The following is a 56,435-nucleotide window of genomic DNA, read 5'->3' on the forward strand; positions in this document are numbered from 1 at the left end:
CGAGGACGGCAAGGAAGAAAACCCCGTCAACCTCGACCCGCGCATGGCCAAGCTCGCCGGCGGCGTCCACCGCCTCGACGGCCAGCTCATGGTCGTCCTCGACGTCGACCGCGTCCTCGAGCTCGCACCCGAGATGATGGCGGCCTGATACGGCGGCATTGCCGCCGAGGGACTTGCGATTGGAAGTGCCCCCGCAAAGGGGAAGAAAGCAGAGGTTCACATGCGAACTTGTCTCGTCGTCGATGATTCCAGCGTCATCCGAAAGGTTGCGCGCCGGATCCTGGAGGGGCTCGACTTCCAGATCCTCGAAGCCGAGGACGGTGAGAAGGCGCTGGAGGCTTGCAAGCGCGGCCTGCCCGACGCGGTGCTGCTCGACTGGAACATGCCGGTCATGGATGGCTACGAGTTCCTCGGCCATCTCCGGCGCATGCCCGGCGGCGACCAGCCCAAGGTGGTGTTCTGCACCACCGAGAACGACGTCGCGCATATCGCGCGCGCGCTGCACGCCGGCGCCAACGAATACATCATGAAGCCGTTCGACAAGGACATCGTGACGGCGAAGTTTCAGGAAGTCGGCCTGATCTGAGCGATCGCCCGGAGGCTGAACGGATCCTTCGGCGTTTGTTTTCAACTGAACCGTTTCAGTCTGAGTTGGTGGGTAATGAGTGTTGCGTTCGCAGGTAATTCGACCACGGGCACGTCGCGCGAAACCGGGCCGCTGCGGGTGATGATCGTCGACGACTCCGTCGTCATCCGCGGTCTGATCTCGCGCTGGATCGGTGCCGAGCACGACATGGAGGTCGCGGCCTCGCTGCGCACCGGGCTCGAGGCGGTCAACCAGCTCGAGCGCATCAATCCCGATGTTGCCGTGCTCGACATCGAAATGCCCGAGCTCGATGGCCTCTCGGCGCTGCCGCAACTGCTCGCCAAGAAGCGCGATCTCGTCATCATCATGGCTTCGACCCTGACCCGCCGCAACGCGGAGATCAGCTTCAAGGCGTTGTCGCTCGGCGCGGCCGATTACATTCCCAAGCCGGAATCGACGCGTGAGGCGTCGGCCGCGGACATTTTCCATCACGACCTGATCCAGAAGATCCGCCATCTCGGCGCGCGGTTGCGTCGCAAGTCTGCGGTTGCGAGCCCGCCGCTGGCGCCGGCGAGCCCGGCTCCGGTCGCGCGCAGTCCTGTCGCGCGGCCTGCCGCGCCTGCGCCCGCTCCGGCCCCCTCGTCAGGCTCGGTGTCAACGCGTCCGTTCTCGACCCAGACGCCCAAGGTGCTGCTGATCGGCTCCTCGACCGGCGGCCCTCAGGCACTGATGGCGCTCGTCACCGAGCTCGGCCCCGTGATCGATCGCTTCCCGGTGCTGATCACCCAGCACATGCCGCCGACCTTCACCACCATCCTGGCCGAGCATCTGGCGCGCTCGAGCCGCCGGCCGGCGGCCGAGGCGGTCGACGGCGAGCCGGTGAAGCCGGGACGGATCTACCTCGCACCGGGCGGCAAGCACATGCGCATCACGCGCAGCGGCGCCGATCCTGTGATCGCGCTCGACGACGGCCCCGCCGTCAATTTCTGCAAGCCTGCGGTCGATCCGCTCTTCACCTCCGCCATCGACGTCTGGCACGGCAACATCCTCTCGGTGATCTTGACCGGCATGGGCTCGGACGGCATGCGCGGCGGCAAGGACGTCGTCGCGGCCGGCGGCAGCGTGATTGCGCAGGACGAAGCCTCCAGCGTGGTCTGGGGCATGCCCGGCGCGGCGGCCAATGCCGGCATCTGCGCGGCGATCCTGCCGCTCAACCAGATCGGCGCCAAGGTCAACCGCCTGTTCGCGGGAGACCGCTCGTGACGCCCGCAGATTACGACTATCTGCGCAAGTTCCTGAAAGAGCGCTCTGGTCTCGATCTCTCCGCCGACAAGCAATATCTGGTCGAGAGCCGGCTGCTGCCGCTTGCCCGCAAGGCAAGCCTTCCCGGCATCCCCGATCTCGTCCTGAAGATCAGGAACGGCGACGGCCGCGTTGCGACCGACGTGGTCGAAGCGATGACCACCAACGAGACGTTCTTCTATCGCGACAAGATCCCGTTCGATCACCTGCGCGACACCATCCTGCCGGGCTTGATCCAGGCGCGTGCGGCGCGCAAGTCACTGCGCATCTGGTCGGCGGCCTCCTCGACCGGGCAGGAGCCCTATTCGATCGCGATGTGCGTCAAGGAGATGGGCGCGGCTCTCGCCGGCTGGCGCATCGAGATCGTCGCTACCGATCTCTCGCAGGAGGTGCTGGAGAAATCCAAGGCCGGCCTCTACAGCCAGTTCGAGGTGCAGCGCGGCCTGCCGATCCAGCATCTGGTGAAATACTTCACGCAAACCGGCGAGCTCTGGCAGCTCAACGCCGACATTCGCGCCATGGTGCAGTTCCGCCAGCTCAATCTGCTGCAGGACTTCTCCCATCTCGGCACGTTCGACGTGATCTTCTGCCGCAACGTGCTGATCTATTTCGACCAGGACACCAAGGCGGTGATTTTCGAGCGCATGGCGAAGGCGATGGAGGCCGACGGCACGCTGCTGCTCGGAGCGGCCGAATCCGTCGTCGGCATCACGGACGCGTTCCGGCCCATCGCCGATCGCCGCGGCCTCTATCAGCTCAACCCCGCTCGCTCCGGCCGTCCGATGGGCGGATTGATGCCGCCGTCGCTCAAGATCGCCGCGACGAGGTGATTTTTCTTCCTTCTCCCCTTGTGGCGCGAAGCGCCGGATGAGGGGTTGCTTCAGCAAACTCAAATCGTGAGAGATCGGCTCGTGGAGAGAGACCCCTCACCCGTCTCGCCGCTCCGCGGCGAGCCACCCTCTCCCACAAGGGGCGAGGGTGAAGAGGAGCGCACCCTCACAAAATCGCATGCGGGAGAAAGCGCGAGCGGTTGCCCGTGATCGGGCTCTCGTCCTCGCGGATCGATATCCCGCAGGGCTCGTGGTTCACCAGCCAGCTTCCGATCACCGGATAAAAGCCCGAAAAGTTCGGCAGCGGTGCCAGCGCCTGGCGCACGAAGCCTTCGGCGCCGTACGGCCCCGTCTGCTCGTCGAGTGGCATGCCGCCGGAGACCAGCGTGACATTGGCGCCTTCGCGCGACAGCAGCGGCTTGCGCACATAGGACGTGCCGAGCTCGGCGGCGCGCGGATCATCCTCGAAGAAGGCCGGCAGCAAATTGGGATGGTTCGGAGACATCTCCCAGAGCAGCGGCAAGATGCCCTTGTTGGAGAGCACCGCCTTCCACGGCGGTTCGATCCAGCGCGTCGGAGCATCCTTCAGCTTTGCGCCGAAGGTGTCCTGGAACATCCATTCCCAAGGGTAGAGCTTGAAGGCGAGCGCGATGTCGTTCTCGCCGAGATCGACAAAGCCGCTGGCCTCGTCGCGCCAGCCGACCTGCTCGATGTCGAGCAGCGTCGTCGAGAGTCCTGCCTGGCGCGCGGTGTCTTCGAGATAAGCGAGCGTGCCGGCGTCCTCTTCGTTGCCGGTGATCCCTGTGAGATGGAGGTGACGGCTCCCAGCGATCTCCTTCCATGCCGCGATCAGCCGCTCGTGGATGGAGTTGAATTGGTCGGCACGCGAGGGGATGACACGGCGTTCGATCGCCTGTTCGAGCCAGGTCCATTGGAACACCGCGGCCTCGAAGATCGAGGTCGGCGTGTCCGCGTTGTATTCGAGCAGCTTTGCCGGCGACCTGCCGTCGAACCTCAGATCGAGCCGGCCGTAGAGGCTGCGGTCGTCGCGCTTCCAGCTCTCGGCAATCAGGCCCCAGAACGCTTCCGGAATCTTCAAGCGCCGCAAGAAGCGCTCGTCGCCGATGACGCGGCCGGCAAGCTCCAAGCACATCGCGTCGATCTCGCCGGTCGGCGCCTCGATGCTGCGCTCGATCTCGTCCAGCGTGAAGCCGTAATAGGCGCGCTCGTCCCAATAGCGCTCGCCGTCGATGGTGTGGAAGACGAAGCCGCATCGTGCCGCGGTCTCTCGCCAGTCGTCGCGCTCCAGGCAAGTGATGCGCTGCATGGATCAGCCGCCGCCCGAGAAGCCGTGGCCGAACGAGCCGAAGCCGCCGCGGCTGACACTGCTGTGGCCGGAATCGGACGACGTGCCCGGCGACGAATGGCTCGATGAATCGCTGCCGTAGAAGCTCGATCGCGACGACCAGCGCGAGCTGCTGCCACCCGACGAACTGCTGCTGCTGGTGCAGGTCGTGGTCGTCTGCCCTGGCACGGCGCCGGGAGAGGGCTCGCAATTCTGCCGCGGCATCAAGGTGTAGGCGGTGGCGCCGACGGCGATCGTGCCCATCACCAGCAGCGCGACGTGGCCGGAGCGCTTCACTGGCTCCCTCGGCGGCAGCGGCAGGTCCGCCGGCAGGCGCGGCCGGCGCCTGCCAAACTCCTTGCTGGTGGGTTTGTCGGCCATATCACTTCGCTATCATGTCAGTAGATCATGCTGGCGGCGTTGAGGAGCCCCGCGGCGAGCGAGGACAGGCCGAGCCAGATCGCGGGGGCAAGCTCGCCGTCGTCGATACGCCTCGACAAGTCCGGCACCGGAACCTTGACGAGATAGAACACGATGACCTGCACGATGAGCGCGATCGTCGCCCAGATCAGGCAGTCCAGCACGTTCGCCGAATGCGCGATGGCGCTGACCAGCGGCGCCACGAAGCCGAGCAGGCTGAGCCCGAGCGCGATCGCCGCGGCCGGCTGGTTGTCGCGAATGAGCTGGAATTCGTTATGGGCCGTGATGCGGGTGTAGACGAACAGATAGGCCACGACCGCGATCAGCCCGGTGCAGAAATAGACCAGGAAGGCGGGCAGGCCGGCGAGTGATTGCAGGATCATCGTTCCCCCATCGTGCAGCGACCATTCGTCGGCAGGGGAAGGCTAGTGGTTCAAACGTTAAGCTTCCGATGAAGCGTCCCTCCAAAAACGAAAACCCCGCCATTTGCGGCGGGGTCCAGGCTGGGAGGAGCGAGCCTGACTGGGCTCGCGACGTAAACCCCAGGGATCAGGCGGGGATGCGCTCGTCGGCCTCGTGCGGCTCGCGCAGCACGTAGCCGCGGCCCCAGACGGTCTCGATGAAGTTGCGGCCCTCGGAAGCGTTGGCGAGCTTCTTGCGGAGCTTGCAGATGAAGACGTCGATGATCTTCAGCTCGGGCTCGTCCATGCCGCCATAGAGGTGGTTGAGGAACATTTCCTTGGTGAGGGTCGTGCCTTTGCGGAGCGAGAGCAGCTCCAGCATCTGATATTCCTTGCCGGTCAGATGCACGCGCTGGCCGCCGACTTCCACCGTCTTGGTGTCGAGGTTGACGACGAGGTCGCCGGTCTGGATGACCGACTGAGCATGGCCCTTGGAGCGGCGCACGATGGCGTGGATGCGGGCTACCAGCTCGTCCTTGTGGAAGGGCTTGGTCATGTAGTCGTCGGCGCCGACGCCGAGACCCTTGACCTTATCCTCGATGCCGGCGAGGCCGGAGAGGATCAGAATCGGTGTCTTGATCTTGGAGACCCGGAGCTGCTTGAGCACGTCGTAACCGGACATGTCGGGCAGGTTGAGATCGAGGAGAATAATGTCGTAATCGTATAGTTTACCGAGATCGACGCCTTCTTCCCCCAAATCGGTCGTGTAGACGTTGAAGCTCTCCGACTTCAGCATCAGCTCGATCGACTGCGCGACGGCGCTGTCATCTTCAATCAGCAAAACGCGCATGCCAGTTCCCCATAGTCGCCGCTCCTGGGCGTCAGGTCGGCCGCATTCGCGGCACTCAACAAAACGCCTTTGAACAACTGATTCGGATCCTGACAACAGATGGTTAACAAAGTCTGATTCTGGAACGCAAGTCCCCCCGGTGCAATTTTTGTCGAATCGCCCTAAGGTCTTGCGCGCGAAGCAGCTTTCGTCACCCGATTCCGTTCAAGTTCCACTTTAAGAGACGGGCCTAACCGACTCCCGCGACTCAGCCTTCTTCTGAAGGGGAGTCACGCTCAGTCTCAAAGACAGTGACGCAATGATTAATGATGCGGGTAAACACGAAGTTAAGCGCCGTTCAGAAATATGGCGAAACTTAAGGTTTTCACCGTGATGTCCCGGGATCACCGAAGGCGACCATCTCATGAGGATCCTCATATGAAGGCGCGCTGCTGATGAAGGCCCCCCTATGAAGGCGCTCCTATGAAGGCCCTTGCCGAACAGATCGGCGACATCGACGGCATCAACATCTATGGCCGCGTCGTCGGCGTTCGCGGTCTGATGGTCGAGGTGGCCGGCCCTATCCACGCGATGTCGGTCGGCGCGCGGCTGGTGATCGAGACCGGCGCCAACCGCACCATTCCGTGCGAGGTGATCGGCTTCTCCGGCAACAATGCCGTGGTGATGCCGTTCGCCGGCCTCGAGGGCGTGCGCCGCGGCTGCAAGGCGGTCATCGCCAATGCCGCCAATCAGGTGCGGCCGTCCGCGGCCTGGCTGGGACGCGTCGTCAATGCGCTGGGCGAGCCGATCGACGGCAAGGGGCCGCTGCCGCAGGGCTCTTCGCCGATGCCGTTCCGCAATACGCCGCCGCCCGCCCATTCGCGCAAGCGCGTCGGCAGCCCGCTCGATCTCGGCGTGCGCGCCATGAACACCTTCCTCACCTGCTGCCGCGGTCAGCGCATGGGCATCTTCGCAGGCTCCGGCGTTGGCAAGTCGGTGCTGCTGTCGATGCTGGCGCGCAACGTCGATGCCGATGTCAGCGTCATCGGGCTGATCGGCGAACGCGGTCGCGAGGTGCAGGAATTCCTTCAGGACGATCTCGGCGAGGAGGGCCTCGCGCGCTCGGTCGTGGTGGTCGCGACCTCCGACGAGCCGGCGCTGATGCGCCGCCAGGCGGCCTACCTGACGCTCGCGGTCGCCGAATATTTTCGCGACGAGGAAAAGGACGTGCTCTGCCTGATGGACTCGGTGACGCGCTTTGCCATGGCCCAGCGCGAGATCGGCCTGTCCGCAGGCGAGCCGCCCACCGCAAAGGGCTATACGCCGACCGTTTTCACCGAGTTGCCGAAGCTGCTGGAGCGTGCCGGGCCGGGATTGGGCGAGGGCGCCATCACCGCGATCTTCACGGTGCTGGTCGACGGCGACGACCATAACGAGCCGATCGCCGATGCCGTCCGCGGCATCCTCGACGGCCACATCGTGATGCAGCGCTCGATCGCCGAGCGCGGTCGCTATCCCGCGATCAACATCCTCAAATCCGTCTCGCGCACGATGCCGAAATCGGCCGATCCGCAGTTCTGGCCGGTCATCCAGCGGGCGCGCCAGGTCATGGCAACCTATGCCGACATGGAGGAATTGATCCGTCTCGGCGCCTACCGCGCCGGCTCCAGTCCCGAGGTCGACGAGGCCATCCGCCTCAACGAGCCGCTGGAAGCCTTCCTGCGCCAGCGCAAGGACGAAAAGGCATCACTCGCGGAGGGCTATCGCCAGTTGGCGCAAATCCTCGGCAATTTGGAAACGGAACGCTAACTTTGTCCGGTCATCATCCGATCCCACAGAGTAGCAGAGCCGGTCTGGGCCCCCATCGGGCCCGTGGGGTGACCGGTATCGTCCCACGTGCAGCGGGGGGACTTCTGGGGAGTACGAGTCGATGAAGTCACGAGATACCCTCATCCGCCTGAAGAAGTTTCAGGTCGACGAGAAGCGCCGCCGGGTCACCCAGATCGAGACCATGATCGCCGACTTCCAGCGCATGTCGGTCGATCTCGAACGCGAGATCCAGACCGAGCAGGAGCGCGCCGGGATCAACGATCCCTCGCACTTCGCCTACCCGACCTACGCCAAAGCCGCGATCCAGCGCCGCGAGAACCTGACCCGTTCGGCCGACGAGCTCAAGGGCCAGCTCGAGGAAGCCAAGGCCGCACTGGCCGAGGCCTTCGAGGAGCTGAAAAAGGTCGAGCTGCTCGACGAGCGCGACCAGGCCCGCGAGCGTGCCGAGGAGAACGCCCGCGAGCAGGCCGACCTCGACAGCATCGGCCTGATGCGTGCCCGCATCGGCGCCGTCGCCTGAGCCGCTAGACTAGCGCGAGATCATCCAGGAAATTCCAGAACCCGGACCCGCAAGGTCCGGGTTTTCGCATGCGCTGTCCACAGTGTGGCGCCGCGCCCCTTGGTGGTCGGCTTGGCTGCGCGCTATGGTGGTGCGGTGCCGAGGGTCTGCGCGGAACGCGACGGCCCGCGTGTTGGGGGGCTGAATGCTGACGCCAGCGGAGCTGGTCGGGTTGATCGAGGCGGTGGCGAAGGGCGATCAGGCCGCGTTCGAGCGCCTCTACGCCGCCACGCGCGCGAAACTCTATGGCGTCGTGCTCCGTATCTTGCGCAGGCAAGATCTCGCCGAGGAGGTCATTCAGGAGGCTTACGTCAAGATCTGGAACAGCGCCGGCCAGTTCAATCCGGCCCTGTCGTCGCCGATCACGTGGATGGCCTCGATCGCGCGTAACCGCGCGATCGATATCGTCCGCAAGAAGTCGGAAGCCTCCATTGAGGAAGAGCCTCAGGCGATGGAGGTTGCGGCCGAAAGTCCCGATCCGCTGGCCCGCCGCGAGATGACCGAGGAGCTGAAGCGGCTCCTGGAATGCATCGGCCGGCTCGAGCCGGACCGTCAGAGGCTCGTGCTGCTCGCCTATTACAACGGCTGGAGCCGGGAGCAATTGGCGGAGAAGTTTTCAGCGCCGGTCAACACGGTGAAGACGTGGCTGCGGCGCAGCATGCTGGATATCCGGGAGTGCCTCGGACTGTGATCGCTTGGATGATGAGGGTGGTTCTGGACTGCAATTGATGGCCTACACGGAGGACCATATCGCGCTCGCCGCGGAGTATGCGCTCGGGACGCTCGGCGCCGACGAGCGCGCGCAGGTCGAGACCATGATGGCGGTGGACCCGGCGTTCGCCGAGATCGTGCAGGCCTGGGCCTATCGGCTCGGCGTGCTCAACCAGATGGTCGGCTCGGTCGAGCCGCGTCCGATCGTGTGGGAGAACATCAGGGCGGAGATCGCGCGCACGACCGCCGCGCAGGAGCCGCCTGCGGCCGCCGAGGCTCCGCCACCGCCGGTGCCGGAGCCATCCTCGCCGGAGATTGCGGTGTCCTCGACCGAGAGTTCGCCACCGGCGCCGACGCCGCATCCCGACGCAGAGCAGCCCGAACCGCCGCGTCCCGAACCCGACGCGATCCCTGACATCGCGCCGCAATTCATCCCGCAGGTTCACGCTCCCGATCTCGACGTCGTTCGTACGCCGCAGGCGCCGGTGGTCGACGACGGCAATGTGATTCGGCTCGAGAGTCGTGTGAAGCGCTGGCGCTCCATCGCATCGGCCGCTGGCGCGCTTGCCGCCGCACTGCTCGTGACGCTGTCGCTGCAGATCTTCCTGCCCGAGGTGCTGCCGGGCGCCTTGCGTCCGCCGCCGCGCATCCAGACTGTCGAGGTGAAGACACCGGCCGCGCCGCTCGCCGCCTCCGCGCAATATGTCGCTCTGCTGCAGGGCCAGGGTGGCGGCCCCGCCTTCATCCTCACCGTCGACGGCGCGACGCGGAATTTCACGGTGCGGAAGGTCGGCGCGACGCCGGAGCCGGGCAAGAGCTTCGAGCTCTGGCTGATCTCGGACAAGCTGCCGCGACCGCGCTCGCTCGGCGTGATCGGCGCCGGTGATTTCACCGCGCGTCCGCTCCTCGCCTCCTACGATGCCGATGTCGTCAACGGCGCCACCTTCGCCGTCACCGTCGAGCAGGCCGGCGGCTCGCCCGACGGCCGGCCGACCTCGGCCCCGGTGTTTTCCGGCAAGCTGATCGAGACCGTGCCGCCGTCCCAGCCGCAGGCGCCCGCGCAGAAGTGATTCCGTAGCCCTGTCGCCACGGTCCATCCCGCCGTCGCAGCCCGACAAGTGCCCCCGAATCCGCCCCCGATTTGAACCTCCGCTCGCTCCGCGGCGTCAAATCCCCGGACTCTGAAGTCGGTGATGCCGGAAAGGGCGAGAAAATCAGATGGATGCAGCGAGAACGCCGGGCATCTTCCTTCACCAATATGCAGGCCTGCCGCACGGTCCGGCCTTCGAGCATTGGCGCGAGCGGGCCGTCGGTCGCTGCGGCCTCGATATCGGGCCGAGCCATGGCGACAGCATCGATTGCCGGCTGCAGATCAGCGTCGTCGACAACATCACGCTCGCCATTCCGGAAGGCGCCTCGGCGCAATATTCCCGCACGCAGAGCCACCTTGCTGACGGCAGTGACGATCTCGTCCTGATCGCGGCCCACGCAGGGCTCGTCCGCGTCGGGCAGAACGGCCACACCGTCGAGCTCGCGCCCGCCCAGATGGTGCTCGTCGACATGAGCGTGACCGGGACCGTCGGCCACACCGAGGCAGACCGCTTCACCACCATTCGCATGCCGCGCCGCGCGCTGCTCGACATCAGTCCGCGCGCCGAGGACAAGCTCTCGCAGGTGCTCATCGACGGCGCGGTCGTGGAGACCATCTTCCGCTACCATGCGCTCGCCGCCAATCATGCGCCGCATCTCGATGCCGTCGGCCAGCGCCTGACTGCGCAGCACATGGTCGATCTCGTCGGTCTCCTGCTCGGCACCGATGCCGAGCATGCAAGCCGCGCCCGCGGGCGGGGGCAGACGGCGGCGCGCCTCGACCTCATGCGCGCCGACGTGATGGCCGCGCTCGGCCGCAACGATCTCTGCCTCGCCGAAATTGCGACGCGCTCTGGCTTGAGCCCGCGCCAGGCCCAGCGCCTGTTCGAGCAGGCCGGCACGACCTTCACCGAATTCGTGCTGGAGCAACGCCTGCTCCATGCACGCAAGCTGCTCGGCGATCCCCGCGCCAGGATGCGCAAGATCAGCGACATCGCGCATTCCTCCGGCTTCTCCGATCTGTCCTATTTCAACCGCGCCTTCCGCAAGCGTTTTGGCGCGACGCCGTCGGAGTTGCGCGAGGCGTAAGTCGCGATTTTGTGCAGCGGCGCGGACGCCGCTACATTTGGCCGGAGCCTGCTGTTGAGCTAGTCTGTCTCTGCGGGCAGACCGCAGGTGTCCTCAGGAAGTGCAGTAGGCGGAGATGGCGCGTATCGTCGTGCTCGGCGCCGGGTTTGCGGGCTTGTGGGCGGCCGTCGGCGCCGCGCGCAAGCGCGAGGAGATCGGTGCGAGCGAGCGCGACATCGAGATCCGTCTCGTCGACCGCAATCCCTATCACAATATCCGCGTGCGCAATTACGAGGCCGATCTGACCGAGGTCGCGCTTCCGCTTCCGCCATTGCTCGATCCGATCGGCGTCAGCCACAGCGTCAGTGAGGTCGAGGCCGTCGATCCGGCCCGGCGCGAAATCTCGCTGGTCACCAGCGAGGGCGAGGAGACGCTGCACTACGACCGCCTCGTGCTGGCGCTCGGCAGCGCGGTGATGCGCCCCGATATTCCCGGCCTGGCCGCACACGCCTTCGACGTCGACACCTATGCCGCGGCGCTCCGCCTCGAAGATCATCTGGTTTCGCTCGGACGCAGCGTGCCGTCTCCGGGCCATTCAACGGTGGTCGTGGTCGGCGCCGGCTTCACCGGCATCGAAGTCGCAGCCGAGATGCCCGACCGATTGGCGCGTGCAGGGATCACCGGCAGCCGCCGCATCATCGTGGTCGATTCCAATCCGAGCGTCGGCGCCAGCATCGGCGCGCACGCGCGTCCCGTCATCGAAACGGCGCTGGCTTCGCTCGACATCGAGACGCGGCTCGGCGTGCGGGTCGCCGCGATCGACGCCGCGGGCATGCGCCTGAGCTCGGGCGAGTTCATTCCGGCGCAGACGGTGATCTGGTGCGCGGGGATGCGGGCAAGCCCTTTGGCGGCGAGCTTTCCCGGCGGGCGCGATCGCCTCGGGCGCCTGCTCGTCGATCCCTTGATGCGGGTGGCCGATGTCGGCGGCGTGTTCGCGGCCGGCGATGTCGCCTCGAGCGTGATCGACGGGCTGCATCCGACCGTGATGTCCTGCCAGTTCGCGCGGCCCATGGGCCGCTTCGCCGGCCACAACGTGGTCGCCGATCTCGTCGGCCTGCCCATGCTGCCGCTGCGGATCGACTGGTACGTGACCGTGCTCGACCTCGGCGGCTGGGGCGCTCTCTATACCGAAGGATGGAATCGCGAGGTCCGTGCCACCGGCGCGGCGGCAAAGGCGACCAAACAGACCATCAACCGCAGGCGCATCTATCCGCCGCTCTCGGGGCGCAAGGACGAGCTGTTTGCCGCGGCCGCGCCGACCGTGCAGGCGCCGCCGCCGACGTATGAGGCGGGGTAGATTTACTGAATGGTCGTTGGCAAATGACGGCTTCGCGCCTTGCTCCGTCATTGCGAGCAATCCAGATGTTTCCGCGGAAAGACTGTGGATTGCTTCGCTTCGCTCGCAATGACGAGGTCCAGACATGGGAAAGCGCCCGTGGGGGGCGGGCGCTTTCTGTAGTCGACTTGGGGTTGGGGTCGTCTACATATCCACGTGGCGACTTTGGGGGGCTGGTAAAGAGCCGCGTGAATTCACAAAACTCGTCAGATCTCCTTAGCGAACGAGGTTCGCGTTCGAACTGGTGACAACGACCGGCTTGCCGGCCTTGATGACGCGGGCGGTCTGGGTCAGGCCTTCATCCGAACCCGAGCGTGCCGTGATGCCGAAGCCAGCCACCGCGATCCCTGCGACGAGGGCGACGACCACGATTTTCAAATGGGTCGCGCGATCTGCGCTGTAGATCGAGTGGTTCATGGAAGCCTCCTGCCGCCATCTACCCGAAGTAGTCGCCGGCCGTTTGAGGCAGGTTCATGCTTCCGGTGCCCATCAACCTAGTATTGGGGGGATTCGTTCCCAAGGGGCCATCACAAGGGCGTGATATGACGTGATAGATCGCGATCAAAGGCGACCCTTGATCGTTCTTTTATATAATTATTTCAAAGCTGTAATGAGCCTGTTGCTAGGCTTTTGAGGCCTTGGTCGACAAGGCGCCAGGAACTCAAAAATCATTTGCCTGTGGCTGAAAAACACACGGCTTCTTAAGGCAAATCAGATGCTTCCGACCGTTTTCAGCCTCGCCCTGGGGTGGATTTCCGCCTGCGACAGCACGGTGGTCTGGGCCCGGAACCTTTCCACCAGGGACCGCACGAAGGGCCGAATGGAAGCGGAGGTGACCAGCACCGGCGCCTCGCCCTCGCGGGCGGCGCGCTCGAAAGCCTCGCGCACGGCGGTCATGAATTCCGAGAGTTTCGAGGGCTGCATGGCAAGGCTGCGCTCCTCGCCCTGGCCGATGATGGATTCGGCAAAGGCCTGCTCCCATTTCGCCGACAGCGCGATCAGCGGCAGATAGCCGGCGTATGATGTGTTCTGCGCGCAGATCTGCCGCGCCAGGCGGGCGCGGACGTGCTCGACCATGGTCGCGGGGTTGCGCGAGAAGGCCAGCGAATCCGCAATGCCTTCGAGGATGGTGGAGAGGTCGCGGATCGAGATGCGCTCGGCGAGCAGCAGCTGCAGCACGCGCTGGATGCCGGAGACCGTGACCTGGCCCGGGACGATGTCCTTGACCAGCTCGCTCTGCTCCTTCGGCAGCTCCTTGAGCAGCTTCTGCACCTCGCCGTAGGACAACAGGTCCGACATGTTGGCCTTGAGCAGCTCGGTGAGATGAGTCGACAGCACGGTCGCGGCGTCGACGACGGTGTAGCCCTTGAGCGAGGCCTCTTCCTTGAGGCTGGCATCGACCCAGGTCGCGGGCAGGCCGAAGGTCGGCTCGGTGGTGTGGATGCCGGGCACCTGCACCTGGCTGCCGCCGGGATCCATGACCATGAACTGGTTCGGCCAGATCTTGCCGGTGCCGGCGTCGACCTCCTTGATCTTGATGATGTAGGTGTTGGCCTCGAGCTGGACGTTGTCGAGGATGCGCACCGCCGGCATGACGAATCCCATCTCGATCGCGAGCGAACGGCGCAGCGCCTTGATCTGCTCGGTGAGTCGGTCGGTGCCGTCCGGGCCGTTGACCAGCGGCAGCAGGGCGTAGCCGAGCTCGATCTTGAGGTCGTCGATCTTGAGCGCGGCCGAGATCGGCTCTTCGGTCGCGGCAGCGCCCGGCGCACCCGGCGTTCCCGGCGCGGGCGCGGCTTGGGCGGCCGCTTCGGCCTTGGCCGTCACCCGGTTGCGGTTGCGGGCGTTCCAGGCGAGCGCGCCGGCGCCTGCGCCGAGCGCGAGGAAGGGAAGGGTCGGAATGCCCGGCAGCGCCGCCAGCACCAGCATCACCGCCGAGGACATCGCCAGCGCCTGCGGATAGCCGGAGAACTGCTTCATCAGCGCCTTGTCGGCGGCGCCGGAGACGCCGGCCTTGGAGACGAGCAGGCCGGCCGCGGTCGAGACGATCAGCGCCGGCACCTGGGTGACGAGGCCGTCACCGACGGTCAGCAGCGTGTAGGTGCGGCCGGCGTCGGCGAAGGACATGCCCTGCTGCGCGACGCCGATGATCATGCCGCCGACGACGTTGATGAAGACGATCAGGAGGCCGGCGATGGCGTCGCCCCGGACGAATTTGGAGGCGCCGTCCATGGCGCCGAAGAAGCCGCTCTCGTCCTCCAGCTCCTTGCGCCGCTCCTTGGCGACCTTCTCGTCGATCAGGCCGGCGCCGAGGTCGGCGTCGATCGCCATCTGCTTGCCGGGCATGGCGTCGAGGTGGAAGCGGGCGGCGACTTCGGCGATGCGGCCCGAGCCCTTGGTGATGACGACGAAATTGACGATGATCAGGATGGCGAAGACGATGATGCCGATGACGAAATTGCCGCCCATCACGAAATTGCCGAAGGCCTCGATGACGTGACCGGCGGCGGCCGTGCCCTCGTGGCCGTGCGACAGGATCAGCCGGGTCGAGGCCATGTTGAGCGAGAGCCGCAGCATGGTCGAGATCAGCAGGACGGTCGGGAAGGCCGAGAACTCCAGCGGCGTCTGGATGAACAGCGACGTCATCAGGATCAGGATCGAGAGCGTGATCGAGATCGCCAGGAACACGTCCAGCACGATCGCGGGCAGCGGCAGGATCAGCACCACCAGGATGGTGAGAACGCCGAGCGCCAGCGCGATGTCGCCGCGCTTGAGGACGGTGACGATGTCGTTGAGGGAAGGGATCGAGGGCCTTGCGCTGCCTACGCCCTGTCCTGCGGTGACGTCGACCATGGTAGCTGCCTCCCCGCGCGACTGCCGTCCGCGCGCCCCAAACGTCTGCGCGGCGGCCGACGGGCCGCCGTTCCGAAAGTGAGGCACCGCACTGGCGTCCACGGGAGCTCCCGTTCTACGCGGCTGACGACACTCGACTTCACCCGGCAATTTTTGCCCGGTGTATGGTTAGCAAAGGGTTAACGGAGGGTGGGAAGGGGGCAGGTCAGGGGTGTTTCGGGACCCCTCTGCGGTCATTCCGGGGCGCGCGAAGCGCGAGCCCGGAATCCATCGGGCCGCAGGTATGGTGGAGAAATGGATTCCGGGCTCGCGCCAAGGGGCGCGCCCCGGAATGACTGTCGGGGAAAAGGCCCTACTTCGCCTTCTGCATCTTGGTCACCGTGTAGCCCGACGCCGCTTCCTCGGCCTCGAAAGTGATCTTGTCGCCGACCTTCACCTGCTTGAGCATGGCGGGATCCTTGACCCGATAGACCATGGTCATGGGGTCCTCCATGCCGAGGCTCTTGGCCGGTCCGTGCTTGAGCGTGATCTTGCCGGCGCCTTCGTCGATCTTCTTCACCTCGCCGCTGATCGCGGCGCCCTCGGCGGCGAGGGTTGCAGTCGCAAGGCCGAGGGTCAGCGCCAGCGCCGAAGCGATACGGATGATGCGGTTCATGTGGATCTCCTTTCGCGTTACTTCACGGTGACCTGGCCGATCATGCCGTATTCGCGATGGTCGGGAATGAGGCACGAATATTCGAAGGTGCCGCGCTTACTGAACTTCCAGAGGATCTCGGTCGTCTTTTTTGGGGCAAGCCGCGCCGCATTGGGCTCGTCGTGCTCCATGTGCGGATGCTTCTTCATCTGATCCGCATGCGCGAGGTTCTCCTTGGTCGTGGCCAGCAGGAATTCGTGATCCTCCTTGCCGACATTGCGCAGCACGAATCGGATCTGCTCGCCGCGCTTCACCTCGATTTTCGCGGGCGTGTAGTCCATCTCGTTCATCAGGATCTCGATGGTGCGCGCGGGCTTCTTGGGATCGCCGGGCTCGCCGGCTGAATAGTCTCCGTGCCCGTGCTTGTCGTGCGCAAAGGCCGGCGCGGTCGAAAGTGCAGCCAGCGCGAGGGCGAGCTTGATCGTGGTCTTCATCGTAGTCTCCGGTTGGTGGTTCATCGAAACGCTCACATCTTGTGCTTCATCGGCGGACTGCCGGATTTCTGCCGCGCCGGCGCCGGGGCGGGTGCGGCGACTTCGTAGGCGACGGTGCCTGGCGGGAATTTGTACGGACCAGGATCGCGGTAATCGTCGCGCGCGAGGCCTTCGCGGATCTTCATCACGGTGAACATGCCGCCCATCTCGATCGGCCCGAACTGGCCGGTGCCGGTCATCATTGGCAGCGTGTTGTCAGGCGCGGGCATCTCCATGTTGCCCATCGCCATGCCGGTCGAGCCCATGGCCATGCCGTCGGGCGCGAGCTTGCCGACGGCCTTGGCGAGGTCCTTGCGCGACACGCCGATCAGATTGCGCACGTCGTGTCCCATCGAATTCATGGTGTGGTGCGACTTGTGGCAATGGAACGCCCAGTCGCCGGGATTGTCGGCGAGCACGTCGAACACCCTGATGGCGCCGACCGGGACGTCGGTGGTCGTCTCCGGGATCTGCGCGCTCTCCTGAATCCAGCCGCCATCGGTGCAGGTCACCGCGAAGCTGTGGCCATGCAAATGAATCGGATGGTTGGTCATGCTGAGATTGCCGATGCGCACGCGCACCTTGTCGCCGAGCCTGACCGGCAGCGGATCGATTCCAGGAAAGACCCGCGCGTTCCAGGTCCACATGTTGAAGTCCGTCATCTCGTTGACGTGCGGCAGATAGGTGCCGGGGTCGACGCGATAGGTGCTCATCACGAACACGAAGTCGCGGTCGACGGCGCGGAAACTCGGATCGCGCGGATGCACGATGAACATGCCCATCATGCCCATCGCCATCTGCACCATCTCGTCGGAATGCGGGTGGTACATGAAGGTTCCGCTCTTCTTCATCTCGAATTCGTAGACGAAGGTCTTGCCCGGTTCGATGTGCGGCTGGTTCAATCCGCCGACGCCGTCCATGCCGCTCGGGATGATCATGCCGTGCCAGTGCACCGTGGTGTATTCGGGTAAGCGGTTGGTGACGAAGATGCGCACCTTGTCGCCCTCGACCGCCTCGATGGTTGGGCCCGGCGATTGCCCGTTGTAGCCCCACAAATTCACCTTCATGCCTTCCGCGAACTCGCGCACCACCGGCTCGGCGACGAGATGGAATTCCTTCCAGTCGCCGTTCATGCGGAACGGCAGCGACCAGCCGTTCAGCGTGACCACGGGTCGATAGTCCGGGCCGCTGCTCGGATGCAGCGGCGGCTGCATCACCACCTTGTCCATGGTGGGTGCTTCCGGGATAGACGCGGCCTGGACGCGGCCTTGAATGGCGGATGCGCCGACCAGCGCGGCGGTGCCTAAAAATCCTCGGCGGGAAAACATCTTGGCCTCCGTCTTTAGTGGCCGCCGCCTTCGGCAGGAGCTGCCGCGGCAACGGTGGTTGGATTGTCGCCAACGGCGGCGGGCAGACCGCCGCCGTTGATGGCGGTCTGCAGATCGGCCTGGGCGAGGAAGAATCTCTGCCTGGCGTCGATCGCGCCGCGCAGCGCCGCGAGGCGCTGCCGCGCTTCGGTGAGCAGCGCGAAGATATCGACCTGCATGCTGGAGAAGCGCAGCTGCATCTCCTCGGTGATGATCTTTCGCAACGGGATGATCTCGCGCTGGTAGTGGCCGGCGATGTCGTAAGTGGAGCGATAGACGCGATAGGCGTCGCGCGCCTCGGACCGCACATTCACGGCCCGCTCGGTCAGGCGGTTGAAGGCGAGGTTGTAGGTCTCCGTGGCCTGGCGCACGCGCACCTCGCCGCCGTCGAAGATCGGAATTTGGAACGTCAGGTCGAAGCCGCGCTCGAGGAACGGCGGCCCTTCCGGATCCTGGGTGCGACGGGAGATGCCGGCGATATCGAGCAGCGTCACGAAGCGCGTCGCCTCGGTGAGGTTGAGCGCCTTCGCCAGCGCGGCCAGCTCAAGCCGCGCGATCTGCAGGTCGAGGCGATGTGCCACCGCATCGGCCTCGATCGTGGGGAGGGCCAGCGGCCGGCGCGGCAATGGCGGCAGTTGATTGGGCAGGCGGAAGTCGAGACCGCCGTCCCACAGCCCCATCTGGCGCGCCAGCTTTTCGCGCGCGCTTCCCGCCGCCTGTCGCGCGCTGGCGAGGTCGGCGGTGGTCTCGGCATAGAACACCTGCTCGCGGGCCTGGTCGAGCTTGTTGAGCGAGCCGGTCTCGCCGAGCTTGAGCGCGAGCTGCGCGGTCGATTCCGCCGTCGCCTTCGCGTCGGTCAGCAGCCCCACCATCTCGTTGGCGGCAACCGCACGGACATAGGCGCGGCGCACGTCCGAGGCGTGCCGCAGCGTCGCCAGCGCGGCGCGCAGCTGCGCTCCGCGGAAGCGTTCCCGAGCGATCTCGGACCGGAACGGCAGGGTGGCGAGCGCGAGGATGTCGCCGACCACCTGGCGCTCGATCTCGCTGGCGCCATTGCCGGTGATGCGAGAGACTGCGAACACCGGATTGGCCGGCAGGCTCTGCTCGACCAGCTCGGTCTCCGCCAGCGCCAGCTCGTTGTAGGCGGCCTGCAGTCCCTTGTTGTTGAGCAGTGCGATCTGCACGGCGGCGTCGACGCTGAGCGTGCGCGAGAGCAGCTGGCGGACGCGGGAATCGACCGCGGCGGCGCCCTCGGCCGAGCGCACGAAGGCGACGTCCTTGTTGATGGTCCGGCTCGTCAGATCCGAGACCTCGGTCATGCCGCCGTCGGGCGAGAACGCGGCGCAACCGGACATGCTGAGCGCTGCGATGACGAGCAGGCCTCGCGCAAGATGGGGTGTCATGGCGCGCTCCTACCGCTCTTGCTTCGGCTGCGGCGTCACCGCCTCGTTGCGGCCGCGCCAGGGTGCCGGTGTCGCAGGCCGCAGGCTGGTATAGGGCGCGATGGTCGAGCGATAGCTGACGGGGGCCACCTTCGCCGCCGGATCAGCGGGATCCGCGCTGGCCATGTGCGTCGTTGCCGGCATGCAGCCGGACAGTGCCGGCGCGGCAAAGGCCAGCAGCAGCCAGATGAATCGATAGTGTCGTTCGCCCACCCTGGATGTGGCAGGCGTCGCCCCGGAAAACGCAAGCATATCTCAATATTCCTGATCTGGAGACCACAGGTTCGCGCGCGCAAAAGCGCGCATCGAAACCGACGCCGTCGTGTCAGATCAGGCGATGGGGGGACGGTAGTGCTGGGGCGGCGCGGCGCTGTGCAGGCTGGGCACGATCTCGGGCGCACAGGTCGATATCGGCCGGACCGGCGTGGCGACGCTGGGCAGATCGGCCGGCAGCGCGCTGACGCACATCATCGCACAGCAGGGGCCCACTGTTCCCTTGCCGTCGTGATGATTCGGAAGAGGTGCGTCCTTCGCAGCGGTCTGCGAAGGGGTTCCCGCGTGCTCGTGCGGAACATCGCCGTGGCTCGCAGCCATGTGGTGATGCACCGGAGCGAGGTCAGCCTGGGCCTCGTCGCCAAGGCAGGGCGCCGCACTGCCCCAGGCGAGGCTCGCGGCCGGCGCGAGCACGCAGAACAGATAGGCGAGGGCGATGATCCGCCCCACCCTGATCCGCGCCGATCGCGTCAATCGCATCAACATCCCGCCGACAGGCTCCTCGCGCGGCAATGTTGCACACGCTTATTGCAAACTAATGGCAAAAGACGCATCCGCCAAGAGCTTATTACCGCAGCGCACCGCGCATGCCCAATATCGCGGCAAGATGGTTGACCGTGCGGCGGTCCGCGAACATGGTCCCGCCCGTGCACGCGCCAAATCATCCAGGACAAACACCTGATACCTTCACCCCTGACTCCCGTCAGGCCTGGGTGCGGCTCGCCCTTGCCCTCGTGATCGGCTCGATCGGCGCCGTCGGCATGTGGGCAGTCGTGGTCGTGATTCCGATCGTGCAGGCCGAATTCGGAGCCACGCGCGGCGCGGTGTCGCTGGCCTTCACCCTGATGATGTTCGGCTTCGGGCTTGGCGGCGTGATCGCCGGCAAGATCACCGACCGGTTCGGCATCGTGCCGGCGATGGCGATCAGCATCGCCTTCCTCGGCGTTGCCAACGTGCTCGCGGGCCTGTCGGGCCAGCTCTGGCAGTTCGTGGCGGCTTATTTCTTTATCGGGCTCGGCACCTCCGCGACCTTCGCGCCGCTGATGGCCGAAGCCTCGCACTGGTTCGAGCGCTATCGCGGTCTTGCCGTGACCATCGTCGCCAGCGGCAATTATGTCGCCGGCGCGATGTGGCCGCCGATCGTGAGCTGGGGCACGCAGGAGATCGGCTGGCGCACCACCCATATCGGCATCGGCATCGTCTGCGCCGGCCTGATGACGGTGCTGGTGCTGATCCTGCGCGCGCAGATGGGCCGCGACACCGTCCACGATCACGCCAACGCGCCGCCGCCGCGGGTCGATCTCAGGCTCTCGACCAATACGCTGACCGTGCTGCTCTCGATCGCCAGCATCTCCTGCTGCGTGGCGATGGCGATGCCGCAGGTGCACATCGTCGCCTATTGCGGCGATCTCGGTTATGGCGTGGCGCGCGGCGCCGAGATGCTGTCCTTGATGATGGGCTGCGGCATCGTCAGCCGGATCGGCTCGGGCTACCTCGCCGACAAGATCGGCGGCATCTACACGCTGCTGGTGGGATCGCTGGCGCAGGGCTTTGCGCTCGTGTTCTATCTGTTCTTCGACAGCCTGACCTCGCTCTATCTGATCTCCGCGATGTTCGGCCTGTTCCAGGGCGGCATCGTGCCGAGCTACGCCATCATCGTGCGCGAGGCGATGCCGGCGAGCGAGGCCGCGACCCGCGTCGGCATCGTGATCTTCGCCTCCGTGTTCGGCATGTCCTTCGGCGGCTGGGTGTCGGGCGTCATCTTCGATGCCACCGGCTCGTACGCGGCGGCATTCGCCAACGGCGTCGCCTGGAATGCGCTGAACATCGGCATCGTCGTGCTGCTCTTGATCCGCGCGCGGACGGGCTCGGTCAAGACCGGCCCGGGGTTTGCCACTTAAAGTTTGAGCATGATCTACTCGGAAAACCGCTACACACTTTTCCGGATCATGCTTTAAACCGACTGTCCTGCCTTGAGCAGCGAGCATCCGGTGATCTTGTAGCTGCCGTCGCCCTGCTGCTCGAGCGTGTAGAGTGCCACCCAGGCCTCGCCATTGGCATCGACGATATGGACGCGCTGGGCGATCCAGGTGCCATCGCTCTTGCTCTCGCCAAATTCGAAACTCTTGTGACGATAGACCGGCGCGTAGCCGTTTCGCACCATGGACATGAAGATGTCGGGTGCGGGGAAAATCTCCTTGACCGCCGGTGCCGCATGGAAATAGGCCGCCGCCGCATCGTCGCGAACGAAGGCCTGCTCCTGGGCGCGGATGACGCTCTGGGCGGCCCCGACGTCGCCGGCGTGGGCCGCGGTGAAGCTGAAGACAAGGGTGATAGCGACTAGCAAGGCTGTGATGCGCATGACAGGCTCCGCGTCGATATCCCGGCGGCGGCGATCGTAGCACATCTGCTGCGGCCGGCGTGGACTCGTGAATCACACGCTTGGCCTGGGTGCTCCAGATGCCCGCTCAGCCCTCAGCAGCGGCACAAACAGCAGACATCGTCGAAGGTCGCCGATGGGCCAAACGCAGACGTCGCTGGAATTCGCGAAAGTTAACGCCATTCGATTCCGTATGCATCAATGGGCTGCTGAAAGCCTTTGAGCTGGTGGGCACCCAAACTTGACACCTGCACGCGATCCCGGATGCAATCCTGTACAGCCTTTGACACGAGAATAGCATCCGGTTCGGCCAACTGACACAAACGTGCGGCCAGTTGAACGGTCGCACCGAAAAGGTCGTTGCTGTCAGCAATCGGTTCGCCGACATCGATGCCAATTCGCACCTGAAGCTTCTCCTTGCTCGCTAGATTAAAGGCTTCAAATGCGCGCTGGATGGCGCGGGCGCATTGCACAGAGGCAGCGGCGTCGGCAAAGGATGCCATGATACCATCGCCGGTGTGCTTCACCACATGCCCGCCCTCGTCCTTCAAGGCCCGGCGCACCAGCGCGTCATGAGCCCGAACCATCTCCACTGAGCGGGCATCGCCAAGACGCGCCGTCATGCTGGTAGAGCCGACGATGTCGGTGAACATGATAGCTCGCAGCGCCGAATCGAATTTGACATCGTCTGCCGCGCCGCTAGGTGCCGGGTCGGATACTCTCCCCAGAAACGCCTGGACCGCCGAGAGGTCCACTTCGATGACATCTTTCGCTACGTCGCCGTGAGCTTCGTCATGAACCCTCATCGCCGTTCGGATATCCGGTGCGTCAATGAGACAGAAGCCCGTACCGCGCGATTCATCAAACCAGTACGTTAGAAAACGAACTCCGTATCTATCTTGCACTTCCAAATCTTTGCGATGCGCCTCGGCGATATCGGCAGCGGTCAGCCCCGAGAGATCGTGTCGGTCAAGGAAGATTGGCATTGGCAGCACCCGATCCAATTCTTCGAAATATGGCCTGAAGTCTGCACCAAGCTTGGAGTTCCCGAAAGTGCCAATCCCCGCGTCCTGATGTCCGCCGCGGGTCACAGCCGCAATGCTCAGGCCGATCAGCAGATTTCCGCTCGGCCTTCAGGAGCCGAGATTCCTTCGACTATGAGTCCGCACCGCCTACCGCTTCCGCTTCGCGGGCTTCGTCGTCTTCGACGAGCGCGCCTTGGCCTTGCTGGGCGGCGGCACGCGCAAGCCGTCGACGAACACGTCGAGCAGGCGCAGCGCCGTCGCTTGCCAGCCGGGCTGGTCGTGCACGTAGCACATGCCGAAGAAGGCGCGCAGCAGATCCTCCGGGCTGATGTCGGCGCGCATCTCGCCGGCTGCGACCGCACGGTCCAGCAGCGAGCCGATCGCCTTGGTCAGACGCTCGAAGGAGAAGGCATGCAGCTCCGACCCGCTCTGTACCGCGAGCGCCAGCGCTGCCATCATCCCCTTCTTGGTCGCAACGAACTCGACCCCCGAGCGCAGCCAGCGCCGTAGCGCCTCGACCGGATCCTTCGCATTCTTCAACTGTTCGGCCAGCTCGCTGAGCTGCTCGACCTCACGGCGGTACACCGCCTCGAACAAGGCCTCGCGCGTCGGAAAATGCCGATACAGCGTGCCGATGCCGACGCCGGCGCGCTTCGCCACGGCTTCCAGGCTCGCTTCCGAACCGCCGGCGCTGAACACCAGCTTCGCCGCTTCGAGCACGCGCTCGCGATTGCGCACGGCGTCGGCGCGGGGCTTCCGGGTCTGATCGGTGTGGTCGTCCATGCCGCGCAATGTAGATCACGAATTGGTTAGATTGAACCCTCGCCGGACCCGCGCAGGGCTGCATCGCGTTGGTGACGCACGCGCTTTTGACGAATTCCAAATTTTTCCGCGCCACTCTTGTTAAACGGAGGGTGCCTCCGTATCTTCGGGTCGTGCGTCGGCCGCATCGCGTTCGGGCGGCGCCATTCGACGGCGGCCACGGCGGTGGCGCGCTGCACGATGACTCATGTCCATTTCTGATCGGAGCCTTGTATGAACCACTCCATCAGCCTCACCGTGAACGGTGCGCGGCGCGATTTCGTCCTCGACGATCCGCGCGTCACGCTGCTTGATCTCCTGCGTGAGCGCCTCCACCTGACCGGAACTAAGAAAGGGTGCGACCGCGGCCAGTGCGGTGCTTGCACCATTCTCGTCGATGGCAAGCGCATCAACTCCTGCCTCGCCCTCGCCATCAGCCACGATGGGGCGGACATTCTCACCATCGAAGGCCTCGCGCGCGGCGACCAGCTTCATCCGGTGCAGGCGGCCTTCATCGCCCATGACGGCTTCCAATGCGGCTTCTGCACGCCGGGCCAGATTATGAGCGCGATCGGCATGATCAAGGAGGCGCAGGCCGGCAACGATCCCGAGCGTATCCGCGAATGCATGAGCGGCAATCTGTGCCGCTGCGGCGCTTACGTCGGCATCGTCGATGCCGTGCTGGACGCGCAAGGACGGATGGACGAGACCAATCAGAGGCGCTCCGCATGAAACAGTTCGATTATGTCAGGCCGGCCACGATCACTGAAGCCGTTGCGGCGGCGGCCCAGCCCGGCGCGGTCTTTCTTGCCGCCGGCACCAATCTGCTCGATCTGATGAAGGGCGGCGTCAGCCGTCCGGACCGGCTGGTCGACGTCACGCATCTCGATGGGCTCGACGGAATCGAGACTCTCGCCGACGGTTCGCTGCGCATCGGCGCACTGGTGAGCAACGCCGATCTCGCCCATGATGCCGAGTTCGCGCGGTCCTATCCGGCGGTGGCCGAGGCGCTGCTCTCCGGCGCGTCGGCTCAACTGCGCAATGCCGCCACCGTCGGCGGCAATCTGTTGCAACGGACGCGCTGTGCGTATTTCTACGACACCGCCAGCCGCTGCAACAAGCGCACACCTGGCTCCGGCTGCGACGCGCGCGAGGGCGAGAACCGCAGTCATGCCGTGCTCGGCTGGAGCGAAAGCTGCATCGCCACGCACCCCTCCGACTTCTGCGTGCCGCTGGTCGCGCTCGATGCCATCGTCGAGATCGAGGGCAGGGGCGGCCGGCGCGAGATCGCGCTCGACGAACTGCACCGCCTGCCGGGCGATGCGCCCGAGCGCGACACCGTGCTCGAGCCCGGCGATCTCATCGTCGCCGTGCGCCTGCCGCCCGCCGCCCGCGGCTTTGCCGCGCATGCGCGTTACCTCAAGGTTCGCGAGCGCACCTCCTATGCCTTTGCCGTCGTCTCGGCCGCTTCTGCGCTGCGGATCGAGAACGGCAGGATCGCGGAAGCACGGCTCGGGCTCGGCGGCGTCGCCGCAAAGCCCTGGCGCGCCCGTGCAGCGGAAGACGCCCTCAAGGGCGTCGCGCCGACCGCCGACGCGTTCCAGGAGGCCGCCCGGCGCGCGCTCGAGGGCGCAAAGCCGTCGGGCGACAACGCCTTCAAGATCGAGCTCGCGCGCCGCATCGTCGTGCGCGCGCTGACCTTGGCCGCTGCCGGCACGCCTGCGCGGATCCCCGCCCTGCCGGCCTCTCCCTTTGCATCGACTTCCGGAGCCATCCATGCCTGAGCTCAATTTGACCAGTGCTCCCGCACATCTGCGGCACGGCTCGAATATCGGCCAGCCGCTGACCCGCCGTGACGGCATCCTCAAGGTGACGGGGCGGGCGACCTATGCCGCGGACAATCATCCGCAGGGCATGCTGTTTGCGGTGATGGCCGTCTCCACCACCGCGCGAGGCCGTGTGGTCTCGCTCGATGTCGCTGCCGCAAAACGCCATCCCGGCGTCGTCGACGTCATGACGCCCGATCACAAGCCGCAGCTCGCGATCGATCCGGAAATCAAGACCAATCCGTTCGTGTTCCGGATGGAGGTGCTGCAGAGCGACGAGGTGCGCTACGCCAACCAGCCGATCGCCGTCGTGATCGCCGAGACGCTGGAGGCAGCAACGGAAGGCGCGGCGCTGCTGGCGCCGCGGTATGAGACGTTGCCTCCGCTTGTCGGCCTCGACGCCGGCGAGAGTTTCGCGCCGCCAGTCGTCGGCGTCGGCAATCCCGCGGAAAGTCACCATGGAGATGTCGAAGCCGGCCTCGCTGCGGCCGACAAGCAGATCGACGCGACTTACGAGACGCCGCCTCAATATCACAACGCGATGGAGCCGCATTCTATCGTCGCGGCGTGGAACGGCGACAATCTGCAGATCGACATGCCGACTCAGGGCCTGGCGCTGTCGCTGGCGCGTGTTGCCGAATTGTTCGGCATCGCGCACGAGAAGATCCACATCCGCAGTCCCTTCCTCGGCGGCGGCTTCGGCTCGAAGGGCCTGATGGCCGGCCCGCAGGTGCTGGGCGTGATGGCGGCGAAGCTGGTGGGCAAGCCGGTCAAGCTGGTGCTGCGCCGCGAGCAGATGTATGGCCCGGTCGGCCACCGCGCGCCGACGCGTCAGCGGCTGCGGATCGGCGCAGACGCAGAGGGACGCCTGACCGCGCTCGATCATCACGCGCGGACCGTGTCGAGCACGTTCGACGACTTCTTTGAGCCCGCCGCCGGTGCCTCGCACACGCTCTACGCGGCGCCCGCGATCCGCACCTCGCACGATGCCGTGCGCGTCAACACCGGCACGCCGCTGTTCATGCGCGCACCGGGCGAGGCGACGGGCTCGATCGCGCTCGAGAGCGCGATCGACGAGATGGCCTTCGCCTGCGGCATGGATCCGCTCGCCTTCCGCCTGAAGAACTACGCCGAGGTCGAGCCGATGACGGGGCGGCCTTTCTCCTCCAAGGCGCTGCGGGCCTGCTACGAGCAGGGCGCCGCGCGCTTCGGCTGGGCCAAGCGTCCGCTGCAGCCGCGGCAGATGCGCGACGATGCCGGTCTCCTGGTCGGCTGGGGCATGGGCACGGCGACCTTCCCGGCGCTGATGTTCCAGGCCGAGGCGCGCGCGGCGATCCGCCGCGACGGCTCCGGCGTGATGGAGATCGGCGCGCATGACATGGGGCAGGGCGCCTGGACCGCGCTGGCGCAGATTGCGGCCGATGCCGTCGGCCTCGACATCGACCGCCTCGACTTCAAGTCCGGCACGTCCGACCTGCCCGATGCCGGCATCGCCGGCGGCTCGGCGCACACGGCAACGGCAGGCGCTGCGATCCACAGCGCCGGTGCGGCCGTGATCGGAAAGCTCGCCGATCTCGCCACCAGCGACGAGCGCTCGCCGCTGTTCGGCGCCGGCAATGCCGGCGTGATCGCGCGCGACGGCAGGCTGATCCGCCGCGACGACGAGAGCCGGAGCGAGAGCTATGCCGAGATTCTCGCGCGCGCGGGCCTCGCCGAGATCGAGGCCCGCGGCACCGGCGCGGCGAACCCTGCGGCGATGGAGCAATATGCGATGCATGCCCACGGCGCGGTGTTCGCCGAGGTGAAGGTCGATCCCGAGCTGGGCCAGGTCCGCCTCACCCGCATGGTCGGCGCCTTCGCCGCCGGGCGCATCGTCAATCCGCGCATGGTGCAGAGCCAGCTGTTCGGCGGCATGATCTGGGGCCTGTCCTTCGCGCTGCATGAGGAGGCCGTCACCGACCGCCGCAGCGGACGGATCATGAATGCCAATCTCGGCGAGTACCATATCCCCGTGAATGCCGACGTGCCGCCGCTCGACGTCATCACCGTCGAGGAGCACGATCCGCACGTCAATGCGCTTGGCATCAAGGGTGTCGGCGAGATCGGCATCACCGGCAGCGCCGGCGCGGTCGCCAACGCGGTCTGGCACGCCACCGGCGTGCGCGTCCGACGCTTTCCGATCCGGATCGAGGAGTTGCTGACGCAGGGTTGAAGCACGTTGAAATGAGGCCAAAGCGCTGCAACGATGGGAATTGCGCTCCCTCTCCCGCTTGCGGGAGAGGGTTGGGGAGAGGGTGTCTCCGCAATGGGACAATCCCCCAGAGGAAGAGCCCTCACCCGCGCCTTCGGCGCGACCTCCCCCGCAAGCGGGAGAGGTGAACGAGCCGCGCCGGGCCGATCGCGCCGTCAGAACGTCGGCGGCGTGCAGGCCGAGATCACCTCGCACGGCTTGCCGCCGACGCAGCGAAAGCGATGCGGGCGGCGGCTCTCGAAATAATAGGCATCGCCGGGATTGAGGATGCGGCGCTCGTCCTCGACGGTGACCTCGAGCTTGCCCGAGATCACGATGCCGCCTTCCTCGCCGTCATGGACGAGATGCACGCGTCCGGTGTCGCTGCCGGGCTCGTAGCGCTCTTTGAGGATCTGCAGGGTGCGGCCGAACAGATTGTCGCCGACCTGCCGATAGGAGATCGGCTTCTTGCCGACCTCGGTGAGCTCCTCGGCGCGGTAGAAGATCTTGCGCCGGGACTCCGGCTCCAGCGCAAAGAACTCGGCGAGCCCCATTGGGATGCCGTCGAGGATGCGCTTGAGCGCGCCGACCGACGGGTTCATCTGGTTGGATTCGATCAGCGAGATCGTCGAATTGGTGACGCCGGCGCGCTTGGCCAGCTCGCGCTGCGACAGCTTGTGGCGCGCCCGGATGAATCGCAGCCGTCCACCGATGTCGACGCTCATGCCATATCCCGTGTTGCAGGTGTTGCGGATCGCGCAAATATGGACCGGCAGCCCCAGCTAAATCAATGGCTTGCAGGGCACCAGAAAAGGACTTGTTGCGCTTTCCAAGCCATGGCTCAGCTATGGGATCAGCAAAGGAGCGCGGCCGTGACCCTTCATCAGATTCCGAACACCATCAAGACCGATTCGTACTGGATGCCGTTCACGGCCAACCGGCAGTTCAAGAAGTCGCCGCGCCTGTTCTCCTCGGCCGAGGGCATGTACTACACCAGCGTCGACGGCCGCCAGGTGATCGACGGCTCCGCCGGGCTCTGGTGCGTCAATGCCGGCCACGGCCGCAAGCAGATCGCCGCCGCCGTCGAGCGCCAGCTGATGACGCTGGACTTCGCGCCGTCGTTCCAGATGGGCCATCCGCTGGCATTCGACTTCGCCGAGCGCCTTGCCGAAATCGCCCCGAAGGGCCTCGACCGCGTCTTCTTCACCAATTCCGGTTCCGAGTCGGTCGACACCGCGCTGAAGATCGCGCTCGCCTATCACCGCGCCAACGGCCAGGCCAGCCGCACCCGGCTGATCGGTCGCGAGCGCGGCTATCACGGCGTCGGCTTCGGCGGCACCTCGGTCGGCGGCATGGTCGCCAACCGCCGCGCCTTCACCACCCTGCTGCCGGGCGTCGACCACATCCGCCACACCCATGATCTCACCCGCAACGCCTTCGCCAAGGACCTGCCCGAGCATGGCGCGGAGCTCGCCGACGATCTCGAGCGTCTGGTCGCACTGCACGGCGCCGAGACCATCGCGGCCGTCATCGTCGAGCCGGTGCCGGGTTCGACCGCGGTGCTGCCGCCGCCGAAGGGCTATCTGCAGCGCCTGCGCGAGATCTGCGACAAGCACGGCATTCTCTTGATCTTCGACGAGGTCATCACCGGCTTCGGCCGTCTCGGCACGCCGTTCGCCGCCAATTTCTTCGGCGTCACGCCTGATCTGATGACGACGGCCAAGGGCATCACCAACGGCACCGTGCCCTGCGGCGCCGTGTTTGCGAGCCGCAAGGTGCATGACGGCATGATGACCGGCCCGGAGAACCAGATCGAGCTGTTTCACGGCTACACCTATTCGGCGCATCCGGTGGCCTGCGCCGCGGGCATCGCGACGCTCGACATCTACAAGGACGAAGGCCTGCTCACGCGCGGCGCTTCGCTCGCCGAATACTGGCGCGATGCGTTGCATTCGCTCAAAGGTCTGCCCAACGTCGTCGACATCCGCAATTGCGGCCTGATGGGCGCGGTCGAGCTCGCACCGCGTGGCGGCGTGGTCGGCGCACGCGGATACGACATGCTGGTCGAATGCTTCAATAGCGGCCTCTATCTGCGCACCGGTGGCGATTCCGTTGCGATGTCGCCCCCGCTCATCGTCGAGAAGAGCCACATCGACCGGATGATCTCGATCCTCGGCGACGCCATCAAGAAGGTGGCCTGAAAATTGCTCTCGCCGCTAGCGAGTTGTGTCCTTGCAGCGGCGAGCGTCGCGGGAGTTTGACGAAGCGTGAAAGTTCTGATCCTCGGCAGCGGTGTCATCGGTGTCACCTCTGCCTACTACCTCGCGCGTGCCGGCCATGAGGTGACGGTCGTCGACCGTCAGCCGGAGCCGGCACTGGAGACCTCCTTCGCCAATGCCGGCGAGGTGTCGCCCGGCTATTCCTCGCCCTGGGCCGGCCCCGGCGTGCCGGTGAAGGCGATCAAGTGGCTGTTGATGAAGCACGGCCCGCTGGTGATCCGGCCGAAGCTCGATCCTGTCATGTGGGGCTGGCTGCTCAAGATGCTGCGCAACTGCACCAGCGCGCGCTATGCGGTCAACAAGAGCCGGATGATCCCGATCGCGGAATACAGCCGCGATGCGTTGCGCGATCTGCGCCGCGATATCGGCATTCAGTATGACGAGCGCTCGCAAGGCACGCTGCAGCTGTTTCGCTACCAGGCCCAGCTCGACGGCACCGCCGAGGACATCGCCGTGCTCAAGCAATATGGCGTGCCCTTCGAGGTGCTGAGCCGCGAGGGCTGCATCGCCGCCGAGCCGGCACTCGCCGGCGTGAAGGAAAAGTTCGTCGGCGGGCTTCGCCTGCCGCAGGACGAGACCGGCGATTGCCACATGTTCACGCAGGCGCTGGCAAAGCACGCGCAGGCGCTCGGCGTGCGCTTCCTGTTCAACACCTCGATCGACCGTATCGTCACCGAGGGCGCGCGTGTCAGCGGTGTCGCGACTGGCGCCGGCCTGTTGCAGGCAGATGCCTACGTGCTCGCGCTCGGCAGCTGGTCGTCGCGGCTCGTCGCGCCGCTCGGCATCTCGCTGCCGGTCTATCCGGTGAAGGGCTATTCGATCACGGTGCCGATCAAGGACGCCTCCGGCGCGCCGGAATCGACCGTGATGGACGAGAGCTACAAGGTCGCGATCACCCGCCTCGGCAATCGCATCCGCGTCGGCGGCACCGCCGAAATCTCCGGCTATTCGGCCAAGCTCTACGACGCGCGCCGCGCCACGCTCGATCATTCGCTGACCGACCTGTTCCCGCGCGGCGGCGATCTGTCCAAGGCGACGTTCTGGAGCGGCCTGCGCCCGATGACGCCGGACGGCCCGCCGGTGATCGGCCGGACCCACTACGCCAACCTCCACCTCAACACCGGCCACGGCACGCTCGGCTGGACCATGTCCTGCGGCTCGGGCCGCGTGCTCGCCGACATGCTGTCGGGCAAGAAGCCGGACATCGACGTCAGTGCGCTGTCGGTGGAGCGGTACAAGCACCGGTTTGGCTAAGGCTCTATCCGCGTCATTGCGAGGAGCCCTTGCGACGAAGCAATCCAGGCTGTCTCCGCGGTGAGACTTTGGATTGCTTCGCTGCGCTCGCAATGACGGCGTGGAGACGCCGCGGATTTCTTCCAGCCGCCGCGTGCGTTGAGAGCAGCTACCCCGCCCCCGTCACGCAATTCACCCACAGCACCACGGCCTTCGCATCCTGCGCCGGATTGGAAAACCGGTGCGGCCTTCGGCTCGCGAAACGAAAGCTGTCGCCTGTTTTCAGCGACCACGTCTGGCTGTCCACCGTCAGCATCATCTCGCCCTCGAGCACGAGGCCGGCCTCTTCGCCGTCATGGGTGTAGAGCTCGTCGCCGGTGGAGCCGCCGGGCTCCAGATGCACCAGGAACAGATTGAGCTTGTTGTCGCTGCTCGCCGGGCTCAACAATTGCTTGGACACGCCGGTGCGCCACAGCTTCAATTCGGGCCGCTGCACGCCGCGCGTCACCACCTGGTCCGATGCGCCGTCGGCGCTCGGGCTCGCGCCGAACAATGCGGCGATGCCGACGCCGAGCACGTCGGCGAGCGTCGCCAGCACCCGCAGCGACGGCGACGACAGCCCTCGCTCGATCTGGCTGAGGAAGCCGATCGACAGCTCCGTGCGCGCGGCGACCGTCTCCAGCGAGAATTGCCTGGTCCGCCTGAGATCCCGGATGCGGCGGCCGACCGCGACGTCCATCGCCGGCTCGGCCACTTTGGCTTTCACCTTGGCCGGCCTCTTCTTGGCCGGCTTCGCGGCGGCCGGTTTGCGCATTCTTTTGCCACCGCTCACGTCAAACCGCTTCCTTCATGTGCATGAAAACCACTTGCATCGTCCGCGAAAGTGTGACCAAATTTTCATATTGGTGAAAATAGGCCGAAACGGGCCGGCCCGCAACGTTTGATCGCGACATGCGCGTGTGCCGCCGCCGGCCAGGCCCAAAAGGGGGATGCGATGAAGCGTTTTGTTCAAGCCGTTTTCGCGGCGCTCGCCATTGCCACAGCTGTGCCGGCTTCGGCGCAACAGGTGCTGAAGGTCGGCTCGACGCCGACAGGCATTCCCTTCACCTTCCTCGACACCAAGACCAACACCATCCAGGGCATCATGGTCGATCTCATCACCGAGATCGGCAAGGATGCCGGCCTCAGCGTGCAGATCGAGCCGATGGCGTTCTCGGCACTGATCCCGTCGCTGACCTCGAGCAAGATCGACATCATTGCGGCTGCGATGTTCATCACCGCGCCGCGCAAGGAGGTCATCGACTTCTCCGACCCGATCTACAGTTATGGTGAAGGTCTGGTGGTGCCGAAGACCGACACCAAGGCTTACGCCACGCAGGAGGATTTGAAGGGCGAGACCGTCGGCGCGCAAGTAGGCACCGCCTTCGTCGACGCGCTGAAGAAGACCGGCCTGTTCGCCGACGTGAAGGCTTACGACACCATCCCGGACATCCTGCGCGACGTGAACACCGGTCGCCTCAAGGCGGGCTACGCCGATTATCCGATCCTCGCCTACAATCTGAAGCAGGGCGGCTTCCCCGAGGTGCGCCTGGTCGACGGTTACAAGCCCGTCACGGTCGGCTCGGTCGGCATCGGCGTGCGCAAGGGCGAGAGCGCGCTGCTCGGCAAGATCAACACCTCGCTGGCGAAGCTTAAAGCCAACGGCACCATCGACAAGATCCTCGATAAATGGGGCCTGAAGGCACAAGGTTGATCGTCAGCGTCTGATCGATGAAGGCTGCCCGATGAAAGGCTTCTGGCGCGATGCCGTCGAGTTCTTCCCGATCCTGCTGAACGGCGTCGCGCTGACGATCGTCGTCACCGTGGGCTCGCTGCTGCTCTCGACGGTCCTGGGCCTCGTCTGGGCGATGATGCGGGTCTCCGGCATCAAGGCGCTGTCGATGCTCAGCGCCAGCCTGATCAACGTGATCCGCGGCATCCCGATCATCGTGCTGTTGTTCTACCTCTACTTCGTGATGCCCGATCTCGGCGTTACGCTCAGCGCGTTGCAGGCTGCGATCCTCGGGCTCGGCATCGCCTATTCGGCCTATCAGGCCGAGAACTTCCGCGCCGGCATCGAGGCCATCGACAAGGGCCAGATCGAGGCGGCGCAGTCGATCGGCATGGGCTGGTGGCTCACCATGCGGCGCGTGGTGCTGCCGCAGGCCGTGCGCATCGTGCTGCCGCCCTACGGCAATGTCATGATCATGATGCTGAAGGATTCCTCGCAGGCCTCGACCATCACGGTCGCCGAGCTCGCGCTGCAGGGCAAGCTGATCGCGTCCTCGACCTTCAAGAACACCAGCGTGTTCACGCTTGTTGCGCTGATGTATCTCACCATGAGCATCCCGCTGATCCTCTTGGTCCGTCACTTCGAAAAGCGGGCCGGCAAACGATGATCAAGCTCAAGGACGTCCACAAGAGCTTCGGCCAGGTCGAGGTGCTCAAGGGCATCACGGCCTCGGTCGAGAAGGGCGAGGTGGTCTGCATCATCGGTCCCTCCGGCTCCGGCAAGTCGACCATCCTGCGCTGCATCAACGGTCTCGAAAGCTACGACCGCGGCGAGATCAGCGTCGAAGGCTTGAAGGTCGATCGCGACGCGCCGTCGATCGTGAACATCCGCACCCAGGTCTCGATGGTGTTCCAGCGCTTCAATTTGTTTCCACATCGCACCGCGCTGGAGAACGTCGTCGAAGGTCCGCTCTACGTGAAGAAGGAGCCGCGCGCCCAGGTGCTTGAGCGCGGCCGCGCGCTGCTCGCTCAGGTCGGGCTTGCGGAAAAGGCCGATGCGCATCCGCCGCAGCTCTCCGGTGGCCAGCAGCAGCGCGTCGCCATCGCGCGGGCGCTCGCCATGCAGCCCAAGGCGATCCTGTTCGACGAGCCGACCTCGGCGCTCGACCCCGAGCTGGTCGGCGACGTCCTCGGCGTCATGCGCAAGCTCGCCGACGACGGCATGACCATGGTCGTCGTCACCCACGAGATGGGCTTTGCCCGCGATGTCGCCGATCGCGTTCTGTTCATCGACGGCGGCGTCATCGTCGAGCAAGGACACGCGAAATCGGTGCTCAATCAACCGCAGCACGCGCGGACGCAGGACTTCCTGCGCCGCGTGCTGCATCCGCTCTGACCGGACTTTTCCATGACGCGCCTGCCTCTGCCGCCTTCGCTCTATGCCGACACCGCCGTGGCGCCGGTTGCCACGCCGCCGCTCGATGTCGACAGAAGCGTCTCGGTCGCGATCGTCGGCGGCGGTTACACCGGCCTCTCCACCGCGCTGCACCTGGCGGAGCAGGGCGTCGAGGCGCTGGTGCTGGAGGCGCAAGAGCCGGGCTGGGGCGCGTCCGGCAACAATGGCGGCCACACCAATCCCGGCCTGAAGCACGATCCTGACAAGATCGAGGCCGATTTCGGCAGCGAGCTCGGCCGCCGCATGATCGCGTTCGCCTACGGCACGACCAACTTCACGCACGATTTGATCCGCCGTTACCAGATCCCGTGCGAAGCGCGGCAGAGCGGTACCTTGCGCGCGGCTTACAATGAGAGCAGCGCCGCCGCGATCGAGAAGACCGCGCAGCAATGCATCCGCCGCGGCATGCCGGTGACGTATCTCGAGCGCGAGCAGCTCCGCGACATGACCGGCACCGATCGTTACATCGGCGCCATGTTCGATAGAAGCGGCGGCGATCTGCATCCCCTGAGCTACGCCCGTGGTCTTGCGCGCGCCGCGATTTCGGCGGGCGCGAAGGTTCATAGCGAGACGCCGGCGTTGTCGCTACGCCGCGAGGGAACGCGCTGGCGCATCGAGACGCCGCGGGCGGTTGTTCATGCCGACAAGATCTTGCTCGCCACCAACGGCTTCACCGACAATCTCTGGCCGGCGCTCCGCCGCACCATCGTGCCGGTGTTTTCCTCGATCGCCGCCACCGCGCCGCTTTCCGACGCAGTCGCCCGTTCGATCATGCCGACGCGCCCCGTCCTCTACGAGAGCGGCCACATCACCGTTTACTACCGCATCGATCAGCAGAATCGACTGTTGATGGGCGGACGCGGCCCGATGCGCTGGATCAAGTCGCCGCATGACGTCGCCTATCTCATGCGTTATGCGGAGCGACTCTGGCCGCAGCTCAAGGGCGTCGCCTGGACCCACGGCTGGAACAGCCGGCTCGCCATTACCGGGGATCATTACCCCCACGTGCACGAGCCCGCCGAGAGCGTTTTGATCTCGCTCGGCTGCAATGGCCGCGGTGTCGCGCTTTCGACCGCGATGGGCGCGCAGCTCGCCCGCCGCCTGATCGGCGGCGCCAGGACAGAGATCGACATGCCCATCACGGGCATCAAGCCGATCCCGATGCACGCGTTCTGGCCGGTCGGCGTGACCACCGCCGTGATCGCGGGCCGGGTGCGGGACCGGCTCGGCATATGAAAGAAGGCGCCGTTCGGTGAGGAGCGACGCCTTGCTTGTATCCTAGATCGGCTTTAGCAGCGACCCTGCTTCCACAGTCCGGGCGGGCACGCGTGACCGCGCCAGCCGACCTTGCGTCCATGCGACCAGCCGGGCGGCGTGAAATGGTGATGATGGCCGATCTTATGGCCATGACCGTGTCCGTGGCCATGCCCACCCTTCGCCAGCACGGGGCCTGCAAATGTGAAGCCGGCCGCAATGATCAGCGACGCGGCGAACGCAAGTTTCTTCATCATGTCCTCCAGTGGGGCGAGCGCATTGTCCGTTCAGTGAACGAACGCTGAGCAAGTAGGTTCCCCGCGAATGTGGAGGAGTCATGACGCTCGCGTAGATGCGCAATCGCGCGAGCGCTCAACGCGCGCTGGCATTTCGAGCGAAGTCAAGCCTCAGCCACCGCATCGGCCCAGGGCTGGAAAATCTCGACCGCGCCGGAATTGAGCTCGCCCTCGCGCATCACGACGCTCGGGAAGGCGAACTTCTGCGGCACCGCCTGCAGCCGGCTCTCTTCATAGTCGAAGCGCGCGGCCAGCGTTTCGCGCACCTCCGCCGGCAGGCGCGCATCGCCAATCACCACCGCGCCTTCACTGGCGTCGATGCGGGGCTGGTGGATGGCAGCATCCAGGTCCATGCCGTAATCCACCGCGAAGGACACGAGCTGCATCACCGCGGGCAGGATGCGGCGGCCGCCGGAGGCGCCGACGGCGAGGCGCTTGCCGTCCTTGGTCTCGGCAATGACGGGCGTGTAGTTGCAGAGGCAGCGCTTGCCGGGTGCAAGCGAGTTGGTGGTGCCGGGCGTCGGGTCGAACCACATGATGCCGTTGTTCATGGTGATGCCGGTGTGCGGTGTCACATATCGCGAGCCGAACGACGAGAGCAGCGTCTGCGTCACCGCCGCGATGTTGCCGTGACGATCGACCACCGAGAAATGCGTGGTGCAGGCGGGCGCCAGATATTCGGCGCCGAGCGAGCGCTTACCGTCGGCATCGCCCATATCCTTGAGACGCTCGCGGAAGGCGGCCTGCAGGGCGCGCGCATATTCGACATAGGCGGCGGCATCCGGCGCGTCTGCCGGCGTCAAGCTCTGCTGCAGCAGGCGCAGCGCATGCGCCATCGTCGGGCCCGCGGTGAGCTCCGGGGTCGCGAACACCTTGCCCTGGCGATAGGGGATCGCCAGCGGCTCACGCAGATGGGCGCGGAATGCGGCGAGATCCTCCACCGACAGCGAGCCGCCGTCGGCCTTGATGTCGGAAGCAATGCTCCTGGCGAGATCGCCCTGATAGAAATCGCGCGCGCCCGCTTCGGCGAGGTGTGACAACGTCGCCTTCAGGGCGTCCTGCGGCAGCCGCGTCTCAGCCTTGATGCCCCATGGTGCGGTCGGCGGCAGGCCGTTCTTCAGATATGCGGCCGCGCTCGCGGGATAGCGCCTGAGATCGGCGGCCGAGCCGGCGATCGTCACCGTCGTCCACCAATCGACCAGCAGGCCCTCGCCGGCGAGCTGAGCTGCCGGCGCGACCAGATCCTTCCACGGCATTTTGGCATAGCGGCGGTGCGCCTCTTCCATTCCGGCGACGACGCCGGGCACGGCGATCGAGCCGGGGCCGTGGATGTTGCGATCGTCCTTCACCCTTGGCCAGGGAAACAGGTCGGACGACGCGCCTTCGCCACTGAGCGGATAGTCGGCCGTGCGCAGACTTTGCGGCGCGCACATGCCGTAGTCGATCACCTCATAGCGATTTTCCTTGGCGCGGTAGAGCACCATCGCACCGCCGCCGCCGATACCGCTGTTCCAGGGCTCCACGACGTTGAGGGCAAACGTGGTCGCGACGATCGCGTCGACGCAGTCGCCGCCCGCGGCCAGCACCTCCGCCCCGACTTGAGCCGCCCGCCGCGATTGCGAGGCGACGATGCCGCCCTTGGAGATGACGGCGGGCTTGCGGATTGTTTGGTTGAGGCTGAACTGGTGCGGCATGGTGTCGTCTCGAGGCTCGTCGATGGCTTCGCTGCGTTCAATGCGAGGCTCCGCAATTGGCGAAGCGCGCGGACAATGGCACATTGCCGCCAGCGAGAACATCCAAAGGGAGGCGCGACATGGCTGGTGTGAAACAGGCGCGGGATGGCGCAGTCGGGATCCTGACACTCGATGAGCCCGCCAGCCTCAACGCGATGACGCCGGACCTGCTCGGCGCGCTTGCCACCGCCGTCGCCGAGATGACGCTGGGCGAGGACATCCGAGCCCTGATCCTCACCGGCGCCGGTCGCGGCTTTTGCTCGGGACAGAATTTGAAGGCCTCCGAAGCGCTCGGCGAGGACATCGCGGCCGGCGTGATGCGCTTCTACTGGCCCGCCTTCAAGGCCTTGCGCGAGTGCCGCGTGCCCGTCGTGGTCGCCGTCAATGGGGTGGCCGCCGGCGGCGGCTTTAGTCTCGCAATGGCCGGCGACATCATCGTCGCGGCGCGCTCGGCGAGCTTCATCCAGGTGTTCAGCCGCATCGCGCTGGTGCCCGATCTCGGCTCGACCTGGCTGCTGCCGCGGTTGATCGGCCGGCAGCGCGCGCTCGAGCTGATGCTGCTGAACGAGCCGCTGACGGCGGAACGCGCCCAGGAGATCGGCCTGGTGCGGCAGGTCGTCGACGACGCTAATCTGATGGACGAGGCGCTAGGTTTGGCGCGCCGCCTGGCGGAAGGCCCGACGCGCGCTTTGGTCGCAACCCGCGCACTGGTCGAGGAGAGCGAGCATTCGACCTTTGAAGCGCAGTTCCGCCGCGAGATCGAACTTCAGGCCACGATCCGCAAGAGCGCGGACGCCATCGAAGGCCGCAACGCGTTCGTGGAGAAGCGCAAGGCGAAGTTTACGGGGAGGTGAGGCGGGGCACTTGTTCCCAGTCTCGTCATGCCCCGGGCATCCGCGTCTTCGTATCCGCTACCCCAGAACGTGGATGGCCGGGACAAGCCCGGCCATGACGACGACTAGTGAGATTTCTACGGCCGCGCGCTCAGTGCGAGCGATCCAGCCGGCTAGCCTGGTACTTGGCGCGCCATTTCGGGCCGGGTCCGCGCATGTAGTGCAGCTCGGGCCGATAGGGGTTGCCCGCGACGCGGATCAGCGTCTGCCATCGGGTGGCGACGAAGCTGAGGGGCTGGCGCAGCAGGCTCAATGAAGCGAGCAACATGGCATCACCTCAATGCGGCTTGCCGAGCATGGCGGTGAAGGGGAGGTCGAACAGATCCTCGCCGTCGGAGCCGCTGACATGGATCACCCAGTCGCGCCAGTCTTCGGCGCCGGGGGTCTGGATCATCGAGTTCATGATCTGAGCGGCGCGGTCGCGCGCCTCGGTCAGATTGGCGACTGCGGCGCCGTAGCGGTCGATCAGCGTGCCCTCGGTGTTGGAGCAGTGAAAATAGACCTGGACCATAGGCGCCTCCTGTAGAAAGCGATCGGGACGGCAAACCGATACCACCCCAAGCATTCGCGAAACATTCGGGTCGAGCCCGGTAAGGAAATCTACGGATATTGGTCGGGCCCAAGGTCGTTACAGGTTTAATCACAGGCGGGTGATGACTGGACGGCGCCGCGGCGGCATGGAACAACGTCCGCGGGAAGGCGGGGGCACCGTGAACCAGTTCACATTCGCGCGCGAACGGCCAAATCTGCGCTTGCTTGCAGCGGTCGTTGTTGCAGCGGTTTGGGCGGCCGCGCTGCTCGGCTTAGGCCCGGCTTCGTCCGAGCCGGTCAGGAAGAGCGGCTATGTGATCGGCACGGAAGCCTGCGGCAGCGGCGATCTCGCCTTTCCCAGGATCCAGATCGACATGAAGGCGGGATTTTGCGCCGGCCTCGTTGCGAGCGAAGAGGATCGCCTCAAATTTCCGCGCTCGATCGTCCACGTGCCCGGCCGCGGCCTTTTGGTGGTCGCTGATATGGGTGGCTGGGGCCACACCGACGGGCGGCTGCTGCTGCTCGATCCGCGTGCCCCGCAGGGGCAACGCCTCAAGGAGCTGCTGACCGGGATAGAATATCCGTTCGCTCTCGTCATCGGCCCGGACAAAAAGCTCTATGCCTCGACCGCGGAGACGATCTTCCGGTTCGACCCGCTCGCGGACAACCCACGCAGCACCGTCGAGACCATCATCCGCCACATGCCCGGCCGCCGGATCACGCTGCCGGATGGCAGGAGGCTCGATGAGAGCGCGCATCCGCTCAAGCAGTTCGTGTTCGACCGGAGCGGGCGGCTGTTCGTCAATGTCGGCTCGCACAGCGACGATTGCATCACGCCTGCGCCGATCACAAGACCCTGCGCGGCGGCCGAGGGCGCGTCCGCGCTGGCATCGATCTGGCTGTTCACGCCGCCCGCAGGCGGCGTCTTCCCGGCATTGAAGCCCGGCGATCCCGACCCGCCGCACAGCGTCTATGCGCGCGGCTTGCGCAACTCGTTGGCCCTGGCGCTGCATCCGAAGTTTCCGGATGCCGGCTACGCCTTCCTCCAAGGTGAGAATGCTCGCGACCTGCCCGACATCTTCAAGCCGAACGAGGAGATCAACGCGATCGAGCAGGGCAGGCACTATGGCTGGCCCTATTGCTACGATTTGTCGACGCCGAGCCCCGAATTCAGGCTCGTGCTGCAATCGGGCGCGTACAAGTCGTTCTGCTCGGCCAATGCGCTTTACAAGGCGCCGCTCTCGCTGCTGCCGCCGCACGGCGCGCCGCTCGCGATGCTGTATTACCAGGGCGCCAAATTCCCGGAGCTGGAGGGCAAGCTCTTGGTCGGCCTGCACGGCTATCGGCCGACCGGCAGCCGGCTGCTGGTCTATGACGTCGACGATCACGGCTTTCCAAAGCCCAGCGCGGCACCGGTGCGCTATCACGTCAGTTGCGCGGCCGAGCCGACCCGCAGTTTCCGGACCGACGCCGGCGAGGTCGCCGCCGCGCCGTTCGAAGAGCTGATTGCAGGTTGGCACCGCGTCAACGGCGCGCGGCCGCAGGGTGCGCCGGTCGGCATGACGGTGACGGAGGACGGCGCGATCTGGCTGGTCGAGGACAAGAACAGGACCGTGATCCGGATCGATCGCGCGGCCGGCGAGCAACCTCAGCCGCTCCCCTGCGATACGCGCAGCCAGGCGATGATCGACCAGCTCGCAGCTTTCGTCGCCAGGGACGCGCAGAACAGCGTTCGCCTCACCACCCTGCGCAAGGGCCTCGTCGAGAAGCATTGCGTCGGCTGCCATTCGGATTTCGGCCTCAGCGCGGGCCAGTCGGATGCGGAGAAGGACAAGGCGGTGCTGCGCTTCATGCTGGCGCAGGACGGCTGGATCTATCCTGGCGATCCCGATGCCGGCAGGCTGCGCACACGCCTGCGCGGCCTTGGCGCCGAGAAGCTGATGCCGCCGGGCGGCGAGAGCCTGCCGAAGCTGGAACCCGGTTACACGCGCCTGCTCGATACCGCGGACCTGTTCGTCGCCAAAATGGTTCCGGGCATGCGCATGCGGATCAAACCCGGCCCGCCGCAGCGGAAGTTTTTCAGCAAGGCCAACAAGGAATGCGGCGAAATACCGGCCGGAAAGGTCGTCGTCGTGACACAAAGGAACGCTGTAGACAGACCCGGCTTCAGCCGATTCTTCCGGCCAGCCGATCCCTATCTGAACGGCGAGTGCACCGACGGCGATGGCTATTACATCCGGCAGGAACTTCTGGTGCCTGTGCAGTAGCATCCTGCTGGTCGCGACGCTGCCAGCCGCCGGTGCCGAAACAAAGCTGTTCGAAAGCGCACAGGTGACGCCCGCCAGCGAATACACCTTCGGGATCGAAGGGCCGGCCGCCGATCTCGACGGCAATCTGTTCGTCGTCAATCTCGGCAAGCCCGGCACCATCGGCAAATTGCCCGCGGGTGGCGCCGCCTCGGAGCTGTTCACGACGCTCCCCGAGGGCAGTGTCGGCAACGCGATCCGTTTCGATCGCAGCGGCACCATGTTCATCGCCGACTACAAGAAGCACAACATCTTCGCGATCCCCAAAGGCGCGACCGAGCCCGCGGTGTGGTTTCATTCCGACGAGATGAGCCAGCCGAACGACATCACCATCGCGCCCGACGGCACGATCTATGCGAGCGATCCGAACTGGAAGGGGCGCGAAGGCCACATATGGCGCATCGCCAGGGGCGCGGACGGTACGGCGCAGGGACGGGTGATGTCGGCGCCGCGCGCGATGGGCACCACCAACGGGATCGATCTCAGCCCTGACGGCAAGACGCTCTATGTCGGTGAATCCAGCAGCGGCCAGATCTGGTCCTATGCGATCAGCGGCAACGAGCTGACGGCTGCAAAACTCGTCAAGGCGTTTCAGCCCGACACCATCGACGGCCTGCGCACCGACGTTGCCGGCCGCCTCTACGTCGCGCGCATTCTCAAGGGCACGATTGCGCTGATGAAGCCGACCGGCGTGGTCGAGCGCGAGATCCCGCTGAAGGCCAAGGAGCCGACCAACATTGCCTTCGGCGGCAGCGACGGCAAGACCGTCTTCGTCACCCAGCGCCAGGGCGGCTTCATCGAGTCCTTCCGCACCGACCAGCCGGGCCGCGAGCACTGCCTCCAGCGCGGGCGTTGCTGAGCTTCGCAAGCGCTCTGCTCATCGCGCAGGGCAGCGCGACGATGGGCGGCATTCTTCTTGCTTGCATCCGGCGGCCGTGGCGATCAAGACTCTGCGGCACGTCCAGTAGTAGCCGACCACGGAGTGTTTGAGTGAAAGCCGTCCATACCGAGTTGCACCGCAGCCACGATCCGCAATTCTTCCTGGTGCGCGGTGTCGTCAAGCGCACCACAGAGCAGCCCGAGCGCGCCGACCGGCTGCTCAGGGGATTGAAGGACGGCAGGCATCAACTGGTCGAGCCGACCAAGTTCGGGCCGGGGCCGCGCGCACGCATTCACAGCCCGGAATACCTGTCGTTCCTCAGCGAAGCCTGGGACGCCTGGACGGCGCTCGGCGATTCAGGCCCGGAGATGATCGGCAATATCCATCCCGTGCGCCATGCCGCGACCTATCCGACCCACATCGTCGGCAAGCTCGGCTGGCATACCGCCGACACCGCAGCGCCGATCGGCCCGGGCACGTGGGCCGCGGCCTGCGCCGCCACCGATGTTGCGGTGACCGCAGCGCAGATGGTGATGGATGGCGAGGACGCAACTTACGCGCTCTGCCGTCCCCCCGGCCATCACGCCTATCGCGACATGGCCGGCGGCTTCTGCTTCCTCAACAACAGCGCGATCGCGGCGGCGCATCTGCGGCAGAAGCACGAGCGCGTCGTGATCCTCGACGTCGACGTCCATCACGGCAACGGCACGCAAGGCATCTTTTATGCCCGGCCCGACGTCTACACGATCTCGATCCATGCCGACCCCGTTGCGTACTACCCGTACGTATGGGGCTATGCGCATGAGCGCGGCGAAGGACCCGGCCTCGGCACCAATCTCAACATTCCGCTTCCCATAGGCACCGGCGATGACGGCTATCTCCAGGCGCTGGACATTGCGCGCAAGGCGATCGAATCCTTTGCCCCCGGCGCCCTCGTCATCGCGCTCGGCCTCGATGCTTCCGAGCACGATCCGCTGAAGGGATTGGCCGTCACCACACCTGGCTTCCGCCGCATCGGCCAGGCCATCGCGAAGCTGGGCCTGCCGACCGTGTTCGTGCAGGAAGGCGGCTATCTCTCGGATATCCTCGGCGCGAATTTGACCTCGGTGCTGGCGGGCTTCGAAGAAGCGCGGTGATGCTTACCTCTCCACGCTTGCGGGGAGAGGTCGGAGTTTGCGCAGCAAATTCCGGGTGAGGGGGTACAGGTCTAGCGGCGATCCCCTGTGCGGAGAGAGGCCCCTCACCCCGACCCTCTCCCGCAAGGACGGGGAGAGGGAGAAGAAGCCGCGTCGCACGCGACTCAAAATATCCCACTCGGCGCACGCGCCTTGCAGGCACGAGCCGCCTCACACGGCCGCTTCGCGGAGGGGCCAGGCATGGCGGCTGATGGGAAGGCCGCCGTCCGCGCGGGAGCCGTCGGCGATCGCAAGGCGATGCGCGGGCGATGGCGAGCACAGCGAGAAGCGCCAGGCGTCCGGATCGTCGACGATGTCGGGCTTGAAGCTGATCTCGATGGCCTCGCGTGACACCTGCATGGCGAAGGCGTCGAGCGGCAGATTGAGCCCGAACCCCCTGGCCTTCAGATAGGCCTCCTTGAGCGTCCAATAGTCGAAGAAGCGCTCGATCGCCGCGGGCTCCGGCAGTCCGCGCAAGGTTTCGACCTCTTCCGGCGCAAAGAAGCGAAGCGCGGTGGACAGCGGCGCGACGCGGCGCGACACGGTTTCGACGTCCACCCCGACAGCCTCGTGCCGCGACACCACGCAGGCGACACAGCCGTCGGCATGCGACAGGCTGAAGTGCAGCGCGGTCGAGGTGGCCGGTGCTGCGACGAACGGCCGGCCATAGCGGCCCGCGCCGAACGTCCAGTCGGTGGGCGCGACGTTGGACGCGACCTGCGACAGCGCGAGGCGCAACATCGCATGTGCGAAGATGTACTGCCGCCGATGCCGCTCGAACACGAAGCGATCGGACCGGGCCCGCTCGTCGACCGAGAGCAGGCGTCGGCACGCCTCGGCCGCGCCCGGCACGTCAATGGTCTCGATCAGTCCGACAAAGAGTTCGATTCTGTCGTCTGCCATCAATTGGGCCCATGGCGTCAGGCGAGGCCAAATCCCCGGTCCCGACGGAAGAAACAACTGCGCAAGAATCAGCCGAGAGGACCGTACCTAGCGGTCCACCCGGGCGAATTCTTGTCGATTTGCAGGCCGGCTTACAGGCGCAAGCTTGTGCGAGCCCCCAAACTCGACAAGCAAGCAGCCAATTCCGAAACTGGGGCTCGAAAATTGAAGCCCGGCGATTCGTGCGGCGTCCCGGCCGACGAAGCTTACTTCTTCTTGGACTTCTTCTTCTTCTTGGACCCGCGCAGAGCTTTAAGGCTGTCTTCGACATCCTTCAGCGCGAGCTGAAGTTTGTCCTTCTCGAAATTGAGCAGGTCTTGCAGCGCCTTGCGGTCCTCCGCGCTGAGCGAGGTCTTCTTGGTAAATTTGATGAAACCCATAACACTCCCCCGGTTGAAAATGATCATCCCAAATCAAAACCCGAGAATAATCTTGCGCGACGACGCCAAATAATCAAGCTGCAACTTGATCATTCACAGCTTTGGGGCGTGAACCCGTATTCTGGCGCGATGTCGCGGCATCAAGCGGCCCTGCGCGCGAGCAATCTGCCGAGTGGTGCGTTGGGCTGAACGATCGCCGCCGTCAGCAGGGCGACGAGGTCCTCCATCCATTCGCCGACCGCTCGGCCCTCGAGCAAATCGCGCTTGTAATTGCAGGAGCCGGTAATGCCGGTCGGGCGCTCCTTGAGCATCAGCGACAGCCAGGTCTGGTCGATCGGCAGCACCGGCTGGCCTTCGCGCGCGACGTTGCCGATGGATTCCGTCTCGAGATCCGGGAGATCGAGCGGCCGGCGCAACGGATTCTGCAGCGTGAAATAGACCTGGAGCAGCGAGGCCGGATCGATCCCCTCCTGCTCCAGTCGATCGGCCAGGACGTTGAACGGCAGCTCCTGCCGCGCATGCGCCTCGAGCACGCTCTGGCGCACCCGCAGCAGGGCCTGCGCGAAAGACAGGTCCGGCGTGATTGTCGTGCGGACGATCACCGTGTTCTCGAACGGGCCGATGATCCGGTCGGTGTCCGGTTGGGCACGATTGGCCATCGCGGTCGCGACCGCGATGTCGGTGCGGCCCGTCCGGGCCAGCAGCATGGCCTTCAGGCCGGTGAGCAGGCACATGAACAGCGTGCAATTGTGCTGGCCGGCAAGCGCCGTCAGCCGGACGATCAGCTCGCGCTCGAGTCTGAGCGGATGATGCCCGGTGGCGGCGCCCGGGCTGGATTCGCCGTCGAAGAGGGAGCCCGCTCCGCGCAAATACTCGGTCCAGTCGGCGGCCTGGCGGCGCGCCGCGTCGGTGCCGCACCACCAGCGCTGCCAGCGTGCGACATCCGAAAAGGCCGGCGGCGGGCTCAGCAATGGCGCGGACGGGTATCCGGCCAGCGCGGCATAGCGGCTCGACAATTCCTCGAACAGCACGCCGATCGACCAGCCGTCGACGACGGCGTGATGCAACGTCAGCAGCAGCACGTGGTCGTCGTCGTGGAGCCGCAACAGCCGGGCGCGCAACAGCGGCGCGCGTGTGGTGTCGATCGGGGTATAGGCCTCCTGCTCGATCAGGAGATCGATCTTCCTGAGCTCGAGCGCCTTGCGCCGCTTGTTGTTGTGGGGATGACCGTCGCCGATCGTCTCGACCGTCATGATTCGGCCGAGCGTGCGCGGCGCGACGATGCGGCTTTCCGGCTCATCGCCGTTCCATGCGAACGCGGTGCGCAGCGATTCGTGCCGGCGCACCACGTCGTCGATCGCCTTTGCCAGGGCGGCCGAATCGAGCGGGCCCTGCAGGCGGAAGGCGAAGGGCAGGTTGAGCTGCGGCAGCCCCGGCAGATTCCGCTCGATGTGCAGCATCTGGTCCTGTCCGATGGAAGGCGCCGGCGGCCCGCCCGCAGCCGATCGCGGCAGGCTTGCGGCAGGCTTGTGCGGTTTCGTGGCCACGGTCTGTTCGACCCGCCGCGCCAACCCCTCGATCGTCGGCGCCTCGAAGATGGCCTTGATCGGCAGCGACACGCCGAGCGCCCGCGCGATGCGCGCCATCACCTGGCCGGCCAGCAGCGAATGGCCGCCGAGGTCGAAGAAATTGCCGGTAACACTGATGCGCTCGACGTTCAGCAGGTCGATCCAGATATCGGAGAGCACCTTTTCGGTGAAGCGCCGCGCCGGGACGACCGCATCCGGGCCGGACGCTTCCGGCGGGACGGATGTAAGGAGCGCCGAGCGGTCGATCTTGCCATGGGCGTTGAGCGGCACCTGATCCAGGAACAGGAAGGCGGCGGGGATGGCGTGGACGGGCAGGCGGCTCTTCAGGAAGTCGCGCAGCTCGCTGGCGCTGCTCCGGCTGCCGGGCTTGGCGACGACATGGGCGATCAGCCTGATGTCGCCGCTCGCCTCGCGGCGCGGTTCGACGATGGCGGCGCGCACGCTTCGATGCTCGGCAAGCGCGTTCTCGATCTCCTTGAGCTCGATACGATAGCCACGGACCTTGACCTGATGGTCGGCGCGGCCGAGGCATTCGATCGTCCCATCGGCGCGGCGCCGGGCCAGATCGCCGGTCCGGTAGAGTCGGCTGCCGGCCTGGCGCGAGAACGGATCGGGCAGAAAGCGCTGCCGGCTCTGCGCGGGATCGTTGATATAGCCGCGGCCGATTCCGGCGCCGCCGATGCAGAGCTCGCCGGTCACGCCGATCGGTTGCGGCTGGAGCTGCGCGTCGAGCACGTAAAGCTGCGTGTTCGGCAGCGGCGCGCCGACCGGAACGTTGGCCGCCGCGATTGCCGGCGCCTTGGTCAGGCGATGCAGGGAGCAGTCGTCGGAGCATTCCGACGCGCCGTAGGCATTGATTAGCGGCACCCTCGGGCAGCGCGCAAACCAGGCGCGGCAGAGCTCGACGGGCAACGGCTCGCCGGTCGAGATCAGCAGCCGCAGCTTCGCGAAGGCGCACCGGATCGGCGCCTCGTCCATACGCTCGAGAATGAGGCGCAGCAGCGAGGGCACGATCTCGAGCACCGTGATGCCCTCGCCCTCGATCTCGCGCGCCAGCAGCATCGGGTCCTGCACGATCGCCTGGCCGCAGACATGGACGCGCGCGCCGACCATGGGACCGGCGAGGAATTGCCAAACCGAGATGACGAAGCTCTGCGGCGCGGTCTGCGCGATCACGTCCTTAGGCGAGAGGCCGAGCTCGGAGATGAGCGAGGCCAGATGGTTCGACAGGCCGCGCTGCTCGATCATGACGCCCTTCGGCGCGCCGGAGGAGCCGGACGTATAGACGAGATAGGCAAGGCTTGAGGCGGCGCGCCGTGCGGCGCGGGCCGGCTTGTCTGCCCTTGTCGCGACCACGTCGTCGAGCTCGGCCACCGGGATGCGCTCGACTAGCGGTTCGAGCAGGGCCTCGACCATGGCAGACTGAGCCCGCCCGGTCAGCAGCACGCGGGCACAGCTCGATCCGAGGATGGTCGAGAGCCGTGCCGTCGGCTGGTCGGGATCGAGATTGAGGAAGGCCGCGCCAACGCGCTGCACCGCGATCATCGCGGCGAGCAGGTCGGGCCCGCGCTCCGCGAGCAGGGCAACCACGCTCTCCGCGCCGACGCCCTCCCGGGCCAGCCAGCGCGCGGCCGCCCCAGTGCGGCGCGCCAGCTCGCGATAGGTCAGGGACGTGCGACCGTCCGAGACCGCGACGGCGTTCGGCGTCTTCCTCGCCTGGCGCTCGAAGCGTTCGCTCAAGTTGCCAAGTGTGGTGAAATTGGCCGGCCTGCCCCGGCCTTTTGCCAGCGCTTGCCGGCGTTCGGCCTCGGTCAGGAGCGGCAGGCGCGAGATGCGCTGCTCCGGATTGGCGATGACGGCCTTGAGCAGCGTCTTGAACTGGGCCGTCATGGCTTCGATCGTCGCGGCGTCGAAAAGATCGGTGGCGTATTCGAAGAAGCCGGTGAAGCGGCCATCGGCCTCGACCAGTTCGAGCGTGATGTCGAACCGCGCCACCCTGGGATCGACTTCCAGCCGCCGGGTCGACAGGCCAGGAAAGCGCGCCGCCTCGATCGAGGCGTTCTGGAGGATGAACATGGTCCGGAACAGGGGATTGCCGTCGCTGCGGCGCGCCACCTGTAATGCGCGCAACACCTCCTCGATCGGAAGGTCCTGGTTGCGGTAGGCGTCCAGCGTGACCTGCCGCACCCGCCGCAACATCTCGCCGAAGCTCGGATCGCCGCTGAAATCGTTGCGCAGGACCAGGGTGTTGGCGAACAGCCCGATCAGGCGCTCGCTCTCGATCTGGTTGCGATTGGCGATCAGCGATCCCGTGGCGACGTCCTCATGCGAGGTGTGGCGGAACAACAGGCACTGGAAGGCGGCGAGCAGCGTCATGAACGGCGTGACGCCGTGGTTCTGGCTCAGCGCGCGCAGCTCGGACGAGAGGGACTTTGAGAATTCAAGGTAGTGACGCGCGCCGTGTCCGCTCCAGATCTCAGGTCTCGGCCTGTCGGTTCGCAGCGGCAGCATGGTGACGCCGTCGAGCTGGGTCCGCCAATAATCGAGCTGCTCCCTGGCCGCGGGCGTCTGCGCCCAGCTTTGCTGCCAGAGTGCGAAGTCGCGATATTGGAAAGCGGGCGGCGGCAGTGCGGCCGAATGCTTCTTGCGCGCGGCGGCATAATGGACGGCGAGCTCCTGCCAGAACAGCCGCTGCGACCAGCCATCGGTGGCGAGGTGATGGACGTTGACCACCAGCGCATGGTTGTTCCCGTCGAACGACAGCAGTGTCGTCTTCAGGGGCGGCGCGTGGGCCAGGTCGAACTGATGTTGCGCAAGCCTGAGCGCCTCGCGCCGGATTGCCGCAGGCCGCCTGCCCGCAGGGCATGGCTTGAGCTTGATGCGCTCCAGCCGCGGCGTCGATGACAGCACCAGCTGCATCGGCTCGCCCTGGCGCTCGACGAACACCGAGCGCAACGCCTCGTGGCGCGTTGAGATCGCAGCGAGGCTCGCAGACAGCGCGGCGGCGTCGACCGGGCCCTTGAGGACGGCGATCTCGACGACGTTATAGTTGTACCGGGTCGGGTCCAGTCGCGAGAGCACGTACATCCGCTGCTGCTGGAACGATAGCGGTGCGTCCGTGCCCGCAAGCCGGCGCCAGCCCGGCAGCGCCGTCTCGCGCCGGCTTGCGGCGGTCTCGATCCGGGCCGCAAGCGCTGCGACCGTCGGGCAATCGAAGATGTCCTCGAACGAGAAGTCGACATCGAAGCGGTCGCGCAAGCGCGAGCGCATCTGTGTCACCGCGAGCGAATCCGCGCCGAGCGCGAAGACGTCCTGGTCGGCGCCGACCTGCGGCAGCTCCAACAGGCCGGCCCAGATCTCGGCGAGCTGGCTCTCGACCGCATTGCGCGGCAGCCGGGTCTCGTCGCCCGCGTCGACCGTTGCAATCAGCTCGGCGAGGGCATTGCGCTTGACCTTGCCGCTGGCGCCCTTCGGCAGCGCCGCCACGCTGCGGATCAGGCTCGGCACCTTGTAGGCCGCAAGCCGCTTTCGCGCGAATTGGCGCAAATGGTCCGAGGTCGCCTCGGCGTTCGGCCGCAGCACCACGACGGCCGCGACGTTCTCGCCGAGCTTGTCGTGCGGGACCGCGAACACGCCGGCTTCCAGCACCGCCGGATGGCTGAGCAGGACGTCTTCCACCTCCAGCGGCGATATCTTCTGCCCGCCGCGGTTGATGACGTCCTTGATGCGGCCGACGATGAAGAGATAGCCGTCGTCATCGAGATAGCCGAGGTCGCCGGTCCTGAACCTACCGTTGCGGAATGCGGCCCGCGTCGCCGGCTCGTCATTATAATAGCCGCGGCTCATGTTCGGCCCGCGCAGCACGATCTCGCCGTGCGCCCCGCTTGCGAGCGTGCGGCCGGTCTCGTCCATGATCGCGATCTCCGGGCCGGCGGCGCGGCCGACCGACCCGACCTTGCGCAGCTCGAACGGATTGGCCGCAATCTGCGAGGCCGCCTCGGTCATGCCGTAGGTCTCGAGCACGGGCACGCCGAACGTTGTCTCCAGCCCGGCGAGAATCGCCGGCGCGAGCGAGGCCGAAGCCGACCGGATCACGCGCAGCGACGATGGTCGGGCGCGGTCCGGATTTACTTCCGCCGCCGTCAGCAATGCGCGATGAATGGTCGGCACCGCCGTGTACCAGGTCGGTTGCAACTCCCGCATCCAGCCGAAGAACGACGATGCGTCGAAACCGTCGGTGCAGATCACGCTGGAGCCCGCGGCCAGCGCCGTGAGCAGGCCGGAGATCAAGCCATGGGCATGAAACAGCGGCAGGACGTTGAGCAGGCGATCATGCGTCGTGAGCGACAGCACATGGCCGGCATTGTAGGCGGAGAGGCAGACATTGCGGTGGGTCAGCGGCACCATTTTCGGCCGCGCCGCCGTGCCTGACGTCAGCAGGATGAACGCATCGTCGTCGCCGCTCGAAGCGCCGCCGGCATTGGCCGGCCCGATCGCCGGCGCGATGAACGCGCAGCCGCCGAGATCGTGGGCAGGCCCCGCCACGAAATCGATCACGGCGATGTCGAGCACTCTGGCGGCGTCGCGGCTCGCCGAGTTCATGTCGGCCCGGGTCACGAGCGCCGTCAGCTTCAGTTCGCTGAAATAGCGTTGTAGCTCGTCCGCCGTCAGATCCGGGTTGATGGGGACGCAGGCGCAGCCTGATGCGACCGCGATCAGCGCCAGCGCAGTATCGGCGCCGCGCGGCAACGCGACCGCGATGCGGTCTGCGGGACCGATGCCGAGTTCACGCAAGGTACGGACCAGTTGCCGGATCGACTCGGCCAGCACGCCATAGCTGAGCGCCGGCCGGCCGGGAGCGAGGAGTGCGGGTGCCGCCGGCGTCCTGCGGGCGTAGAATTCGAGAAGGCCGCCGATATGCGCGAACACCTTCGTTTCGGCCGTGGTGCCGGCTGATGCTTCGTCCGCTCCGGATGCAATGTCCGACAACGCCATTCCCTTTTGGTCCGATTAAGTTATTCTTCCAAGAAGTTGGGGAATGCGTCCAGTCCGAGGTGAAGTTTGGACCCCAAAATCTGTGGTTGAGGGGCCCTCGAGCCCTTCGACGGAGTAAGGGTCGGGCAGAATCGCGATGCTGGAGAACGAGCCGAGCACGAGTTTGGAAGGTGGGCTGAAGCACTGGCTCGAAAGCATCGGCCTCGGGCACTACACCGATCTTTTCGCGCAGCACCGCCTCGATCTCGACGTCATCGCGGATCTCACCGAAGCCGATCTGGTCGAGCTCGGATTGCCGCTCGGCGATCGCAAGCGGCTGCAGCGGGCGATGGCGGCGCTGCTTCAAGCGGAAACCACGGAGGCGGAGGCGCCGCGTCCGCAAATCCGGGCGGAGGTCGGAGCCGAACGGCGCCAGCTCACCACGATGTTCTGCGACATGGTGGATTCCACCTCGCTGTCCGCGCAGTTCGATCCGGAGGACGTCCGCGACATGATCGCGGATTTTCGCGAGACCTGCGTCCGGGTGGTCAAGCAATACGAGGGCTTTGCCGCCCGTTTCGTCGGCGACGGTATCCTGGTCTATTTCGGCTATCCGACCGCACATGAGGACGATGCCGAGCGCGCGGTGCGCGCCGGGCTCGAGATCGTGCGGGTGCTGTCGACGGCGCACGCGGTCGAGCCGCGCGATGCGCTCAGTCATTCACCGGCCGTCCGCATCGGGATCGCGACCGGCCTCGTCGTGGTCGGCGACCTCGTCGGGCAGGGCACCGAAGAACGCGACTCCGCGGTCGGGGAAACCGTCAATCTCGCGGCGCGCCTGCAAGGCCTGGCGCCGCCCAACGGTGTGGTGATCTCGGCCTCGACGCAGGCGCTGCTGAAGGGGAAGTTCGACTACCGCAATCTCGGCGTCCACGACTTGAAGGGAATCCCCGAGAAGGCCCAGGCCTGGCACGTGGTGCGCGCCTCGCGGGTGGAGACCCGCTTCGCTGCGGCGATGGGTACGCGGCTGACACCGCTCGTCAACCGCGAGGAGGAGATCGCGCTTTTGATGGGACGCTGGCAGCAGGTCAAGGACGGCGACGGCCAGGTCGTGGTCAAGTTCGGCGAGCCCGGCATCGGCAAGTCGCGCATCATCCAGGAGATCTTCGAGCGGATATCGGACGACCGCCATGGACAGGTCTCGCTGCAATGCTCGCCCTATTACACCTCCACCGCGTTCCATCCCTTCGTCGCGCAGCTCAAATTCTCCCTCGGTCTCGATCGCGAGGATTCGTCCGCGCTGTCGTTGGCGAGCCTCGAGAACGCGATCGCGGCCTCTCATGGCGACGTCGAGCAGGTCACCCCGCTGTTTGCCGCGCTGCTGTCGATACCGACCGGGGACCGCTATCCGCCGCTCGAGCTGTCGCCGCAGCAGCAGAAGGATGCGACCGTCGTGGCGCTGGTCAACCATTTCCTCGGCCTTGCGCGCGAGATGCCGCTGGTGATCGCGTTCGAGGATTTGCATTGGATCGACCCGACCTCCCGCGAGGTGGTCGACCTCCTGGTCGATCGGGTGCAGAACCAGCCGATCCTGGCGATCATCACCGCGCGCTCGGAATTCCAGCCGAGCTGGAACGCGCATTCGCACATCACCACCCTGGTGCTGAACCGCCTGAGCCGGCAGTTGCGCACGACGCTGGTCGAGCGCGTCGCGGGACGCGAGCTGCCCAAGGAGGTAGTCGAGGAGATCATCGTCAAGACCGACGGCGTGCCGCTGTTCCTGGAGGAGCTGACCAAGACGGTTCTGGAATCCAATCTGCTGACCGAGCGGCACGGGCGCTACGTGCTGTCGGGACCGTGGCGGCAGCTCGCAATCCCGGCCACCCTGACCGACTCGCTGATGGCGCGGCTCGATCGGATGGGACCCTTCAAGCGCATCGCGCAGATCGGCGCCACGATCGGCCGCGAGTTCTCCTACGAGACGCTGCATGCCGTCGCCAATACGCCGGCCGAGCAGATCGAGGCGGCGCTCAGTCATCTGCAGGAGGCCGGGCTGATCATGCGCCGCGGCCATCCGCCGGATGCGCTGTACTCCTTCAAGCACGTGATGATCCAGAACGCCGCGCATGCGAGCCTGTTGCACAGCGAGCGGCGCAAGCTGCATGCGCGGATCGCCCAGGTGCTCGCCGAGATGTATCCGGAGAGGACCGAGCGCGAACCGGAGCTGCTCGCCCATCATTTGACCGAATCCGGCCAGAGCGAGGGCGCCGCCAGCTTCTGGCTTAAGGCCGGCAAGCAGGCGGCCAAGACCGGGGCCAATCTGGAGGCGATCGGCCACCTGCGCCGCGGCCTTAACGTCGTGCAGGCCAATGCGCGCATGCAGGGCTCCGACGAGATGGAGCTCAAGCTGCGCATCGCGCTCGGCAACGCGCTGATCGCCGCCAAGGGCTACGCGGTGCAGGAGGTCGAGGAGAACTACATCCGCGCGCTGGAGCTCGGCCGTCAGCTCGACGACGACGAAAAGGTCTTCGCCGCGACGCGCGGGCTCTGGGTGTGCCATTTCATCCGTGCCGATCTCACCCGCGCGCACGATCTCAGCGTCGAGCTGTTGAAGTTTGCCAAGCGCGAGCGGCTGAACGAGCGGACGCAGCCGGCGCAGCAGACCGGCTATCTGATCGAGGCGCACCGCGCGATCGCGATGACCATGCTCTATCGCGGCCGCTTCGCAGCCTCGCAGCACCATTTGCACCGCTGCATCAACCTGTACAGCCCCGATCTGCACTCCGACCTGATGGAACGGCACGGCATCGATCCCGGTGTCGTTTCGCTGTCCTATCTCGGTTACCTCCTGTGGTTCCTCGGCCGGCCCGACGCGGCGCGCCAGCACAGCGAGCAGGCGATCGCGAACGCCGAGAAGATCCGTCACCCTTTCACGCTGGCCTTCGCGCTGGTGTTCGGCGCCTATCTCCGTCAGCATTTGCGCGACGTCGAAGGCACGCGCGACTACGCCAACCGCGCCATGATCATTGCCACCGAACACAATTTCCTGCACTGGAAGCAGCAGGCGGCGATCCTGCGCGGCTGGGCGCTGGCTCAGCTCGGCGAAGCCGACGAAGGCCTCGGCCAGATGCGCTTCGGCCTCGACGAGTACGAGGCGATGGATTCCTGGCTCGCCGGTTGCTGGTTCCGCTGTCTGCTCGCGGAAACCTACGCCAAGGTCGGGATGCGCGACGCCGCCTTGCGCGCGCTGGATGGTGCGCTTGCGACTGCAAGGCGGACCGGCGATCACTTCTATCTCGCCGAGGTCTATCGCCTGCAAGGCGAGATCACGCTGGCGGGCGGCGACCCGGCGTCGGTACAGGAGGCGGAGGACCTGTTCGGCCTTTCACTGGAGACCGCACGCAAGCAGGGTGCGCTGTCCTGGGAGCTTCGCACCGCCCTCGGTCTCGCACGCTTGTCGCATCAAGCCGGCAAGCGCGAGCACGCAAGACTCCTGCTCATGCCGATCGTCGGCAAGTTCAGCGAGGGTTCTTACACGCCGGATCTGAAGCAGGCGTTCCAGCTCCTCGACGAGCTCGGTACGGACGCGCCGGTGCGCGAGCAGGCCGATCTGTGACATGAGCGATCCTGCCGCCGCGCGTGCGCGCTACGTGGAATTGATCGGAAGGCGTGAGCGGATTGCCTCGAAGCGTCTCCTCGATGCGCTCGCCGCCGTTCCGCGCGAGGAATTTCTGCCAAGGGGACCCTGGCGCATCAAGGGCGAGACGGCCCGCAGCTACCGGCTGACGCCCGACGCCGATCCCGTTCATCTCTATGACAACGTGCTCGTCGCCATCGATGCACGTCGCAAGCTCGACACCGGCCTGCCGAGCCTGTGGGCGCATTTGATCGACATTCTCGACATCAAGCGGGCGGACCGTGTCGTGCAGATCGGCTGCGGCCTCGGCTATTTCTCCGCGGTGCTGTCGATCATGGTCGGCGAGAAGGGCCGCGTCCATGCGATCGAATGCGACGAGCGGCTCGCCTCCCGGGCGGCGAGCTATTTGCGCGGCTATGGCAACGTCACGGTCGTCCACGGCGATGGATGCAAGGACGTGGGCGGGCCCGCCGATGTGATCATCGTCCATGCCGGCTTCCCGCACCCGCACCCGCTCTGGCTGCGGTCGCTCCGTCCGCGCGGCCGTCTTCTGGTGCCGCTGACCCAGCGCGACCGCGAAGGCGCCGCCCTCAAGATCACGCGGAGGGCCAGGGGGTTCGAGGCAGAGGCGATCCAGCAGATCCGGATCTTCCCCGGCCGGGGCCGCGGCGTGACCGCCCTCGACGACCGCGTCGCCGACTGGTGGCAGCGCGCCTCAGCCCTGGCGCCGCTCCGCTTTCGCGGGCTGGTGCAGGGGCTGCCGTCGGATGGCTAACACTTCGTTTCGCTTTACCTTGATTTCGATCGTGAGTTTCCGGCATCTCGCATTGCCGCTATCAGTGCGGGTCTGATGGCCATTTGAGCGTGCTCCATGCATTCCGTTGCCCTGCTGACTGCCAGCTACGCCAAGGATATCGAGCGCTTTTCGCTGCTCAGCGAGAGCATCGACACCTGGCTGTCGGGATACACGCGCCATTATGTACTCGTTAACGATGAGGACGTGCCGCTGTTCGCGCGCTTTTCGTCCGACAAGCGGGTCATCGTTCCGGCCTCGCGCTATCTGCCGAAATGGCTGTTCGCGCTGCCGCCGGCGCTCCAGCTCGGCAGTCGGCGCGTCTGGCTGTCGCTGCTGTCCTCGCCCGTGCACGGCTGGCACATCCAGCAGATCCTGAAGATCGCCGGCGTCCTCAACGCGCCCGAGCAGCGCGTCTGCATCCTGGATTCGGACAATCTGTTCTTCCGCGAGTTCGACGTCAGCCGATATGCCGGCGCCGAGACGACGCCGCTGTTCGTCACGCGCAAGGCGATCGCCGCCGACCACCCGTTGCACGGCCTGTGGCTGCGTACCGTCGATCAGCTTCTCGGCATCAAGGAGCG

The 56,435-nt window shown here is 66.0% G+C and carries 50 protein-coding genes and 1 pseudogene (1 of these 51 running past the window's edge); 27 read left to right on the top strand and 24 right to left on the bottom strand.

The features are described 5' to 3' along the window. The 4 genes and pseudogenes from P0R31_RS00005 to P0R31_RS00020 all read left to right on the top strand — a co-directional run. Window positions 1-148, top strand: a pseudogene (locus P0R31_RS00005) (chemotaxis protein CheW); the annotation flags it as partial. A 72-nt stretch (window positions 149-220) separates the two neighbouring features. Then, window positions 221-586, top strand: a complete 366-nt coding sequence (locus P0R31_RS00010; RefSeq protein ID WP_007600538.1) for a response regulator — start codon at window positions 221-223, stop codon at window positions 584-586. A 75-nt stretch (window positions 587-661) separates the two neighbouring features. Further along, window positions 662-1,849: a protein-glutamate methylesterase/protein-glutamine glutaminase gene (locus tag P0R31_RS00015; protein ID WP_275512319.1), complete on the top strand. Its 1,188-nt coding sequence runs from the start codon at window positions 662-664 to the stop codon at window positions 1,847-1,849. Next, the gene (locus tag P0R31_RS00020; RefSeq protein WP_275512320.1) at window positions 1,846-2,718 is read left to right on the top strand and encodes a CheR family methyltransferase; all 873 of its coding nucleotides are present in this window, start codon (window positions 1,846-1,848) and stop codon (window positions 2,716-2,718) included. Before P0R31_RS00015 ends, P0R31_RS00020 begins: the two co-directional genes overlap by 4 nt. A gap of 166 nt (window positions 2,719-2,884) precedes the next feature. On the opposite strand, the gene P0R31_RS00025 is transcribed toward P0R31_RS00020, so the two are convergent. The 4 genes from P0R31_RS00025 to ctrA all read right to left on the bottom strand — a co-directional run bounded on the left by P0R31_RS00025 (window position 2,885) and on the right by ctrA (window position 5,734). Further along, window positions 2,885-4,045: a glutathionylspermidine synthase family protein gene (locus tag P0R31_RS00025; RefSeq protein ID WP_275512321.1), complete on the bottom strand. Its 1,161-nt coding sequence runs from the start codon at window positions 4,043-4,045 to the stop codon at window positions 2,885-2,887. A gap of 3 nt (window positions 4,046-4,048) precedes the next feature. Further along, the gene (locus P0R31_RS00030; protein ID WP_275512322.1) at window positions 4,049-4,444 is read right to left on the bottom strand and encodes a hypothetical protein; all 396 of its coding nucleotides are present in this window, start codon (window positions 4,442-4,444) and stop codon (window positions 4,049-4,051) included. A gap of 17 nt (window positions 4,445-4,461) precedes the next feature. Continuing rightward, complete coding sequence (locus P0R31_RS00035; RefSeq protein ID WP_275497279.1) at window positions 4,462-4,866, bottom strand: DUF350 domain-containing protein; 405 nt, start codon at window positions 4,864-4,866, stop codon at window positions 4,462-4,464. A 166-nt stretch (window positions 4,867-5,032) separates the two neighbouring features. After that, a complete protein-coding gene (gene ctrA / locus P0R31_RS00040) occupies window positions 5,033-5,734 on the bottom strand; it encodes a response regulator transcription factor CtrA (RefSeq protein WP_016848562.1) in 702 nt (233 codons plus the stop codon). A gap of 462 nt (window positions 5,735-6,196) precedes the next feature. Between ctrA and fliI the strand changes: the two genes are divergently transcribed. From fliI to P0R31_RS00070, 6 genes are all read left to right on the top strand, one after another. After that, a complete protein-coding gene (gene fliI, locus P0R31_RS00045) occupies window positions 6,197-7,522 on the top strand; it encodes a flagellar protein export ATPase FliI (RefSeq protein ID WP_275512323.1) in 1,326 nt (441 codons plus the stop codon). 121 nt (window positions 7,523-7,643) lie between these two features. Continuing rightward, complete coding sequence (gene fliJ / locus P0R31_RS00050) at window positions 7,644-8,063, top strand: flagellar export protein FliJ (RefSeq protein ID WP_025032035.1); 420 nt, start codon at window positions 7,644-7,646, stop codon at window positions 8,061-8,063. A 184-nt stretch (window positions 8,064-8,247) separates the two neighbouring features. After that, window positions 8,248-8,793: a sigma-70 family RNA polymerase sigma factor gene (locus tag P0R31_RS00055; RefSeq protein WP_275512324.1), complete on the top strand. Its 546-nt coding sequence runs from the start codon at window positions 8,248-8,250 to the stop codon at window positions 8,791-8,793. 37 nt (window positions 8,794-8,830) lie between these two features. Then, window positions 8,831-9,883 (top strand): anti-sigma factor, encoded by a 1,053-nt coding sequence (locus P0R31_RS00060; RefSeq protein ID WP_275512325.1) that lies wholly within the window; start codon window positions 8,831-8,833, stop codon window positions 9,881-9,883. A gap of 148 nt (window positions 9,884-10,031) precedes the next feature. Continuing rightward, window positions 10,032-10,991, top strand: a complete 960-nt coding sequence (locus tag P0R31_RS00065; protein WP_275512326.1) for a helix-turn-helix transcriptional regulator — start codon at window positions 10,032-10,034, stop codon at window positions 10,989-10,991. Between the two features lie 115 nt (window positions 10,992-11,106). After that, window positions 11,107-12,327 carry an NAD(P)/FAD-dependent oxidoreductase gene (locus tag P0R31_RS00070; protein ID WP_275512327.1) on the top strand — a complete coding sequence of 407 codons (1,221 nt, stop codon included), beginning with the start codon at window positions 11,107-11,109 and terminating at the stop codon, window positions 12,325-12,327. A gap of 255 nt (window positions 12,328-12,582) precedes the next feature. Here the strand turns inward: P0R31_RS00070 and P0R31_RS00075 are convergent, their stop codons facing one another. The 8 genes from P0R31_RS00075 to P0R31_RS00110 all read right to left on the bottom strand — a co-directional run bounded on the left by P0R31_RS00075 (window position 12,583) and on the right by P0R31_RS00110 (window position 19,954). Next, the gene (locus P0R31_RS00075) at window positions 12,583-12,783 is read right to left on the bottom strand and encodes a hypothetical protein (RefSeq protein WP_275512328.1); all 201 of its coding nucleotides are present in this window, start codon (window positions 12,781-12,783) and stop codon (window positions 12,583-12,585) included. A gap of 294 nt (window positions 12,784-13,077) precedes the next feature. Then, window positions 13,078-15,219: a flagellar biosynthesis protein FlhA gene (flhA, locus tag P0R31_RS00080; protein ID WP_275512329.1), complete on the bottom strand. Its 2,142-nt coding sequence runs from the start codon at window positions 15,217-15,219 to the stop codon at window positions 13,078-13,080. Between the two features lie 352 nt (window positions 15,220-15,571). Then, window positions 15,572-15,874 carry a copper-binding protein gene (locus P0R31_RS00085; RefSeq protein ID WP_275512330.1) on the bottom strand — a complete coding sequence of 101 codons (303 nt, stop codon included), beginning with the start codon at window positions 15,872-15,874 and terminating at the stop codon, window positions 15,572-15,574. A gap of 17 nt (window positions 15,875-15,891) precedes the next feature. Further along, complete coding sequence (locus tag P0R31_RS00090; protein WP_275512331.1) at window positions 15,892-16,347, bottom strand: cupredoxin domain-containing protein; 456 nt, start codon at window positions 16,345-16,347, stop codon at window positions 15,892-15,894. A 32-nt stretch (window positions 16,348-16,379) separates the two neighbouring features. Next, the gene (locus tag P0R31_RS00095) at window positions 16,380-17,714 is read right to left on the bottom strand and encodes a multicopper oxidase family protein (protein ID WP_275512332.1); all 1,335 of its coding nucleotides are present in this window, start codon (window positions 17,712-17,714) and stop codon (window positions 16,380-16,382) included. 14 nt (window positions 17,715-17,728) lie between these two features. Next, window positions 17,729-19,156 carry a TolC family protein gene (locus P0R31_RS00100; protein WP_275512333.1) on the bottom strand — a complete coding sequence of 476 codons (1,428 nt, stop codon included), beginning with the start codon at window positions 19,154-19,156 and terminating at the stop codon, window positions 17,729-17,731. A gap of 9 nt (window positions 19,157-19,165) precedes the next feature. Continuing rightward, window positions 19,166-19,447: a hypothetical protein gene (locus P0R31_RS00105; protein WP_275512334.1), complete on the bottom strand. Its 282-nt coding sequence runs from the start codon at window positions 19,445-19,447 to the stop codon at window positions 19,166-19,168. A gap of 78 nt (window positions 19,448-19,525) precedes the next feature. Further along, window positions 19,526-19,954: a hypothetical protein gene (locus P0R31_RS00110; protein ID WP_275512335.1), complete on the bottom strand. Its 429-nt coding sequence runs from the start codon at window positions 19,952-19,954 to the stop codon at window positions 19,526-19,528. A 149-nt stretch (window positions 19,955-20,103) separates the two neighbouring features. Between P0R31_RS00110 and P0R31_RS00115 the strand changes: the two genes are divergently transcribed. After that, window positions 20,104-21,369, top strand: coding sequence for an MFS transporter (locus P0R31_RS00115; protein ID WP_275512336.1), 1,266 nt, complete (start codon window positions 20,104-20,106; stop codon window positions 21,367-21,369). Between the two features lie 53 nt (window positions 21,370-21,422). On the opposite strand, the gene P0R31_RS00120 is transcribed toward P0R31_RS00115, so the two are convergent. The 3 genes from P0R31_RS00120 to P0R31_RS00130 form a co-directional block, all read right to left on the bottom strand. Continuing rightward, the gene (locus P0R31_RS00120; protein ID WP_275512337.1) at window positions 21,423-21,830 is read right to left on the bottom strand and encodes a DUF4864 domain-containing protein; all 408 of its coding nucleotides are present in this window, start codon (window positions 21,828-21,830) and stop codon (window positions 21,423-21,425) included. A 191-nt stretch (window positions 21,831-22,021) separates the two neighbouring features. After that, window positions 22,022-22,834 (bottom strand): nickel-binding protein, encoded by an 813-nt coding sequence (locus P0R31_RS00125; protein ID WP_025032017.1) that lies wholly within the window; start codon window positions 22,832-22,834, stop codon window positions 22,022-22,024. A 186-nt stretch (window positions 22,835-23,020) separates the two neighbouring features. Then, on the bottom strand, window positions 23,021-23,656 hold the full coding sequence (locus P0R31_RS00130) for a TetR/AcrR family transcriptional regulator (protein ID WP_275512338.1): 636 nt from the start codon (window positions 23,654-23,656) through the stop codon (window positions 23,021-23,023). 252 nt (window positions 23,657-23,908) lie between these two features. Here P0R31_RS00130 and P0R31_RS00135 point away from each other — a divergent pair, with 252 nt between their 5' ends. Genes P0R31_RS00135 through P0R31_RS00145 form a run of 3 tightly spaced genes read left to right on the top strand, consistent with a single transcriptional unit; the run spans window position 23,909 to window position 27,712 of the window. After that, a complete protein-coding gene (locus P0R31_RS00135) occupies window positions 23,909-24,406 on the top strand; it encodes a (2Fe-2S)-binding protein (RefSeq protein ID WP_275512339.1) in 498 nt (165 codons plus the stop codon). Further along, window positions 24,403-25,458 (top strand): FAD binding domain-containing protein, encoded by a 1,056-nt coding sequence (locus tag P0R31_RS00140; RefSeq protein ID WP_275512340.1) that lies wholly within the window; start codon window positions 24,403-24,405, stop codon window positions 25,456-25,458. The genes P0R31_RS00135 and P0R31_RS00140 overlap by 4 nt, the downstream gene beginning before the upstream one ends. Then, window positions 25,451-27,712: a xanthine dehydrogenase family protein molybdopterin-binding subunit gene (locus P0R31_RS00145; protein WP_275512341.1), complete on the top strand. Its 2,262-nt coding sequence runs from the start codon at window positions 25,451-25,453 to the stop codon at window positions 27,710-27,712. Before P0R31_RS00140 ends, P0R31_RS00145 begins: the two co-directional genes overlap by 8 nt. A gap of 194 nt (window positions 27,713-27,906) precedes the next feature. On the opposite strand, the gene P0R31_RS00150 is transcribed toward P0R31_RS00145, so the two are convergent. Next, on the bottom strand, window positions 27,907-28,455 hold the full coding sequence (locus P0R31_RS00150; protein WP_275512342.1) for a cupin domain-containing protein: 549 nt from the start codon (window positions 28,453-28,455) through the stop codon (window positions 27,907-27,909). Window positions 28,456-28,602: 147 nt separating this feature from the next. Here P0R31_RS00150 and P0R31_RS00155 point away from each other — a divergent pair, with 147 nt between their 5' ends. Both P0R31_RS00155 and P0R31_RS00160 read left to right on the top strand, forming a co-directional pair. Next, on the top strand, window positions 28,603-29,931 hold the full coding sequence (locus tag P0R31_RS00155; RefSeq protein WP_275512343.1) for an aspartate aminotransferase family protein: 1,329 nt from the start codon (window positions 28,603-28,605) through the stop codon (window positions 29,929-29,931). A 66-nt stretch (window positions 29,932-29,997) separates the two neighbouring features. Further along, window positions 29,998-31,263, top strand: a complete 1,266-nt coding sequence (locus P0R31_RS00160; protein ID WP_275512344.1) for a D-amino acid dehydrogenase — start codon at window positions 29,998-30,000, stop codon at window positions 31,261-31,263. A gap of 148 nt (window positions 31,264-31,411) precedes the next feature. On the opposite strand, the gene P0R31_RS00165 is transcribed toward P0R31_RS00160, so the two are convergent. Continuing rightward, window positions 31,412-32,056, bottom strand: coding sequence for a helix-turn-helix domain-containing protein (locus P0R31_RS00165; protein WP_275512345.1), 645 nt, complete (start codon window positions 32,054-32,056; stop codon window positions 31,412-31,414). Window positions 32,057-32,236: 180 nt separating this feature from the next. On the opposite strand from P0R31_RS00165, the gene P0R31_RS00170 reads away from it, so the two are divergent. Genes P0R31_RS00170 through P0R31_RS00185 form a run of 4 tightly spaced genes read left to right on the top strand, consistent with a single transcriptional unit; the run spans window position 32,237 to window position 35,704 of the window. Continuing rightward, entirely contained in the window at window positions 32,237-32,995 is a 759-nt protein-coding gene (locus P0R31_RS00170) for an ABC transporter substrate-binding protein (RefSeq protein ID WP_275512346.1), read from the top strand. Window positions 32,996-33,026: 31 nt separating this feature from the next. Further along, entirely contained in the window at window positions 33,027-33,680 is a 654-nt protein-coding gene (locus P0R31_RS00175; protein ID WP_275512347.1) for an amino acid ABC transporter permease, read from the top strand. After that, window positions 33,677-34,408, top strand: coding sequence for an amino acid ABC transporter ATP-binding protein (locus P0R31_RS00180; protein ID WP_275512348.1), 732 nt, complete (start codon window positions 33,677-33,679; stop codon window positions 34,406-34,408). The genes P0R31_RS00175 and P0R31_RS00180 overlap by 4 nt, the downstream gene beginning before the upstream one ends. Before the next feature lie 12 nt (window positions 34,409-34,420). Then, window positions 34,421-35,704 carry an NAD(P)/FAD-dependent oxidoreductase gene (locus P0R31_RS00185; protein ID WP_275512349.1) on the top strand — a complete coding sequence of 428 codons (1,284 nt, stop codon included), beginning with the start codon at window positions 34,421-34,423 and terminating at the stop codon, window positions 35,702-35,704. A 53-nt stretch (window positions 35,705-35,757) separates the two neighbouring features. Here P0R31_RS00185 and P0R31_RS00190 read toward each other — a convergent pair whose 3' ends face one another. After that, window positions 35,758-35,979, bottom strand: coding sequence for a hypothetical protein (locus P0R31_RS00190; RefSeq protein ID WP_275512350.1), 222 nt, complete (start codon window positions 35,977-35,979; stop codon window positions 35,758-35,760). Between the two features lie 143 nt (window positions 35,980-36,122). Next, complete coding sequence (locus P0R31_RS00195) at window positions 36,123-37,712, bottom strand: gamma-glutamyltransferase family protein (protein ID WP_275512351.1); 1,590 nt, start codon at window positions 37,710-37,712, stop codon at window positions 36,123-36,125. Between the two features lie 119 nt (window positions 37,713-37,831). On the opposite strand from P0R31_RS00195, the gene P0R31_RS00200 reads away from it, so the two are divergent. Then, on the top strand, window positions 37,832-38,605 hold the full coding sequence (locus P0R31_RS00200; RefSeq protein ID WP_275512352.1) for an enoyl-CoA hydratase-related protein: 774 nt from the start codon (window positions 37,832-37,834) through the stop codon (window positions 38,603-38,605). A 130-nt stretch (window positions 38,606-38,735) separates the two neighbouring features. Here P0R31_RS00200 and P0R31_RS00205 read toward each other — a convergent pair whose 3' ends face one another. Beyond that, window positions 38,736-38,912, bottom strand: coding sequence for a hypothetical protein (locus P0R31_RS00205; RefSeq protein WP_197424347.1), 177 nt, complete (start codon window positions 38,910-38,912; stop codon window positions 38,736-38,738). A gap of 9 nt (window positions 38,913-38,921) precedes the next feature. Next, the gene (locus P0R31_RS00210; RefSeq protein WP_036011788.1) at window positions 38,922-39,155 is read right to left on the bottom strand and encodes a DUF6894 family protein; all 234 of its coding nucleotides are present in this window, start codon (window positions 39,153-39,155) and stop codon (window positions 38,922-38,924) included. Between the two features lie 199 nt (window positions 39,156-39,354). Between P0R31_RS00210 and P0R31_RS00215 the strand changes: the two genes are divergently transcribed. The 3 genes from P0R31_RS00215 (at window position 39,355) to P0R31_RS00225 (ending at window position 43,497) form a co-directional block, all read left to right on the top strand. Further along, window positions 39,355-41,442, top strand: a complete 2,088-nt coding sequence (locus P0R31_RS00215) for a PQQ-dependent sugar dehydrogenase (protein WP_275512353.1) — start codon at window positions 39,355-39,357, stop codon at window positions 41,440-41,442. Beyond that, window positions 41,399-42,340 carry an SMP-30/gluconolactonase/LRE family protein gene (locus tag P0R31_RS00220; protein WP_275512354.1) on the top strand — a complete coding sequence of 314 codons (942 nt, stop codon included), beginning with the start codon at window positions 41,399-41,401 and terminating at the stop codon, window positions 42,338-42,340. The genes P0R31_RS00215 and P0R31_RS00220 overlap by 44 nt, the downstream gene beginning before the upstream one ends. A gap of 131 nt (window positions 42,341-42,471) precedes the next feature. Further along, window positions 42,472-43,497 carry a histone deacetylase family protein gene (locus P0R31_RS00225; protein ID WP_275512355.1) on the top strand — a complete coding sequence of 342 codons (1,026 nt, stop codon included), beginning with the start codon at window positions 42,472-42,474 and terminating at the stop codon, window positions 43,495-43,497. A 210-nt stretch (window positions 43,498-43,707) separates the two neighbouring features. Here P0R31_RS00225 and P0R31_RS00230 read toward each other — a convergent pair whose 3' ends face one another. The 3 genes from P0R31_RS00230 to P0R31_RS00240 form a co-directional block, all read right to left on the bottom strand. Continuing rightward, window positions 43,708-44,439 (bottom strand): 4'-phosphopantetheinyl transferase family protein, encoded by a 732-nt coding sequence (locus P0R31_RS00230; protein WP_275512356.1) that lies wholly within the window; start codon window positions 44,437-44,439, stop codon window positions 43,708-43,710. A gap of 245 nt (window positions 44,440-44,684) precedes the next feature. Further along, window positions 44,685-44,858, bottom strand: a complete 174-nt coding sequence (locus tag P0R31_RS00235; protein ID WP_275512357.1) for a hypothetical protein — start codon at window positions 44,856-44,858, stop codon at window positions 44,685-44,687. Window positions 44,859-44,998: 140 nt separating this feature from the next. Continuing rightward, the gene (locus P0R31_RS00240) at window positions 44,999-51,442 is read right to left on the bottom strand and encodes a non-ribosomal peptide synthetase (RefSeq protein ID WP_275512358.1); all 6,444 of its coding nucleotides are present in this window, start codon (window positions 51,440-51,442) and stop codon (window positions 44,999-45,001) included. 136 nt (window positions 51,443-51,578) lie between these two features. On the opposite strand from P0R31_RS00240, the gene P0R31_RS00245 reads away from it, so the two are divergent. From P0R31_RS00245 to P0R31_RS00255, 3 genes are all read left to right on the top strand, one after another. Next, window positions 51,579-55,037, top strand: coding sequence for an ATP-binding protein (locus tag P0R31_RS00245; RefSeq protein ID WP_275512359.1), 3,459 nt, complete (start codon window positions 51,579-51,581; stop codon window positions 55,035-55,037). Between the two features lies 1 nt (window position 55,038). After that, window positions 55,039-55,833: a protein-L-isoaspartate O-methyltransferase family protein gene (locus P0R31_RS00250; RefSeq protein WP_275512360.1), complete on the top strand. Its 795-nt coding sequence runs from the start codon at window positions 55,039-55,041 to the stop codon at window positions 55,831-55,833. A gap of 96 nt (window positions 55,834-55,929) precedes the next feature. Continuing rightward, window positions 55,930-56,435 carry the 5' portion of a DUF6492 family protein gene (locus P0R31_RS00255; RefSeq protein WP_275512361.1) on the top strand. The gene runs 442 nt beyond the window's last position, so only the first 506 of its 948 coding nucleotides appear in the window; its start codon is at window positions 55,930-55,932; its stop codon lies off the right edge, out of view.

Source organism: Bradyrhizobium yuanmingense, assembly GCF_029167105.1.
Classification (GTDB): Bacteria; Pseudomonadota; Alphaproteobacteria; order Rhizobiales; family Xanthobacteraceae; genus Bradyrhizobium; species Bradyrhizobium yuanmingense_A.

What these genes read in the sequence shown, in the direction of transcription:
- P0R31_RS00010 (WP_007600538.1), top strand. Translation starts at nt 221, where the DNA reads ATGCGAACTTGTCTCGTCGTCGATGATTCCAGCGTCATCCGAAAGGTT.
- P0R31_RS00015 (WP_275512319.1), top strand. Translation starts at nt 662, where the DNA reads ATGAGTGTTGCGTTCGCAGGTAATTCGACCACGGGCACGTCGCGCGAA.
- P0R31_RS00025 (WP_275512321.1), bottom strand. Translation starts at nt 4,045, where the DNA reads ATGCAGCGCATCACTTGCCTGGAGCGCGACGACTGGCGAGAGACCGCG.
- P0R31_RS00030 (WP_275512322.1), bottom strand. Translation starts at nt 4,444, where the DNA reads ATGGCCGACAAACCCACCAGCAAGGAGTTTGGCAGGCGCCGGCCGCGC.
- P0R31_RS00035 (WP_275497279.1), bottom strand. Translation starts at nt 4,866, where the DNA reads ATGATCCTGCAATCACTCGCCGGCCTGCCCGCCTTCCTGGTCTATTTC.
- ctrA (WP_016848562.1), bottom strand. Translation starts at nt 5,734, where the DNA reads ATGCGCGTTTTGCTGATTGAAGATGACAGCGCCGTCGCGCAGTCGATC.
- fliI (WP_275512323.1), top strand. Translation starts at nt 6,197, where the DNA reads ATGAAGGCCCTTGCCGAACAGATCGGCGACATCGACGGCATCAACATC.
- fliJ (WP_025032035.1), top strand. Translation starts at nt 7,644, where the DNA reads ATGAAGTCACGAGATACCCTCATCCGCCTGAAGAAGTTTCAGGTCGAC.
- P0R31_RS00055 (WP_275512324.1), top strand. Translation starts at nt 8,248, where the DNA reads ATGCTGACGCCAGCGGAGCTGGTCGGGTTGATCGAGGCGGTGGCGAAG.
- P0R31_RS00060 (WP_275512325.1), top strand. Translation starts at nt 8,831, where the DNA reads ATGGCCTACACGGAGGACCATATCGCGCTCGCCGCGGAGTATGCGCTC.
- P0R31_RS00065 (WP_275512326.1), top strand. Translation starts at nt 10,032, where the DNA reads ATGGATGCAGCGAGAACGCCGGGCATCTTCCTTCACCAATATGCAGGC.
- P0R31_RS00070 (WP_275512327.1), top strand. Translation starts at nt 11,107, where the DNA reads ATGGCGCGTATCGTCGTGCTCGGCGCCGGGTTTGCGGGCTTGTGGGCG.
- P0R31_RS00075 (WP_275512328.1), bottom strand. Translation starts at nt 12,783, where the DNA reads ATGAACCACTCGATCTACAGCGCAGATCGCGCGACCCATTTGAAAATC.
- flhA (WP_275512329.1), bottom strand. Translation starts at nt 15,219, where the DNA reads ATGGTCGACGTCACCGCAGGACAGGGCGTAGGCAGCGCAAGGCCCTCG.
- P0R31_RS00085 (WP_275512330.1), bottom strand. Translation starts at nt 15,874, where the DNA reads ATGAACCGCATCATCCGTATCGCTTCGGCGCTGGCGCTGACCCTCGGC.
- P0R31_RS00090 (WP_275512331.1), bottom strand. Translation starts at nt 16,347, where the DNA reads ATGAAGACCACGATCAAGCTCGCCCTCGCGCTGGCTGCACTTTCGACC.
- P0R31_RS00095 (WP_275512332.1), bottom strand. Translation starts at nt 17,714, where the DNA reads ATGTTTTCCCGCCGAGGATTTTTAGGCACCGCCGCGCTGGTCGGCGCA.
- P0R31_RS00100 (WP_275512333.1), bottom strand. Translation starts at nt 19,156, where the DNA reads ATGACACCCCATCTTGCGCGAGGCCTGCTCGTCATCGCAGCGCTCAGC.
- P0R31_RS00105 (WP_275512334.1), bottom strand. Translation starts at nt 19,447, where the DNA reads ATGCTTGCGTTTTCCGGGGCGACGCCTGCCACATCCAGGGTGGGCGAA.
- P0R31_RS00110 (WP_275512335.1), bottom strand. Translation starts at nt 19,954, where the DNA reads ATGTTGATGCGATTGACGCGATCGGCGCGGATCAGGGTGGGGCGGATC.
- P0R31_RS00115 (WP_275512336.1), top strand. Translation starts at nt 20,104, where the DNA reads ATGGTCCCGCCCGTGCACGCGCCAAATCATCCAGGACAAACACCTGAT.
- P0R31_RS00120 (WP_275512337.1), bottom strand. Translation starts at nt 21,830, where the DNA reads ATGCGCATCACAGCCTTGCTAGTCGCTATCACCCTTGTCTTCAGCTTC.
- P0R31_RS00125 (WP_025032017.1), bottom strand. Translation starts at nt 22,834, where the DNA reads ATGCCAATCTTCCTTGACCGACACGATCTCTCGGGGCTGACCGCTGCC.
- P0R31_RS00130 (WP_275512338.1), bottom strand. Translation starts at nt 23,656, where the DNA reads ATGGACGACCACACCGATCAGACCCGGAAGCCCCGCGCCGACGCCGTG.
- P0R31_RS00135 (WP_275512339.1), top strand. Translation starts at nt 23,909, where the DNA reads ATGAACCACTCCATCAGCCTCACCGTGAACGGTGCGCGGCGCGATTTC.
- P0R31_RS00140 (WP_275512340.1), top strand. Translation starts at nt 24,403, where the DNA reads ATGAAACAGTTCGATTATGTCAGGCCGGCCACGATCACTGAAGCCGTT.
- P0R31_RS00145 (WP_275512341.1), top strand. Translation starts at nt 25,451, where the DNA reads ATGCCTGAGCTCAATTTGACCAGTGCTCCCGCACATCTGCGGCACGGC.
- P0R31_RS00150 (WP_275512342.1), bottom strand. Translation starts at nt 28,455, where the DNA reads ATGAGCGTCGACATCGGTGGACGGCTGCGATTCATCCGGGCGCGCCAC.
- P0R31_RS00165 (WP_275512345.1), bottom strand. Translation starts at nt 32,056, where the DNA reads ATGCGCAAACCGGCCGCCGCGAAGCCGGCCAAGAAGAGGCCGGCCAAG.
- P0R31_RS00170 (WP_275512346.1), top strand. Translation starts at nt 32,237, where the DNA reads ATGAAGCGTTTTGTTCAAGCCGTTTTCGCGGCGCTCGCCATTGCCACA.
- P0R31_RS00175 (WP_275512347.1), top strand. Translation starts at nt 33,027, where the DNA reads ATGAAAGGCTTCTGGCGCGATGCCGTCGAGTTCTTCCCGATCCTGCTG.
- P0R31_RS00180 (WP_275512348.1), top strand. Translation starts at nt 33,677, where the DNA reads ATGATCAAGCTCAAGGACGTCCACAAGAGCTTCGGCCAGGTCGAGGTG.
- P0R31_RS00185 (WP_275512349.1), top strand. Translation starts at nt 34,421, where the DNA reads ATGACGCGCCTGCCTCTGCCGCCTTCGCTCTATGCCGACACCGCCGTG.
- P0R31_RS00190 (WP_275512350.1), bottom strand. Translation starts at nt 35,979, where the DNA reads ATGATGAAGAAACTTGCGTTCGCCGCGTCGCTGATCATTGCGGCCGGC.
- P0R31_RS00195 (WP_275512351.1), bottom strand. Translation starts at nt 37,712, where the DNA reads ATGCCGCACCAGTTCAGCCTCAACCAAACAATCCGCAAGCCCGCCGTC.
- P0R31_RS00200 (WP_275512352.1), top strand. Translation starts at nt 37,832, where the DNA reads ATGGCTGGTGTGAAACAGGCGCGGGATGGCGCAGTCGGGATCCTGACA.
- P0R31_RS00205 (WP_197424347.1), bottom strand. Translation starts at nt 38,912, where the DNA reads ATGTTGCTCGCTTCATTGAGCCTGCTGCGCCAGCCCCTCAGCTTCGTC.
- P0R31_RS00210 (WP_036011788.1), bottom strand. Translation starts at nt 39,155, where the DNA reads ATGGTCCAGGTCTATTTTCACTGCTCCAACACCGAGGGCACGCTGATC.
- P0R31_RS00220 (WP_275512354.1), top strand. Translation starts at nt 41,399, where the DNA reads ATGGCTATTACATCCGGCAGGAACTTCTGGTGCCTGTGCAGTAGCATC.
- P0R31_RS00230 (WP_275512356.1), bottom strand. Translation starts at nt 44,439, where the DNA reads ATGGCAGACGACAGAATCGAACTCTTTGTCGGACTGATCGAGACCATT.
- P0R31_RS00235 (WP_275512357.1), bottom strand. Translation starts at nt 44,858, where the DNA reads ATGGGTTTCATCAAATTTACCAAGAAGACCTCGCTCAGCGCGGAGGAC.
- P0R31_RS00240 (WP_275512358.1), bottom strand. Translation starts at nt 51,442, where the DNA reads ATGGCGTTGTCGGACATTGCATCCGGAGCGGACGAAGCATCAGCCGGC.
- P0R31_RS00245 (WP_275512359.1), top strand. Translation starts at nt 51,579, where the DNA reads ATGCTGGAGAACGAGCCGAGCACGAGTTTGGAAGGTGGGCTGAAGCAC.
- P0R31_RS00250 (WP_275512360.1), top strand. Translation starts at nt 55,039, where the DNA reads ATGAGCGATCCTGCCGCCGCGCGTGCGCGCTACGTGGAATTGATCGGA.